Annotated in this window: 48 protein-coding genes, 1 tRNA gene, 1 pseudogene and 1 CRISPR repeat array (2 of these 51 running past the window's edge); of the genes and pseudogenes, 4 read left to right on the top strand and 46 right to left on the bottom strand. The window is 49.9% G+C overall.

All coding sequences use genetic code 11. The features are described 5' to 3' along the window. The 24 genes from FCL47_RS14810 to FCL47_RS14695 form a co-directional block, all read right to left on the bottom strand. Window positions 1-58 carry the 5' portion of an FAD-dependent oxidoreductase gene (locus FCL47_RS14810; RefSeq protein ID WP_136814292.1) on the bottom strand. The gene continues 1,670 nt to the left of window position 1, outside the view, so only the first 58 of its 1,728 coding nucleotides appear in the window; the start codon lies at window positions 56-58; its stop codon lies off the left edge, out of view. A 258-nt stretch (window positions 59-316) separates the two neighbouring features. Further along, window positions 317-1,120, bottom strand: a complete 804-nt coding sequence (gene fetB / locus FCL47_RS14805) for an iron export ABC transporter permease subunit FetB (RefSeq protein ID WP_136814291.1) — start codon at window positions 1,118-1,120, stop codon at window positions 317-319. Window positions 1,121-1,193: 73 nt separating this feature from the next. Further along, on the bottom strand, window positions 1,194-1,802 hold the full coding sequence (locus tag FCL47_RS14800) for an ATP-binding cassette domain-containing protein (RefSeq protein WP_167496504.1): 609 nt from the start codon (window positions 1,800-1,802) through the stop codon (window positions 1,194-1,196). A gap of 5 nt (window positions 1,803-1,807) precedes the next feature. Continuing rightward, window positions 1,808-3,277 (bottom strand): nitrogen regulation protein NR(II), encoded by a 1,470-nt coding sequence (locus tag FCL47_RS14795; RefSeq protein WP_136814289.1) that lies wholly within the window; start codon window positions 3,275-3,277, stop codon window positions 1,808-1,810. 97 nt (window positions 3,278-3,374) lie between these two features. Continuing rightward, on the bottom strand, window positions 3,375-4,595 hold the full coding sequence (gene ftsZ, locus FCL47_RS14790) for a cell division protein FtsZ (RefSeq protein WP_136814288.1): 1,221 nt from the start codon (window positions 4,593-4,595) through the stop codon (window positions 3,375-3,377). A gap of 115 nt (window positions 4,596-4,710) precedes the next feature. Then, a complete protein-coding gene (ftsA, locus tag FCL47_RS14785; RefSeq protein ID WP_136814287.1) occupies window positions 4,711-5,997 on the bottom strand; it encodes a cell division protein FtsA in 1,287 nt (428 codons plus the stop codon). A 210-nt stretch (window positions 5,998-6,207) separates the two neighbouring features. Continuing rightward, window positions 6,208-7,209, bottom strand: coding sequence for a cell division protein FtsQ/DivIB (locus tag FCL47_RS14780; protein WP_167496503.1), 1,002 nt, complete (start codon window positions 7,207-7,209; stop codon window positions 6,208-6,210). Between the two features lie 8 nt (window positions 7,210-7,217). Then, a complete protein-coding gene (murB, locus tag FCL47_RS14775; RefSeq protein WP_136814285.1) occupies window positions 7,218-8,141 on the bottom strand; it encodes a UDP-N-acetylmuramate dehydrogenase in 924 nt (307 codons plus the stop codon). Next, window positions 8,138-9,541, bottom strand: a complete 1,404-nt coding sequence (gene murC / locus FCL47_RS14770; RefSeq protein WP_136814284.1) for a UDP-N-acetylmuramate--L-alanine ligase — start codon at window positions 9,539-9,541, stop codon at window positions 8,138-8,140. The genes murB and murC overlap by 4 nt, the downstream gene beginning before the upstream one ends. Then, window positions 9,541-10,656 carry an undecaprenyldiphospho-muramoylpentapeptide beta-N-acetylglucosaminyltransferase gene (murG, locus tag FCL47_RS14765; protein ID WP_136814283.1) on the bottom strand — a complete coding sequence of 372 codons (1,116 nt, stop codon included), beginning with the start codon at window positions 10,654-10,656 and terminating at the stop codon, window positions 9,541-9,543. Before murG ends, murC begins: the two co-directional genes overlap by 1 nt. 16 nt (window positions 10,657-10,672) lie before the next feature. Beyond that, entirely contained in the window at window positions 10,673-12,043 is a 1,371-nt protein-coding gene (gene murD, locus FCL47_RS14760) for a UDP-N-acetylmuramoyl-L-alanine--D-glutamate ligase (RefSeq protein WP_136814282.1), read from the bottom strand. Continuing rightward, a complete protein-coding gene (gene mraY / locus FCL47_RS14755; RefSeq protein ID WP_136814281.1) occupies window positions 12,043-13,122 on the bottom strand; it encodes a phospho-N-acetylmuramoyl-pentapeptide-transferase in 1,080 nt (359 codons plus the stop codon). Before mraY ends, murD begins: the two co-directional genes overlap by 1 nt. 66 nt (window positions 13,123-13,188) lie before the next feature. Then, window positions 13,189-16,233, bottom strand: a complete 3,045-nt coding sequence (locus tag FCL47_RS14750; RefSeq protein WP_136814280.1) for a UDP-N-acetylmuramoyl-L-alanyl-D-glutamate--2,6-diaminopimelate ligase — start codon at window positions 16,231-16,233, stop codon at window positions 13,189-13,191. Between the two features lie 195 nt (window positions 16,234-16,428). Further along, window positions 16,429-18,315, bottom strand: a complete 1,887-nt coding sequence (locus FCL47_RS14745) for a PASTA domain-containing protein (protein ID WP_136814279.1) — start codon at window positions 18,313-18,315, stop codon at window positions 16,429-16,431. Between the two features lie 207 nt (window positions 18,316-18,522). Next, on the bottom strand, window positions 18,523-18,918 hold the full coding sequence (locus FCL47_RS14740) for a hypothetical protein (RefSeq protein WP_136814278.1): 396 nt from the start codon (window positions 18,916-18,918) through the stop codon (window positions 18,523-18,525). Then, entirely contained in the window at window positions 18,915-19,838 is a 924-nt protein-coding gene (gene rsmH / locus FCL47_RS14735; protein WP_240744255.1) for a 16S rRNA (cytosine(1402)-N(4))-methyltransferase RsmH, read from the bottom strand. Before rsmH ends, FCL47_RS14740 begins: the two co-directional genes overlap by 4 nt. Continuing rightward, complete coding sequence (locus FCL47_RS14730) at window positions 19,838-20,290, bottom strand: division/cell wall cluster transcriptional repressor MraZ (protein WP_136814277.1); 453 nt, start codon at window positions 20,288-20,290, stop codon at window positions 19,838-19,840. Before FCL47_RS14730 ends, rsmH begins: the two co-directional genes overlap by 1 nt. 423 nt (window positions 20,291-20,713) lie before the next feature. Continuing rightward, window positions 20,714-21,544: a 3-methyl-2-oxobutanoate hydroxymethyltransferase gene (panB, locus tag FCL47_RS14725; protein WP_136814276.1), complete on the bottom strand. Its 831-nt coding sequence runs from the start codon at window positions 21,542-21,544 to the stop codon at window positions 20,714-20,716. 224 nt (window positions 21,545-21,768) lie between these two features. Further along, window positions 21,769-22,767, bottom strand: coding sequence for a Holliday junction branch migration DNA helicase RuvB (gene ruvB, locus FCL47_RS14720; protein WP_240744261.1), 999 nt, complete (start codon window positions 22,765-22,767; stop codon window positions 21,769-21,771). A 71-nt stretch (window positions 22,768-22,838) separates the two neighbouring features. Continuing rightward, on the bottom strand, window positions 22,839-23,462 hold the full coding sequence (gene ruvA, locus FCL47_RS14715; RefSeq protein ID WP_136814274.1) for a Holliday junction branch migration protein RuvA: 624 nt from the start codon (window positions 23,460-23,462) through the stop codon (window positions 22,839-22,841). 6 nt (window positions 23,463-23,468) lie between these two features. After that, window positions 23,469-23,942 (bottom strand): crossover junction endodeoxyribonuclease RuvC, encoded by a 474-nt coding sequence (ruvC, locus tag FCL47_RS14710; RefSeq protein WP_136814273.1) that lies wholly within the window; start codon window positions 23,940-23,942, stop codon window positions 23,469-23,471. A gap of 8 nt (window positions 23,943-23,950) precedes the next feature. Next, on the bottom strand, window positions 23,951-24,703 hold the full coding sequence (locus tag FCL47_RS14705; RefSeq protein ID WP_136814272.1) for a YebC/PmpR family DNA-binding transcriptional regulator: 753 nt from the start codon (window positions 24,701-24,703) through the stop codon (window positions 23,951-23,953). A gap of 193 nt (window positions 24,704-24,896) precedes the next feature. Beyond that, the gene (locus FCL47_RS14700; protein WP_136814271.1) at window positions 24,897-25,493 is read right to left on the bottom strand and encodes an RlmE family RNA methyltransferase; all 597 of its coding nucleotides are present in this window, start codon (window positions 25,491-25,493) and stop codon (window positions 24,897-24,899) included. A gap of 302 nt (window positions 25,494-25,795) precedes the next feature. Next, window positions 25,796-27,331, bottom strand: a complete 1,536-nt coding sequence (locus FCL47_RS14695; RefSeq protein ID WP_136814270.1) for a CCA tRNA nucleotidyltransferase — start codon at window positions 27,329-27,331, stop codon at window positions 25,796-25,798. 110 nt (window positions 27,332-27,441) lie between these two features. Here FCL47_RS14695 and FCL47_RS14690 point away from each other — a divergent pair, with 110 nt between their 5' ends. Continuing rightward, window positions 27,442-28,395: a tRNA-dihydrouridine synthase gene (locus tag FCL47_RS14690; protein ID WP_136814269.1), complete on the top strand. Its 954-nt coding sequence runs from the start codon at window positions 27,442-27,444 to the stop codon at window positions 28,393-28,395. A 47-nt stretch (window positions 28,396-28,442) separates the two neighbouring features. Here FCL47_RS14690 and FCL47_RS14685 read toward each other — a convergent pair whose 3' ends face one another. Both FCL47_RS14685 and recN read right to left on the bottom strand, forming a co-directional pair. Next, complete coding sequence (locus tag FCL47_RS14685) at window positions 28,443-29,492, bottom strand: thiamine biosynthesis protein (RefSeq protein ID WP_136814268.1); 1,050 nt, start codon at window positions 29,490-29,492, stop codon at window positions 28,443-28,445. After that, on the bottom strand, window positions 29,489-31,177 hold the full coding sequence (recN, locus tag FCL47_RS14680) for a DNA repair protein RecN (protein ID WP_136814267.1): 1,689 nt from the start codon (window positions 31,175-31,177) through the stop codon (window positions 29,489-29,491). The genes FCL47_RS14685 and recN overlap by 4 nt, the downstream gene beginning before the upstream one ends. Before the next feature lie 263 nt (window positions 31,178-31,440). On the opposite strand from recN, the gene FCL47_RS14675 reads away from it, so the two are divergent. Beyond that, a complete protein-coding gene (locus tag FCL47_RS14675) occupies window positions 31,441-31,944 on the top strand; it encodes a metal-dependent transcriptional regulator (protein WP_136814266.1) in 504 nt (167 codons plus the stop codon). Window positions 31,945-31,968: 24 nt separating this feature from the next. On the opposite strand, the pseudogene FCL47_RS25340 reads toward FCL47_RS14675, so the two are convergent. Beyond that, window positions 31,969-32,151: pseudogene (locus FCL47_RS25340) on the bottom strand (SelT/SelW/SelH family protein); the annotation flags it as partial. A gap of 172 nt (window positions 32,152-32,323) precedes the next feature. Here FCL47_RS25340 and FCL47_RS14665 point away from each other — a divergent pair. Then, window positions 32,324-33,496 carry a deoxyguanosinetriphosphate triphosphohydrolase family protein gene (locus FCL47_RS14665; RefSeq protein WP_136814265.1) on the top strand — a complete coding sequence of 391 codons (1,173 nt, stop codon included), beginning with the start codon at window positions 32,324-32,326 and terminating at the stop codon, window positions 33,494-33,496. 105 nt (window positions 33,497-33,601) lie between these two features. Continuing rightward, a tRNA-Arg gene (locus FCL47_RS14660) sits at window positions 33,602-33,678 on the top strand. A gap of 280 nt (window positions 33,679-33,958) precedes the next feature. Here FCL47_RS14660 and FCL47_RS14655 read toward each other — a convergent pair. The 19 genes from FCL47_RS14655 to FCL47_RS14565 form a co-directional block, all read right to left on the bottom strand. After that, window positions 33,959-34,234 carry a hypothetical protein gene (locus tag FCL47_RS14655; RefSeq protein WP_136814264.1) on the bottom strand — a complete coding sequence of 92 codons (276 nt, stop codon included), beginning with the start codon at window positions 34,232-34,234 and terminating at the stop codon, window positions 33,959-33,961. 77 nt (window positions 34,235-34,311) lie between these two features. After that, a CRISPR array of direct repeats spans window positions 34,312-36,354; the repeat unit is 29 nt; unit sequence CGGTTCATCCCCGCGGGTGCGGGGAACAG. Window positions 36,355-36,428: 74 nt separating this feature from the next. Next, on the bottom strand, window positions 36,429-36,725 hold the full coding sequence (gene cas2e / locus FCL47_RS14650) for a type I-E CRISPR-associated endoribonuclease Cas2e (RefSeq protein WP_136814371.1): 297 nt from the start codon (window positions 36,723-36,725) through the stop codon (window positions 36,429-36,431). Next, on the bottom strand, window positions 36,706-37,629 hold the full coding sequence (cas1e, locus tag FCL47_RS14645) for a type I-E CRISPR-associated endonuclease Cas1e (protein ID WP_136814370.1): 924 nt from the start codon (window positions 37,627-37,629) through the stop codon (window positions 36,706-36,708). Before cas1e ends, cas2e begins: the two co-directional genes overlap by 20 nt. Window positions 37,630-37,743: 114 nt before the next feature. Further along, a complete protein-coding gene (locus FCL47_RS24830; RefSeq protein WP_205747333.1) occupies window positions 37,744-37,965 on the bottom strand; it encodes a hypothetical protein in 222 nt (73 codons plus the stop codon). Further along, the gene (gene cas6e / locus FCL47_RS14635; RefSeq protein ID WP_136814263.1) at window positions 37,965-38,645 is read right to left on the bottom strand and encodes a type I-E CRISPR-associated protein Cas6/Cse3/CasE; all 681 of its coding nucleotides are present in this window, start codon (window positions 38,643-38,645) and stop codon (window positions 37,965-37,967) included. Before cas6e ends, FCL47_RS24830 begins: the two co-directional genes overlap by 1 nt. After that, entirely contained in the window at window positions 38,630-39,358 is a 729-nt protein-coding gene (cas5e, locus tag FCL47_RS14630; RefSeq protein ID WP_136814262.1) for a type I-E CRISPR-associated protein Cas5/CasD, read from the bottom strand. Before cas5e ends, cas6e begins: the two co-directional genes overlap by 16 nt. Beyond that, window positions 39,351-40,427, bottom strand: coding sequence for a type I-E CRISPR-associated protein Cas7/Cse4/CasC (gene cas7e / locus FCL47_RS14625; RefSeq protein ID WP_136814261.1), 1,077 nt, complete (start codon window positions 40,425-40,427; stop codon window positions 39,351-39,353). The genes cas5e and cas7e overlap by 8 nt, the downstream gene beginning before the upstream one ends. Before the next feature lie 28 nt (window positions 40,428-40,455). Beyond that, window positions 40,456-40,956 (bottom strand): type I-E CRISPR-associated protein Cse2/CasB, encoded by a 501-nt coding sequence (casB, locus tag FCL47_RS14620; RefSeq protein ID WP_167496502.1) that lies wholly within the window; start codon window positions 40,954-40,956, stop codon window positions 40,456-40,458. A 58-nt stretch (window positions 40,957-41,014) separates the two neighbouring features. Next, window positions 41,015-42,649, bottom strand: coding sequence for a type I-E CRISPR-associated protein Cse1/CasA (casA, locus tag FCL47_RS14615; protein WP_136814259.1), 1,635 nt, complete (start codon window positions 42,647-42,649; stop codon window positions 41,015-41,017). Continuing rightward, window positions 42,649-45,972, bottom strand: coding sequence for a CRISPR-associated helicase Cas3' (gene cas3 / locus FCL47_RS14610; RefSeq protein WP_136814258.1), 3,324 nt, complete (start codon window positions 45,970-45,972; stop codon window positions 42,649-42,651). The genes casA and cas3 overlap by 1 nt, the downstream gene beginning before the upstream one ends. Before the next feature lie 42 nt (window positions 45,973-46,014). Continuing rightward, the gene (locus FCL47_RS14605; protein WP_136814257.1) at window positions 46,015-46,998 is read right to left on the bottom strand and encodes a YafY family protein; all 984 of its coding nucleotides are present in this window, start codon (window positions 46,996-46,998) and stop codon (window positions 46,015-46,017) included. Window positions 46,999-47,715: 717 nt separating this feature from the next. Further along, on the bottom strand, window positions 47,716-48,246 hold the full coding sequence (locus tag FCL47_RS14600; protein ID WP_136814256.1) for an HGGxSTG domain-containing protein: 531 nt from the start codon (window positions 48,244-48,246) through the stop codon (window positions 47,716-47,718). Window positions 48,247-48,405: 159 nt separating this feature from the next. Beyond that, a complete protein-coding gene (locus tag FCL47_RS14595) occupies window positions 48,406-49,320 on the bottom strand; it encodes a hypothetical protein (RefSeq protein WP_136814255.1) in 915 nt (304 codons plus the stop codon). A gap of 721 nt (window positions 49,321-50,041) precedes the next feature. Continuing rightward, a complete protein-coding gene (locus FCL47_RS14590; protein ID WP_136814254.1) occupies window positions 50,042-52,483 on the bottom strand; it encodes a toprim domain-containing protein in 2,442 nt (813 codons plus the stop codon). 238 nt (window positions 52,484-52,721) lie between these two features. Beyond that, window positions 52,722-52,973, bottom strand: coding sequence for a hypothetical protein (locus FCL47_RS14585; RefSeq protein WP_136814253.1), 252 nt, complete (start codon window positions 52,971-52,973; stop codon window positions 52,722-52,724). Between the two features lie 265 nt (window positions 52,974-53,238). Further along, the gene (locus FCL47_RS14580) at window positions 53,239-54,090 is read right to left on the bottom strand and encodes a hypothetical protein (protein ID WP_136814252.1); all 852 of its coding nucleotides are present in this window, start codon (window positions 54,088-54,090) and stop codon (window positions 53,239-53,241) included. 92 nt (window positions 54,091-54,182) lie between these two features. After that, window positions 54,183-54,449, bottom strand: coding sequence for a hypothetical protein (locus tag FCL47_RS14575; protein ID WP_205747332.1), 267 nt, complete (start codon window positions 54,447-54,449; stop codon window positions 54,183-54,185). 55 nt (window positions 54,450-54,504) lie between these two features. Next, a complete protein-coding gene (locus tag FCL47_RS14570; protein ID WP_136814250.1) occupies window positions 54,505-55,746 on the bottom strand; it encodes a site-specific integrase in 1,242 nt (413 codons plus the stop codon). A gap of 418 nt (window positions 55,747-56,164) precedes the next feature. After that, on the bottom strand, window positions 56,165-57,671 hold the 3' portion of the coding sequence (locus FCL47_RS14565) for a methyl-accepting chemotaxis protein (protein WP_136814249.1). 221 nt of this gene lie beyond the right edge of the window; only the last 1,507 of its 1,728 coding nucleotides appear in the window; its start codon lies off the right edge, out of view; the stop codon is at window positions 56,165-56,167.

Genomic DNA, 57,671 nt, shown 5'->3' with positions numbered 1-57,671 from the left:
GACACGCCGCCTTGGGACCTGCCGCAACACCTCCGACAATCACTATTTTTTTTCCCATCTTGTACTCCACTTTTTAACCTGAAAATATTTTGTATATTTCAAAGTATTTTCTTGTTTTTTGCCAGAAAATACTCTGTCCGAGAGAATGGTCTCCACACAGCAAGGGGCATTGCACAGAACCCCGGCTTTCTCGCCGATTACCGGACTCTGTTACAGTACTGATCCCGAACCATTGCATCCTCCCCTGCGTCACCACAAGATTATAGACATATGAACATTAATTGACCTGAAAACTCAAGGGGAATTCGAAAGTTCTTCATACCTTATCAGATTTAAGGATTTCCAGACGGAGGCGGTGCCGCGCGTCAAACAGGTGCAATCCGGACATCCAGATTGCACTGACAACGCCAAAACCTGTCCCCGCAGCTATCAAAAACATAATAAGAATCTGATATTTTACCGCCTCAACCGGTGGTGTTCCGCCCAGGATCTGTCCGGTCATCATCCCCGGCAAACTGACCAGGCCGGCTGCCGCCATGGAATTAATGATCGGCATCATCCCCGTCCGCATACAATCACGCCGAATGTCGCTGCTCGCTTCCTGCCATGATTGCCCGAGCAACAGACGTTGCTCCACTTCTCCCCGCCGCCCGTGCAACTGGTCTGTCATTCTGTCCAGGGCCAGAGCAATGCCGGTCATGGTATTGCCAAGCAGCATGCCAAGCAACGGAATGGCATATTGCGGCGTGTACCATGGCTTAACCTGAATAATCACCACCAGCGCCAGCACGGTAACCGAAAAGGAGGAGACAAACATGGCACAGACACTGATCAGATACCCGGAGAGACCTATTATTTTGCGCTTTTGCCGGGCCTGGACTTCCCGACCAGCAGCAAGGAGCATGATGGTTGACATCAACAAAACCAGCAGCAGACTGCCGCTGGCAAACAAAAAGCGCAGCACCAGTCCGATGAGCAGGAGTTGAGCCGTCATCCGGCAGCCAAAAAAGATGATTTTCCGTTCCAGCCCCAGGCTCAGCATGACACTCAGCACGGAAAGCAACAACAGAAGGGATGCAGCCAAGCCCAGATCGACCCCAGTTAATGCGATAACATCCATATTAACACCTGGAACTCCACGGTATAAAGAGGTTCATGCTGCCGGCAAACCTTCTGCCAGGCCTTGGCATGAATCATTTGATTTGATAGAGTCGGTGCTGCTCCATACGAAATTCCCGGCTCGCGACCCGCTTCAATTGTTCCGGATCATGGCTGACCCACACAACTGCCGGGTTATTCTGCCGCAGATAGTTACCGATATATTTTTCCATGAGTCCGGTATGATAGGCATCGAGGCCTGAGCTGGGTTCATCGAGCAACAGAACAGTCGGATTGTTCTGCAGGGCCCGCAGCAGGGCCAGTCGCTGACGCTCCCCTGTGGACAGACGGCTTACCTGCCAATCGAGCACCTCAGGCTCCAGTCCCAGAAGCATGCAGCTCTCCCGAAGCAAAGACGTCTTGTGCTTTACCGGAAAATGATCGCCTGCCCGGTCATACCACCAAGACGAATCGGCCGGCACCATGGTAACTTTTGATCGCCATTGCGTAGGCGAAAAACTCGCTGAAGCTCTACCGTCGAGCAGGATTTCACCTTCCGCGGGAATAAGATCGGTTATTGCCCTGAAGAGCTGCGTTTTGCCAATTCCAGATTTGCCGGTCAGCCCTACACACTCGCCCTTTCCCACCGAAAACGTATAGGGACCTTTGCCAAGAAAGGTAATATTGACGACACACAGGTGCATGTCATTCATGCTACCGGAGGCAGGGTGATGGTGAAACTGGCCCCTTTTCCTTCCTCACTGTGCACGGTGATCTGCCCGTCGTGGCTGTCAATAATAGACTTGGTTATGGCCAGTCCCAAGCCGGTGCCCTTATTTTTATCGGTATAAAAAGGAGTAAATATCTGCTCTATCTTGTCTTCCGACATACCGCTTCCCGTGTCACGGATGGTCAATTCCGTACCTCCCGATTCGGACCGGCAGGTACTGACCTGAAGCTGGCCGTTTTCCGTCATTGCCTGCAAGCTGTTCATCAAAATATTCAAGACAGCACGGTAGAAGAGATCCGGGTCGAGTTTGTTTTCCGGCACATCGGGAGCGAGATCGGCAATCAGCTCAATATGCTGACGTTTCAGCTCGTGTGACAGGAAATCCAGCACTTTCCTCACCACTTCATTGACGCTGGACGGTTGGAAGTGTGCTTTTTGCGGGCGGGCGAAGTCGAGAAATTCAACGACGATGTTGTTGAGACGCATTGTCTCGTCAACGATGATTTTGGCCAGGTGTTCATTGCCAGGGGCTACTTTTTTGATCCGTTTTTCAAGTATTTCTGCCGTACTGCGCACGATGCCCAGTGGACTTTTTATTTCATGACTGACCGTCGCAACCATTTTCCCGAGATGCGCCAGCCGTTCAGCCTGATTCAGCTTTTCTTCCAGCCGGAGACGCTCGACGGCCCTGTTCTCAATTATGGTGCCGGCTCGGGAGACAATGGATCGCAGCACCAGGAACAGGATGGTCATGACCACACTGGAAACCACAATAATCCACCCTTGAAAACCAAGGATATTCGTATAATTCCGGGACAGATCTTTTTCGATCTCGATAACGCCCATGATAAGATCACCTTCTTCTCCGTCGCGACGCACCTGGCGAAAAGGAATGAAGGTTTTCAGAACACACTCGACCTGGGGGGTGATGTGCATCAGACTGAGCACCGACCCGCTATAGGTGAGTTTGGAGTTGGGAATGCCGACCAGCGCTTTGGAATATTCTCCTTTGCCCATATCCTTTTTACCAATGAGCTCCGGATTGGTCGAATAGGAGATAATATTCATACTTGAATCGTAAATGGTAACCGAATCAATCTTCAATCCCTGCGTGACACCTTTAATAATGCTGTCAAGCAATTCATATTGCTCCGGTTTACGAAGAGCGATTCCGCCAAAACGGATAACTGCGGGGAGAACAAAACGCCGAAAAACCTGCTGGTTTATATTTTCTGCCAGCAAAAGAGAATACTCCTCATTTTGCTCCAGCATAATTTTTCGGGCGTTGTTGGAGATAATCCAGGAAAGGAGCAGGGTAAATACCAGGATGACGGCCAGACTGGAGAAAGAAAAATATTTAACCAGCTTGAACGATTCAAGTCCGGCTTCCACCTTTTCTTTTCTGATCGAATCAAGGACCGGATCAGACTCCTCTTCCCCATTAATCATCTTACCTTTTCTCCTGGGGAGATAATGATCCGGTTTTCGATGGCATACATCTTTACCGATCATCCTGATTACACTGCGAGAACCTCAAATGAGCTTTTCAGTTAGCTTTTTTCCGAAGATATGTCGGCGTTTCAAGATAATCGTCATTCCAGCTGAGGGAATTGGTGGCTTTTCCCTCCGGGGCCTTTGACGAGCCAAGATTGTCCAGCGAATCAAAGTTCGATCCGGGTAACCGCGTTACTCTTGGTTGCCTGTTTGGCGCTGCCGGCGCTCCGGTGGTGGGTTTTTCCGGCTCTTTTGCCTTGGCCGGCCTGCGCATGTGATCTTCAACCGGATTTATGGTCTCCTTCTTGTCGATCATCCCGCCTACACCGGTGGCAATGACCGTCACATGCAGTTCGTCGCCGAGGGCATCGTCATACAACGCACCAATGACGACCTTGGCGTCATCATCTACCTTCTCCTGGATCAAAGCGGAAGCTTCCATGAATTCGGCCATCGTGAAAGATTCTTCCGAAGCCGAGATATTGATAAGCAGACCACGTGCACCATCGATACCGAAATCTTCCAGCAGCTGATTGTCAATCGCCTTCCTGGCGGCCTCGGTAGCCCTGTTCTCCCCTACCGCCGAGCCGGATCCCATGACCGCAGGACCAACTTCTTTCATGACGGTTCGCAGATCGGCAAAATCGGCATTAATCAGGCCGGGGACATTGATCAGGTCGGTAATACCTTTCACCGCCTGCAGCAAAACATTATCCGCCATTGACAACATGTCGGACAGCTTGCTGTTTTTCTGCATAATAGACAGCAGCCGGTCATTCGGAACGGTGATGATGGTATCGGCATATTTCTGCAGTTCTATCCATCCGGCCTCAGCGTTGCGGGCACGGTATTTGCCCTCAAAGCTAAATGGTTTAGTCACCACGGCAACCGTCAGGGCACCCAGTTCCTTACTCGCCTTGGCAACGATAGGCGCCGCACCGGTCCCGGTTCCTCCACCAAGTCCGGCAGTAACGAAGACCATATCGCTGCCCCGTAAAACCTCTTTCAGTTCCTCAAGAGATTCCATGGCAGCCATGTTGCCGGTTTCCGGATCCGCACCGGCGCCGAGACCTTTCGTTATGCTCGGACCTATCTGCAGACAGACATCGGCTTTTGACTGATTCAGTGCCTGTTTATCAGTATTAGCAACAATAAATTCGACACCCTGGAGTCTATTGGTAACCATAGTGTTGATGGCATTACCGCCACCCCCACCGACACCAATAACCTTCACAACTGCAACACCCTCTGATTCTGCCATCCTGAACGGCATGTTTACCCCCTGATCTATATCTTAAGCTTCCACCGTATACACAGATAAACTACGAATATTATCAATGTAATACTATAGCATTACGGACTTCTCTCTTAAACAAAAAACATTGCAATCACATGATTTTTTTAAACCAGTCTTTTACCCTGCTCAAAACGGTAGGCTCCTGTCGCGCCATTTCATTGCGCGCATTCCGGCCAAAAAGTACCAGGCCTACCGCCGTTGTGCAACGCGGACTGTGCAGTTCTTCAACCCTGCCGGTGATGCCGGTAGGATAGCCTATCCGCACCGGCAAATCGAAAATCTGTTCCGCCAGCTCGACAATGTTTGACAGCAGAGCCGTACCACCGGTCAGAACCACACCGCCGTTAATCTTATTCTTTTTGCCCGAGGCGATCAATTCGCTGTTCATCATCTCCAGAATCTCGATTATTCGCGCCTCAAGGATATCCACCAGCACTTTCTGGGTGACTTTACGTGGCTCCCTATCCCCGACGGTCGGCACGTCCACCACGAGATTGGGCTTAATAAACGAGGCGATCGCTCCACCATAATCTTCCTTCAATCGTTCGGCGTCCTGGAGAGGTGTGCGCAAACCAACGGACAGGTCATTGGTAAGATTATGCCCCCCCAGACCTATTTCACAGGTATGACGGATGGTGCCATCGCAGAAAATTGCCAGATCGGTGGTGCCCCCGCCAATGTCTATGAGTGCGACGCCTAACTCCATCTCGTCTTTACTTAATACCGAGTTTGCCGAGGCAATCGATTCGAGCACCAGTTCGGCCACCTGCAGCCCGGCTTTGTTGCAGCAGGTCACCAGATTATGCACTGCGGCAATGTCAGCGGTAACGATGTGCACATTGGTTACCAGACGGACTCCGGTCATACCGACAGGGTTCTGAATGCCGGTATGATCATCGACCATATACTCCTGCGGCATAACATGGATAATCCGCTGATTCTCAGAAATTTTAACGGTTTTTGCCGCGGCAACCACCTCATCGATGTCCGCCTGCTTGATCTCCCGGTTATTCACCGCCACTATGCCGGGGCTGTTAAAGCCCTTGATATGGTTGCCGGCAATACCCACATAGACATACACTGAGCGCAAGTCACAGCCGGCGGACTCCTCGGCAAGTTTTACCGCCTGACGGATCGAATTGACCGTACTCTCGATATTGACCACAACACCTTTTTTCAGACCAAGAGAAGGGACGGTCCCCACTCCGATTATTTCAATCCGGTCTTCAAAGACTTCTCCAACGACACAGCATATTTTTGTCGTTCCGATATCGAGGCCGACAACCAGATCGCCTGTTTCCTGGTAATCCGCTTTGCTCTCATCAGATCGAGTCACTTCTATATCAGTCGTCACCGCATTTTTATTATTGTCATTCATTATATTTTTATAAAGAGTCTGTACGAAGCTCTCCCTGATACCTGTTAAGTTAATGTCTGGTTATCTAACTTGTTTCCATCCTGAAACGACCATTTTCCCTAACCCGTCGTTGTTCTCAAAATTTAATCCTCGGCATATCGACTGTATGCCTGCAGCTAAATTTATCGAACCCATGGATTTAGAGGAAAATGACTCGTTTCGGGATGGAAACTAACTTGATTGTGTCTGTGCAACGAGCACTTTGTCATTTAAGTAATCCATCTGTATATATTCAATCTGCGAAATAGATCCCTTCCCTTTTTGTTTATACAATGTTTTGAGAACCTGTACCAGGCGATAATATTTCTTGCTGGTATTACTGTTGCCAAAAAAAATAGGGAAAGGGTATTCAACTAAATATACTACCATTTCTCCATCCTGATTCAGATGAATTTCCGATACAGACTGGGCAGGCAGCTGCGGATTATTACCGTTGATTTTCTCCAGAAAAATAAGGACTTCATCCAGAGATTTTTGCTGCAGCACCGGGTCGTTGATCTCGGCAAGCCCGGTGATAACCGGAAAATCAATCTCCGCTCCCGGCTTGACCGCCATGAACGGATGCCCGTTTTTATCAATATATTGCAGTTGATTTCCATCCGGACCCTCGCTGTGGAGAAGGGCCTGGGGGACGTTTTCGACGATGGAAATCTCTACCGTGGACGGCCAATTCTTCTTCACCTCTGCCTGCGCTATCCATGGAACCTTAGCCAGGCGCGCCTCTACATTCGCACACTTCAAGCCAACCAGACTCGATTGATGCAGGATAATGCCCGAAGCCTCCCGCAAATTTTCATTAGACAGAGTCTTGTTCCCGGAATAGGTAATTGCCGAAACTTGAAAAATTGGCAATTTTTCAAAATTATCAGGCAGTAAGTGCTTGGCGCCAACCACAATGCCAACCAGGAGCACAAGCGCCGCCGCAGTCAACCCGGCCCCCTTAACAAGTAATCTTCGTTTGTTAACCGGCCTGCTGTAGTTGTTATAACTTGTCTTCTTTTTTCTAGAAAATAACTGCCTCAGACGAGCGAGACGGCTCTTTCGCCCAGGGTAATGACCGCTCTGCCCGGGAAGGCTCTGCACTGAAAGTTCACTTTTCAGATAGCCGGCCCCATTCTTTTTCTTTTTCACAAAGAACGAGGAGATATTATTTATTACTTTCGAAAGAAACATGGTCATTGTCAGATAAAATGGACTTCAGGTTCCAGGGCAACGCCACTGTCGATTTTTACTTTCGTCTGCACCAACTGCATGAGCTTCAGCACATCTTCGGCTGTCGCCCCACCCTTATTCACGAAAAAATTGCCATGATGTTCAGAAATCATCGCCCCGCCGACAACAGTTCCTTTTAACCTGCTGGCATCAATCAACCGGCCGGCGCTGTCATTTGGCGGATTCTTGAAAAAGGAGCCGGCATTGGGATATTGACAGAATTGCGCCTGCTTCCGGCGACTCTGCAGTTCATTGCAATATTGACGGATTGCCGAACCATTTCCCTTTGTTAACTCCAGTTCGACCTCGGCAACTACCGCTTTTCGCTGATACGCAGCTAAACCGTTGCAGCAGCGGTAGGAAAAATCCAGTTCCCGGCGGCATAATTTCTTATCCCCCTCCGCCGTTATCAACTTGATACTGCGAACCATCGAGGCCATATCGCTGCCCCATGCCCCGGCATTCATGATCACCGCCCCGCCCAGGCTCCCCGGAATACCGCAGGCGAATTCAAGGCCGGTTAATTGCCAATCAATGCACTGTAAAGAAAGTCGGCCTAAAGAATAGCCGGCACCCGCTCGGAGCAGGACCGTATCGCTGTTTTCGCCAGGCTGCCTTTGCACAGTCCTGAATGCAGCCCCCAACAAAATAATGACTCCGGCAAAACCTTCATCGCGCACCAGCAGATTCGTGCCGCGGCCAATAAGCCGCCACGCTATATTTTCCTCAGCCAGAAAGACCAGCAGCGCCTGCAATTCATTGTGCCGATCGACCGTGACGACGGCGTCCGCGGGTCCGCCAATGCCGAGGGACGTATAGCGATCCAGCCGAGCCTGCCAGTCAATTGGCTGCGAAATGAGTTCGGTCAGCCTCTGTCGTTGCGCCTGATTCATTCTGTCTGGTTGTGCCGTGATGTATTCCTTTGCAGCAAGTCGACGAGTTCCTCACCAACCTTGACTATATTCCCCGCACCCAGCGTCAGGACCAGATCGCCAGGTTGCAGCGTCGGCAATAGTAATTCCGCCATTGTGTTGATATCGCCTATATACCTGGTGTGTCGTTGACCATGAATTTTAGTTGCCTCCAGTAAACTCTCGCCGGTGACGCCGTCAATGGGTTCCTCACTTGCCGCATAAATATCCGACATTACAAGGATATCAGCTTTATGAAAGCAGGTTTGAAACTCTTTAAAGAGTGCCTTTGTTCGCGAGTATCGATGGGGCTGAAAAAGGACCACGAGACGTTTTTGCGGCCAGGCTTGAGTGATTGCGGCTAATGTGGCCCGGATCTCGGTTGGGTGATGACCGTAATCGTCGACGATGGTAATCCCGTCAATTTCACCTTTCTGCTGCATCCTGCGCTGCACTCCGGCGTAAGTTTCCAGCCCTTTCTGTATTTCGGCAAACGGCAGTTCAATCTCCAGGCCGACACAGACCGCAGCCAGCGCGTTATACACGTTGTGCAGGCCCGGCGGAGCGATACTTAGCTGACCGCGTATCCCCGTCGCATCCTTCACGGTGAAAAACACCCGGCCGTCCTGCCATACGATCTCATCAGCATGGATGTCCGCCTGGGGGGTCAAGCCATAGGTTATCGTCCTTTTGGGGATTGAGGGCAGGATGTCTGCAACATTGGCGTCATCCAGACAGACAATTGCCGCCCCGTAAAATGGGATTTTGTCGATAAACTGAAGAAACGTCGATTTAATATGATCGAGATCCCGGTAATAATCGAGATGCTCAAGATCAATATTTGTGACGACCTCCAGGACAGGCGATAATTTCAGAAACGAGCCATCACTCTCGTCGGCCTCAGCGACCAGATATTCGCCTTGGCCCAATTTGGCGTTTCCTCCGAGGGCATCAACCTTGCCGCCGATAACAATGGTCGGGTCAAGGCCTGCCGAGGCAAGCATCCAGCTGACCATGGATGTAGTTGTTGTTTTGCCATGGCTGCCGGCGATGGCAATGCCGTTTTTCTTTAAGCGCATCAATTCCGCCAGCATCTCCGCCCGCATGATGACCGGCACATTCGTTTCTTTGGCCCGGACGACTTCAGGATTCGTTGAAGAAATGGCCGAGGAAGTTACCACCACATCAGCCCCCTCCATCCATTCACTCTTATGACCGGTGTGGATGATGCCGCCGAGCCGCGCCAGGTTTTCGGTAATAATGGAGTTATGCAGATCGGACCCTGACACTTTGTAGCCGAGATTAAGCAGCAGCTCGGCGATGCCGCTCATGCCAATTCCGCCTATACCGACAAAATGGATATGTCTTGTTTTTCTGTTCATTATTTCCGGTATTTTCCTATTTGTTCCAGGCAGCAGGCAACGATTCGTTCAGCCGCATCGGGGAAGGCGAGTGCCTTCATGGCCGCCCCCATCATCGAGAGTTTTTCGCGATTGTACATCAAATCAAGAATGGCGATGCCGAGCTGCTCGGCATTCAGGTCTTTCTGCCGGTACTGAACTGCACCGCCGCCGTCCACATAGTATTGCCCATTTTTTTCCTGGTGGTTATCGGCGGCGGAGGGATAGGGAATAAGAATTGCCGGCTTTCCAAGTACGGCAAGCTCGGAAAGCGTTGTAGCCCCCGCTCTGGAAACCACCAGGTCAGCCTCGGCGTAAACCTCGTCCATTTTCATGAAAAACCCCGCCACCAAGGCGTCCATCCCGCGTTGCTGATACGCGGCCTCCACCTGTTCCTGGTCTTTTTCACCGGTTTGATGGATTACTTTGATCCCCTGGAGTTCCGCGTCGGTAAAAGCACATACTGCCTCGGATACCAAACGGTTCACTGCATGTGCCCCCTGACTTCCGCCCAGAATCAGCAGGGTTTTCCGACCACTTTTGGGCGGTAGAGATGTTCCGGCCAGCTGAAGTATTTTCGTACGTACCGGATTGCCGGTGTAAACGATTTTATCAGCCGAAAATTCCGATCCGCTGCCGGGCAGCGACAAACAGACTCTGTCGGCCAATGTACCGAGCTTGCGGTTGGCCAGTCCCGGCACAGAATTCTGTTCATGAAGGACGACAGGAAGGCCGAGGCTTTTCGCAGCTGCGACCACTGGCCCGGTTACATACCCACCGACACCGACCACAATATCTGGTTGAAAACGACGAATAATGCGAAGTGCCTGAAGGTATGATACCGGCAATATTGCTACAGCTTTCAACAATTCCAGCACGCTTTTGCCTTTAAGGCCATAGCTCCGGATACTCTCACTGGCAAAGCCGTACATCCCGAGACTTCTGGAGTCCATTTTTCTTCTGGTACCAACAAAGAGAACCTCGGTCGCCGGCATCTGTTTTTGAAACTCCTGGGCAGTTGCCACCGCCGGAAACAGATGTCCCCCCGTCCCTCCTCCGGTCAATAAAACCCGTATGTTCTTCTCCTTAGCTCCCATGCCCGCCTATTTCCCGTCACGCTGATTCTTCCTGCAGGGCTGATACAGCCTTTTTAAACTCATTCCCTCTATGGCCATAGCTGGTAAACATATCAAAACTGGCGCAGGCCGGGGAGAGCAGTACCACATCTCCGGCGGCGGCATTTTTTGCAGATGTCCGTACGGCTTCATCCATAGACCGAGCCGGGAGTACCTCCACCAGATCAGTCAGGGCATCGGCAAGAAGGCCCGCAGCTTCACCGAACAAAATCAGTTTTTTCACCTTGGCAGCAACACTCTCGCGCAGCAGACGGAAATCATCGCCTTTATCACGACCGCCGGCCAAAAGAATAACATTCCCCGGGAACTGGGCCAGGGCACCGATCACCGCTCCGGTATTCGTCGCCTTCGAATCGTTATAATAAGAGACTCCGTTGAGTTCGGCAACAAACTCGATGCGATGCGGCAGGGGACGAAAGGCCTGAAGGCCCGCCAGGATCTGCGCGTGCGTGCAGCCCTGTGCTCGAACCGCAAGAATAGCCGCAGCATAATTCATCAGGGTGATATCATTGAGTTGGCCCATCTCGGCAAATTGATACTCTTCCCGGGTGGAATCGGTCAGCAGTGTAATGCGGTTATCACCAATTAACGCCGAGGGTGCATCATTTTTGCCAAACGTGCGCACATTCGCCGACAAAGCCGGCGGGAGTCTGCGACAAAGCGGATCGTCTCCATTGATGATTATGACACTTCCCGGTTGCTGATGCACAAAGAGCTGCATCTTCGCCGCAACATACCTGTCCATCGAGGTATGCCTGTCCAGATGATCCGGGCTGACATTGAGCAGCACTCCGACATCGGGGGCAAAATCTCCGGCACTCTCAAGTTGAAAGCTCGACACTTCAGCGACAACGATATCGTAATCCTGCGGGTGCAGGAGGTATTCATACAAAGGGGTGCCGATATTTCCACCGACAAACACCCTCTTTCCGGCAGACGCGAAAATTTCCCCGATCAGCGTCGTCACCGTAGTCTTGCCGTTGGTGCCGGTAACCGCCACCACAGGGACGTCCATCTGCCCGGCGGCTACCGCTAATTCTCCGACAATCTTCACTCCGTCGTCCCGCAATTCGCTGAGCAGGGGAAGATGCAGGTTCACTCCGGGGCTGACAAGCAGCAACTCGGCACGGCGTAAAAACTCTCGACTGTGGCCTCCCGCTTCCCAAAGAACGTTTGTCTCAGCAAGAAAAGCCCCCTCCTCTGCCAGAAACTTTTCTTGCTGCCGATTGTCCGACACGAAAACTTCTGCCCCGCAACGCAGCGCATAGCGCACAGCCGCCCGACCGGAAATTCCCAATCCCATAACCGCCACTTTGGCGCCGGGATATAGCATGGATTTTTTTTTCATCAGCGTAATTTCAACGTAGCAATGGCTACAAGCCCTAAAATGATCGAGACAATCCAGAACCGCACGACAACCTTTGCCTCATGCCAGCCTTTCTTTTCAAAATGATGATGGAATGGTGCCATCAGAAAAATCCTCTTGCCGTGGGTCATCTTGAAATAACCGACCTGCATAATAACCGACAGGGCTTCCATCACAAAAATTCCGCCAACTATGGCCAGCAGAAATTCCTGCTTGATAATGATCGCCGTGGACCCCAATGCGCCGCCAATGGCCAGTGACCCGACATCGCCCATAAACATCTGCGCCGGAAAGGCGTTGAACCACAAAAAGCCGAGACAGGCACCAAAGATGGTCCCACAGAATATGGCCAGCTCGCCACTGCCTGCAACATAAGGAATCTGTAAATAATCGGCCAGAACCACATTACCGGCAAGGTAGGAAAACATCAGATAGACTGCGGCGGTCACAACCGTCGGTCCGGCAGCAAGGCCATCCAGTCCGTCGGTCAGGTTAACCGCATTCGACGCCCCGACAATTACCACGATGGCGAACACAACGTAGAACCACCCCAGATCCGGACGAATATTTTTGAGAAACGGCAGACTCAGGTGTCCATCAAAACCGGTATGCAGAGAGATAACTATCCCGACAACTGAGGCACCGAAAATCTGCAGCACCAGCTTCCATCTGGCACTCAATCCCTTGGAATTGTTTTTTCGGATTTTGCGCAAATCGTCAATGGAGCCAATGCAACCATAGAACAATGTAACAAATAAGCCAAGCCATACCAGGGAATTATCGAGTCGAGCCCAGAGCAGCGTACCAAGGGTTATGGCTGTGAGAATCAGCAAGCCTCCCATGGTCGGCACGCCTTGCTTCGCCAGATGGGTCTCTGGTCCGTCATCACGTACCACCTGGCCAATCTGGAAATGGCGCATGGTCCGAATAAAGATTTTCCCAAGAAAAAGAACGATCAAAAATGCAGTTACCGCCCCGCCTATCGAACGAAAGGTGATATAGCGAAAGACATTCAAGCCGCTCAGGCTCGTATGCAGCGGATAGAGAAGGTGATACAACATAAAAAATCTAACTCACAGATAAATGATTCAACAACAATTCAGGGAGATGGGCCACCCTCCCCGCCATCAAAATTCAATAATCCCGGCGACAATTGTTTCAAAACGCAAGCCTCGGGAAGCCTTGACAAGAACGGCATCTCCCTGCCCAAGACGATGGGATTCGACCATTTCGTGCATCCAGCGAACCGCCGCCTCTTTGTTGGCGAACGAATGGATTCGATCTTTTTTGAAACCGTGTTCGAGGGCTCCATTTACCACATCTTCTCTAAATTCACCAACAACTCCTGCATAATCAATTGCTAATTGTGCAATCAATTTTCCGATCTCGTAATGCGCATGGGGAGCAGAGGCCCCAAGCTCAAGCATATCCCCGATTATACAGAGGGAACATTTTCCAGCAATTCCTTTCAATGTCTTCAGGCCGGCAGTCATTGAAGCCGGATTGGCATTGTAGGTATCGTTGATTATGGTGAAACCGGAGCCGGCGCGGAGTATCTCCATACGTTTGTCCGGCGGCCGGAAATCAGCCAGGCCGGCGGCAATATGTTCCAGTCCGGCTCCTGCAGCGATGCCGATGGCTGAGGCACAGAGGGCGTTGCCCACGTTATGTTCTCCGGCGATGGCAAGACGAACTTTTATCGATTCCGATCGGTGATGCAGGGTGAAGGCAATGGTGCCTCCGCCCGCGACGTCATTCATATGGATATCGGAAGCCCAGATATCCGGCGGTGCACCTTCCGCTTCGCCCTGTACCGCGAAAGTGATTTTGCGATTGGGATACTTGATTGAAAGATCTCTGATCCGTAAGTCATCGAGGTTGACTATCAAAGTTGCCGATTCTCGGCTCGCGGCAAAAAGCTCTTCTTTGGCCTTGGCGACACCTGCAATCGACTCCAACCCCAGGAGATGCGCGCCATGGATATTGGTGATACAGCTTATATCAGGATCAGCTATCGCCCCGAGGCGACGGAGTTCACCGGGCTGGTTCATGCCCATTTCCAGCACCGCTGCCCGGTGACCGACATCAAGAGGCAGCAAAGACAAAGGCAACCCTATAAGATTATTAAAATTTCCTTTCGTTTTCAAGACACAGTCAGCAGGATGATCAGGTCCCTTTGGCCACACTCTTGCCAGAATTGAAAAAGCCATCTCCTTGACCGTTGTTTTTCCGCAGCTGCCGGTAAGGCCGATAACCACCTGCCGACATTGTCCGGCCAGAGCTCTTCGGCGAAATGCCGCCATATCGCCCAGAGCACGCTGGGTATCGGAAACGACGATCTGGCAGACGTCAATTCCGGCCGGCAACGAGAGCTTTCTCTCAACCACCAGACAACGCGCACCGTTGTCAATCGCCTGCTGGACGAAGCTGTGCGCATCATGGGTTTCCCCTTTCAGGGCAACAAAAATGCCATCCCGGCTCACCACCCTGCTGTCAGTGACGACCGGTCCAAGCAATTTCGTCACTTTCTCACCTGAAAACAATTCCCCGCTCACGGCGGCGGCGACCAGCTCAGCCGTCCACGAAAAGAGGACTTTTTGCGCCTCCATTCGATCATCGAAAAACCTTTTTCCCTGAGAAGTCAACTGATAGGGCTCATGTCCTTTTCCGGCAATAACGACAATGTCTCCGGCCGAGGCGCCGCGTATCGCGGCTTCGATTGCGTTTTTCCTGTCGCGTATCACCACATATCCGCGATCGCGACTGGTTCTGGCCGCCAGCCAGGCTGCGTCTTTGCCTTTAAGCGCCGTGGCACGCAGGCCACCGAGAATCTGTTCGACTATCAGATCAGGATCCTCAGATCGTGGGTTGTCGTCAGTTACCACTGCGACATCGCAGATTTTTCCGGCAATTTCACCCATCAACGGACGTTTGCCCTTATCTCTGTCTCCGCCGCAACCGAAAACGCAAAAAAGCTGTCCGTGCGGCAGAGCAGCGACGGTTGTCAGTACTTTTTCCAAAGCATCCGGGCTGTGGGCATAATCAACCAGGACCACCGGGCCGTTCGAGTCCCAGGCAGAGCCGGCAACAACCCGTTCGACCCGGCCGGGAGCGCCGCCGGCTGTGGCCAGCGCACGACAGATCAGCGCCTCCTCAATGCCCAGAGCCAGGCAAAGGCCATAGACGGTCAGGATATTATCGATATTGTAACGGCCAATAAGTGGAGAGCAGAGGGTATGCAGACCGGACGAAGTCTTAACGATCATCTCGGTTTGCTCAAGAGTTGAGGAGAAATTCTGCAATTGAATATCAGCCTCTTCGCTCTCTCCCCAACGAATCGTTCTTTTACCGGATTTGCCGCAAATCTCATGCAATAACCGGTTCCACTGGTGGCCATCGATTCCCGCCGTTGTATCGGGCAGCACGGCCATGCCTGTTGCCCGCAGATGATCGGTAAACAGCAGGGTTTTGGTACGAAAATATTCAGCCATCTCTGCATGGTAATCGAGATGATCCCGGGAAAGATTGGTAAATGCAGCAGCATCGAACATAATGGAACCGATTCGCGACTGGGCGAGTGCATGGGAGGAAACTTCCATAATCACATATTCTACGCCATTGTCAACCATCTCTCTCAGCACTTTCTGCAGCAGGAAAGACTCCGGAGTCGTAAACCTTGTCTGCAGAGTCGTCGTCTTGCCGTTTTTGCCGGTATATCGGTTGTTGATCGTCCCTATAACGCCAACCGACAGTCCGGCCTGCAGCAGAACATGCTCAAGCAGAAAGGTTACCGTGGTCTTGCCGTTCGTGCCGGTAACGCCAATGAACTTCAGCTTCTCACCGGGCTGTTGGAAATAATTGGCGGCAACGGCCGCATATGCCCGGGCGGTATCATCTACCTCAATCACAGTCGCCCCGAGTTTTTTGGCCTGTTCCTCCGTCACTCTCTGCCGGCCGCAAATTATTGTTCGACAGCCTGCGGCAACAGCTGCCTCGATATAGTTATGGCCGTCACTGACCAGCCCGGGCACAGCAACAAAAAGACTGTCGACGGAACAGTCCCGTGAATCGGAACATATCGCGGCAATTGGTTGCTCAAGTGACTTTCCGACTAACGAATAAACCGGGGTAAACTCCACCCCCATAAGCAGAGATGCGACTGTATTATGCACTTTATGTAATGATATCAGTTAAGTTTTGGACGGTGCTGGCCCCATTAGTATGGACGATAGCATTCATCCTATGCGGCAGCGTTCACCTCGCAGATGAACCGCTTCATCAAGCTATTTTGCAATCGAACATTTTTTTGCCACTCCGTCTGTTTATAATGCGTATAGTGTGCTGCCCTGGTGCAGCACACCAGCGAATCATTTTTTCGCGGAATGGCCTCGGCTAATTTTTTCAGGCGACATATCCTCCTGATTTACCATAATTAACACACATTCTTTTATGCCTTTCAGCGAGGTTCCGGGGCGCGGCTTCTGGTCGACGACCTTCCCGGTTCCCTGAATTTTAAGCACGACATTTGTCCCCTGTAAGAGACGAAGACTTTTTCTGAGACTTAAGCCCCGAAGATCCGGCATGATCCCGGGAACTATAATATCCTTTGCGCCGCTCTTCGTTTCTGTGGAAAGATCAGGGAACAACTGGCTCTTAGGCTGATAATTATTTTCACCTCCCACCTCCGGTTCTCGCACATCAGCGACTGACCGTGCTATTTGCTGGAGCACAGAGAGTCTTTCAACCTTTTCTTCAACAAGCTGCTCAAGGCCGACTTTTCCGGCACTTCCATCCTTGCTCACTCCCTCTGGAGATTTCTGGACGACAATAAGCATATGCAAATCATGGCTTCCGGCGGGCAGGGTGACGAATAACATATCATTGATCGCAAATTGACGAACACCGCCACGGACAATACTCACCAGGATATCATCCCGGAAAAAATAGCTGTTGGACTTCCCCGGTCTCGCCTGACTCTGAAAGAGCGACACCGTCCTGTCGCCTGCAAAATCGGACCAGAGATCCGATTGTTTGTCGGTCGGCTCTTTCTCAGAGAGCAGCACCTCCGCGCCGGTTTCCTTATCAAGGATTTTTTTTACCGCAAACGGATGTATGTTTTTGCCCTTATCGAGCAGCATGGAGATCGTCCGTAAAAGGTTCAGAGGAGTGGCACTTTCCGGCACAAAATTGAAATCGGTTTCTGCAGCAACCACCGGGAGCTGTTGACTTACGGCCGTTTTTTTCGACTGGGCAGGCACATGAAAATCTGTTGTCTGGGAATCTTCCAGGCCCAGCCACTCCCAGATCCGCAACTGGTTGCCGAGACTGTTTTTATTGGGAATCAAGCTCCAGGCGGCAGGGCTGACCCGGTCCTCGCCATACGCCTGCACCATAGTTGCATCCCGCAGAAAAAGTCGGTATTTTCCAGGCATTGATAACGGTTCAAAAAAAAGGTCCTCAGTCTGCTCCTGAGAATATTTTGCGTACGTATTGGGATTAAAACCCGGCAGATTGGCACCACCGATTATTTCTCCGGTCTCGCTCTCAAGAAGATACATCGCGACCTTGTCAGCCTTCTCACTGCGTGCAATATCACGCACAAGGTTCTCCAGAATCTCCTGAATTTTCAAATCAATGGTCAACACCAGATCGAACGAACTGCCGAGAGGCGGTTTTTTTCCCTGCAGTTTAAGATTTTTGCCGGCAAGGAGTCGGTCATAATAGTACTCTACCCCGGAAAGCCCAATACTGTTTTCTACCGCGCCAATTATATAAGCGGCCTGCGAATCATTGGGGTAGTACCTTTTTTCATCTCGTTGTAAATATACTCCCGGCAGCTTCTGCTTCTTTACGGCAATTTCTTGCTCCTGGCTTATATCTTCGGCGATCCAGAGTCGCAAAACCCCGCTTTCCAGTTGCTCTTCCAGTTTATTTTTATCAAGAGCGAGGACTTCGCTGAGTCGTGTCGCAGTCTCGGGAATCGAATCAATCTCCCGGGATCGAACATACACTGAAACGCGTTCGAGGTTGACGGCAAGTTGCTTGAGGTTTCTGTCATAGATAGTTCCTCTGACCGGACCCTTCTGAGAAAAAGTGACTCTTATGGAGTGCAGGACCCCTTGTACTGAGGTGGCGATGCCAAAATGCTGTTCCAGTTGATAGCCGACTGCTCCAAGTATGGCTAGAATCAACAGAGAGAGAATCACCCGCCTGCCTTCTTTTTTTTGCGTTCTGAGGCGGGATTTTTTGATCATTTCGTCTAATTAGTTTTCATCCTGCAACGATGCGGCTCGGCGTGGATGCTTACCTTGGTGTAAGTCGAGGTGTTTGATACAATTAACCGCAGGCACCGGGTTACTAGCGGAGTCTATACTTACCTCCTATGACTACATTCCAACAACAAAGAACATTGAAAACAGGCAGATTGAGACCTGAAAATACCTGTCTGAGAATGACAACTATCAAGGATATATAAACGTTCCAGTCCTTCGGTTAAATCTTCCCACCTGGTCTTCAGAACTGCTGTAGAGAGCTAATTTTTCTGCGGCGAGCTGCTCCATGCTGGCAGGAGACCAGAGCCTTGCCTTACTGGCAAGTAATGCAATGTTTTTATCCATCAACTCATGTCGTTGATCGCCGACGTTGACAATCGAGAGATCGACACTCGTAATGGCGGAGACAACAAACATATGTATACACAGAACTACAGGTAAAATCAGCAGGAGAATTTTTGCAACAGGTTTCCACAAAGGCAGCCAACCAGACAGATCAAAGAGCTCCCGTGACCGGCCATGCTGGCGAATGCCGATTTTTGCTGCAGACCGCAAATATGCTTCAGTAGAATTATTATAGTTCATGATGCTCCTCCTGTTCCTATGTTTCTTTTTCTTGCAACCCTCAACCGTGCACTTCGTGAACGGGGATTGACAGCAATCTCTTCGGGGGAAGACATGACGGGCTTACTGGTCAACACTTCCAACTCTTCGTTATTTCTAAATTTTCTCTTAACTATCCGATCCTCCAGAGAGTGAAAAGATATCACACAAAAATGTGCTCCCGGCTTGAGATACCGTACGCCGTCATCGAGTATCCGGCCCAGGTTTTCCAATTCGGTATTCACTGCTATCCGCAAGGCTTGAAATACCTTCGTCGCCACATGTATTCTTTTGGGATGAAATCTTTTCGGCACCGAATGAGCAACTATTGCAACGAGCTGCTTCGTGGTCCTGATTTCCTCCCGCTTTCTATTGGCAACTATTGCCGCGGCAATAGGCCGTGCCTGCCTTTCTTCACCATAATAATAAAAGATATCTGCCAGTTCCTCTTCCGAGCAGCTTGCCAGGATAGAGGCAGCGGTTGTCTCGCCCCGGCTGTCCATGCGCATATCCAGGAACTCATCGCTTTGAAAGCTGAAGCCCCGTCCACCCATGTCAAGCTGCAGTGACGAAACCCCTATATCAATGAGCAGTCCATCTATCGCCTTGACACCGATCTCATCGAGACCTGCACCAATTTCGGCAAAATTCCGTCGAACAATGGTCAAGCGATCTTTAAAACTATCCAGTCGCAACAGTGCATGCTGCAGGGCATTTTCATCCCACTCAAAGGCAATGACTCTGCCATCAGGTGCCGAAGCGGACAGGATGGCTTCGGTATGTCCCCCCAGCCCAAGGGTGCCGTCGACATACACTTTGCCGGCCTGAGGCGCCAGATAGTGGAGACATTCGGGCAATAACACCGAGGTGTGGATCTGTTCCATCTGTTGCCCGGCCATCATTACAGAATGCCCATCCTGGCAAGATCTGCCTGATGTTCTTCAAATTTCTCACGGGTGGTATCAATTGCCGCCAGGGAGGCCTCTTGATCGCAGATTTCTATATAATCCATCATGCCTGTCAGAGCGATTTCCTTGTTCAGGTTGGCATCCTGGCGCAGTTCCGGAGGAATACGGATGCGGCCCTGCTTATCAATAGGGCATTCCGCAGCTCCACCAATGGTATAACGAATGAAGCCGGCCACCCAGGGCTCACCACCCTGAGTCAACAGTTTCGTTTCCAGGGCTTCCCATTCGGCCATCCGATAAGCTCGCAAATGGGTCTTCCAGGGACCAACCATCAGCATCTCAGAGCCACTTTGACGCAAAACCTCACGAAAACGACTGGGAAGATTCAGTCTCCCTTTCGCATCCAGCACGTGAACTGTTCTGCCTCGAAATCTGTTCTGTGTCAAAAATATGCTCCCTGAACCACATCAAACCACTTTGAACCAATTCCATCCCACTTTGAACCACTATACTCCTTTTTATATTCAGACAGGAGCAGTGTCAAGGAAAATATACTCGTAACTTCAGGAGGATAAGGGCGACAAGAGAAGATTGACACACCACAACATATTGGGTGTTGGTCGAGAATCGTCTACCGTATCTAGTGAAAATAGGCGAATTCGGCCCTAAAACAGCCCAACGCACAGATCACCTCTATTGAACAAGTAATTGAGTGTTTTCAGGATGTTCTAGAAATACTACCAAAAGCGAGAAATAATACTATTTCCGATGGTGGAGCAAAGTGGTGGAGAAGTAAAAACAAGAAAGGCCAACTGCACGTCTGTCAGTCGGCCTCGGATGAGAGTGGAAGGGAGAACGCTCGGTGAAATTTAGTCGCGCAGCAGATGACTATAGTCCGAATCACTGGAAAAACTATGGTCCGGGCCGGGGTAGCCGCCATTCTTGACTTCCGTGTTATATTGTTGAATACTCGATTTAATGATGGGCGAAAGATCGGCGTATTTCTTGACGAATTTCGGGGTGAACTTATCAAACATACCCAACAGATCATGGGTGACGAGCACCTGACCATCGCAATGAACACCCGCCCCGATACCAACGGTCGGAATGGCAATCGACTCGGAGATCACCCGGGCCAGACCGTCTGGAATACATTCGAGCAGCAAGCCAAAGGCACCTGCCTCTTCCAACCCTTTGGCCTCGGCGAGAAGCCGCCTGGCGTCATCAAGTCCCTTGCCCTGCAATTTATAGCCGCCAAGCTGGCTGGCCGTCTGAGGAGTCAGGCCAATATGGGCCATAACCGGCACGCCTGCGGTAACAAGGGCCTTGACAACCCCGCACATCTCCAGGCCGCCTTCGAGCTTCACTGCATCGCAGCCTCCCTCCTTCAGAAAGCGGATACCATTTTTCACCGCATCCCGCTCGCCGGTGTGATTGGCGCCAAAGGGCATGTCACCGAGGATAAAACTGTCTGGAGCCCCGCGTCGAACCGCCTTGACATGATGCAGCATTTCTTCCATCGTTACCGGAACGGTGGAATCATACCCCAGCATCACCATGCCGAGTGAATCGCCCACCAGCAGGACATCAACCCCGCAACTGCTCAGCAATCTCGCCATTGAGCTATCATAAGCCGTCAACATGGAAATTTTCTTTCCTTCAGCCTTCATGGATCGTATTTCTGCAAGTGTTTTGCGCATAATGGCATCCTGTTGTTAGTGACTTAGAAATAATCTCTTGTGCTTTTTACAAGAGATTATTTCGTGAAGGAACTTATCCCGCAAATCTTTTGGGCGGGATTAATGACTTAGAAATAATTTTCTTGTGCTTTTTACAAGAAGATTATTTCGTGAAGGAACTTATCCCGCAAATCTTTTGGGCGGGATTAATGAATTAGAAATAAAAAATAGCTCACGCCCCCTTGTTATTCCTCAAAGAGAGATTGCTGTACAGCCCTCTGCCGGGGGATCTTCCGCTTGAAGTGTTCGTATGCCCTGGCAGTAGCAACCCGGCCGCGCGGAGTTCTGTTCAAAAAACCCGATTGAATAAGAAAAGGCTCATAGACATCTTCCAAAGTGTTTTTTTCTTCGCAGACAACTGTTGCCAGGGTTTCCAGGCCGATTGGCCCGCCCTCGAATTTGTCGATAATGGTCAGCATAATTCTTCTATCCATATCATCCAGGCCGAATTGATCAACCCCCAGCAGGTTCAGGGCCTCATTGGCAACGACACCGTTTACCACGGCATGTCCGCCCACTTCGGCAAAATCTCTTACCCGACGCAGCAGTCGATTGGCAATCCTGGGCGTTCCCCGGGATCGCCTGCCAAGCTCAAGCGCCCCGCTTTTATCGATACGCATCCCCAGAATCCTTGCCGACCGCTGCACGATGGTCACCAGCTCCTCCGGCGAATAAAACTCCAGACGCAGGACCACGCCGAAACGATCCCTGAGCGGTGGCGTCAAAAGACCGGTACGGGTTGTCGCCCCAATGAGAGTAAATCGAGGCAGATCCATTTTCACCGACCTGGCTCCAGGTCCCTGGCCGATGATCAAATCCAGCTGAAAATCCTCCATGGCCGGGTACAAAATCTCTTCAACCACATGGTTCAACCGGTGAATTTCATCGATGAACAGGACATCCCCCTCCTGCAGGCTGGTCAGGATTGCGGCAAGGTCGCCCTGTTTTTCGATCACCGGTCCAGAGGTGACTTTTATTCCCGCCCCCATCTCGTTGGCAATTATATAGGAGAGGGTGGTCTTGCCCAGACCGGGAAAACCATGAAAAAGAGCATGATCAAGAGGCTCTCCGCGACCGAGGGCGGCCTGGATAAAGATGGCAAGACTCTTGCGCACCTGCTCCTGGCCGATATAATCGGCGAGTTTCTGCGGCCGCAGGGAATTGTCACTGCTTGGGTCCCGCATATCGGTTTCCGGGACAACCAGACGGTTGTTGCGTTTGCCGGGCTTTGCCGAACCGATATCTTCCTCAATATTCATGCCAGTGCTCTCAGAGCCTCCCGGATAAGGACTTCAACTTTCTGGGTGGCAAAAGCCTCTTCCCCAAGCTGTTTTTTGACTTTGCCAAGTGCACCCCGGGCAACGCTATCCGGGTAGCCAAGATTCATCAAGGCAGAGATCGCATCGGCTGCAGCGGAACCGGCCACTGCAGAGACCATGGAACCTCCACCTGCTAGCGGCACGGAGCCGGAAATCAAGTGTGCCACCTTATCTTTCAGATCAACGCAGATCCGCTCTGCGGTTTTTTTGCCAACTCCGGGGAGGGTCGTCAGTCTTTTGATATCCCCCCCACTGATCGCCCGACAGATCTCGCCTACCCGCAAGCCCGAGAGCATTGCCAGGGCCAGCTTCGGGCCTATGCCGGAGACAGTTTTCAGAATAAGAAACAGCTCCTTTTCCTTCTCCTCCAGGAAGCCATAGAGGGTGATGGCATCTTCTCGAACATTGGTATGGATGTAGAAAAAAGCCTCCTCGCCATTTTCCGGCATTCGGGCTATGCAGTCGGTTGACAAGAGGACTTCATACCCGACCCCGGCCACATCGACTACCGCCCGGTCAAAACCCTTTGAAAATACTTTGCCTGTTAAGGTGGCTATCATAATTTCTTACAAGTGAAATTGATTCGCATGGCATATAGCCACGGCCAGGGCATCGGCAGCATCCGAACTGGGCGAGCCAGCCAGCCCGAGCAGCACCCGGACCATATGCTGGACCTGTTTCTTGTCGGCCTGCCCATACCCGGCGACCCCTTGCTTGACAGCCCGGGCACTGTAGTCAAATACCGTCAAGCCATTCTGCATGACGGCGACAACCGCCGCACCACGGGCATGACCAAGCTTCAGGGCGGAACGGGGATTCGTGGCGAGAAAAACCTCTTCAACTGCCGCGACAACAGGTCCATGCAGCTGAACCACCTCATTTATCCCCTCAAATATTTCATTGAGCCTATACGAAAACGAGGAGCTGGTCGTCGTTTTCACCACCCCGCAGGCGACAAAATGCAATTGCCCCCGATCGGCATCGATTACTCCGTAGCCGGTACACCTGCTGCCTGGATCAATACCGATAATTCGCTCCACCTTCCTGCCTATTCTGACAGCTGCTCCATCAACCCATCGTCGATATCAAAATTAGCATAAACGTTCTGCACATCGTCGTGGTCCTCGAGACTTTCCATCAGCTTCATCAGCGAGCGGGCAATTTTTTCATCGACCACCTCGACGGTGGTCTGCGGGATCATGGATACAGACGCATCCAGAAAGCCGACCCCGGCCTCTTCCAGGGCATTGCGCACCTCATCAAAATCTTCGGGGGCAGTCAGAACCTGAAATTCGTTCTCTTCCTCAACGACATCTTCGGCACCAGCTTCCAGGGCAGTATCCATCAATGCCTCTTCTTCGACCGTCGTCTTATCAACAAGAATCAGACCTTTTTTGTCGAACATATAGGCGACACAACCGGATTCCCCGAGGTTGCCGTTATTTTTCGCAAAATAATGCCGCACATCGGCAACTGTCCGGTTGCGGTTGTCGGTCAAGCATTCCACAAGAATTGCAATACCACCAGGGCCGTATCCTTCATACAAGATCTCATCGTACACCTCGCCGGCAATCTCACCGGTCCCCTTCTGAATGGCCCTGGCAATATTATCTTTGGGCATATTTTCAGCTTTGGCCGAGGAAATGGCGGAGCGCAGTCGAGGGTTTCCTTCAGGGTCACCGCCGCCATGACGGGCCGCAACAGTAATTTCCTTGATCAAACGGGTAAATATTTTACCTCGTTTTGCATCATTTGCACCTTTCTTTCGCTTTATCGTCGACCACTTAGAATGTCCTGACATATTTATACCTGGTTGTTATTTGATAATTTCGTAAAAATGTAAAATCACGGACAGCTACGTAAAAAGCCATATCTGCGTCGTTGTTGCCGTTTTTATGTCATTCCGACGTACTCCGGTACGTCGTACATAATATAAAAACGGCAACAACGACGCAGATAAGCGCGGACTTCGGATGAAGAGCTTTACGACACCATCACTTTTTGTAGTCCATCCCCAACACAAAGACTTCTCTACTCTCTATTCTTGAACTTTTCGGCTTGAGCACCTTAACCATACCAAAACGTTTTTTCAGTTCCTCAACAAATGCGGGAAAATCTTCTCCTTGAAACACCTTACAGATATAATGCCCTTTATTGAGCAGCAGCTCTTCGGCAAGTGCCAGGGTCGTTCGAACCAGGATCAGTGATTTCTGGGCATCCGTCCACCTGTTACCGGTGGTGGCCGGAGCCAGATCGGAAATAATCACCTTGAAAGCCGGACGGAATTTCCGCACCATAAGAATCATTTCCGGTTCAAGGATATCCTGGCAGAGCCAGTGGATCGGCGCTCCCCCCGGACGAACGGTCTGGTCCGCCTGCTGCAGGTCAACCCCGACGACAATCCCTTTCGGACCAATCACCTCCGACGCGTAGAGCGACCAGCTGCCGGGATAACAGCCGAGATCCAGCACACTGTCGCCCCAGTGGAGAAATTTGTACTTCTGCTGCACTTCTTCCAGTTTATATATAGATCGGGCCGGATATTTATCTTTTTTGGCCTTTCTGGAATAGTAATCGTTTATTTTACGCACGTATCAATGACTTAGAAATAATTTCCTGTGCTTTTTACAAGAAAATTATTTCGTGAAGGAATTTATCCCGCAGAGTTTTTTGGCGGGAAGAGTGTTTAACATTTACAAAACTGGTTCAACAAATAAGTAAACGGGAGTACTTTTTAACATTAATTACGAGAATGTACAACCAAGACACGTACACCCTTCAAGGGGGTACTGAAAAGAGTCCCACTTATTCTCCATTTATCTGGATTAGTCCATTTATTTTTCTTTGACAAGCTCTAAAGCAGCACTATCCAGGTACGAAATCAATGTGTCCCCTAGCTGTTTCGGTCCTGTAAAAATTTATTTACCCAGTCAAGAGCAGTTCCTCGATCGACAACCTGTCCCTCGACTCTTGCCGCCTCAAGCTCGCTGAGAATTTCCGAAAAAAGAGGGCCTGGGGCAAGCTTGAATTCTTCGATCAGATCTTTACCACTCAAAAGACGAGGGCCGCGGAGCACGGGTTCAATATCCTCATCATAGATTTTCTGAACAGTAGTAAACAGAGCGACCAATTCTTCTTCCATTCGCTCCGGCTTTTTTTCTCCCCGACTGGCAAGACTGTCTGACATTGCCAGTAAAAACAAGCCGGTCAGACGCTGTTCGGCGCGGCGACAAAGTTTCAACGCCGCTCTTTTAGATATTGGCTCCTCTCGCTGCACATTGCACAGGTGAAACGGATGCATATGCATGCTGATCAGAGAACCGACCATCTCGGTATCTGCCCTGCTCCATTTAGCCCGATCGGCAAACTCCTGCACCATTTTCCGGCCAACCTCGTCATGACCATAAAAGGTGACCCTCCCTTCTTTATCGGCCCGGGTTTCTTTAGTCACCGGCTTGCCTATATCATGCATGAGGGCTGCCCATTTCAGGCAGCGAATCACATTTGCTTCTTTCAGATACGTACCAATTCGCTCACCATAACCTGGGAAAAAACGATCCGGCTCGGCAATAATACTCTCCATCATCTGCAGCGCAAGAAAACAGTGGTCGAAGACATCCAGGTGATGAAATTCCGGCTGCTCCACCCCCTCTCCCAGATAGAGTTCCGGCAGAAGCTGCCGCAACAGCCCTGATTCGGCCATTTCCCGCAGCGTCTCAGCGGTTCGGGACGAGTCGAAGATCAGCTGGAGTTCATAGCCGATGCGCTCGGCGGCAATATGGCCAATCAGAGGGGCGTGCCGCCTGATCGAATCCTTTGTTGTCTGTTGCAGGTGAAATCCAAGAGTTGCACACAATCGATAGCCGCGCAACATTCGCACCGGATCGGCGATAAAGGCACCGGGACAATGCCTGATCCGGCCTTCGCGCAGATCGTCCAGTCCACCGGTCGGATCAATCAGCGCCCAGTCATGCCCGTCTCCTGTCACTGCCGCGAGTTGCATGGCCATGGCGTTAATGGTGAAATCACGCAGCGGCAGATCTTCTTCAATAGACTGGACACCGGCGCGAAAACAAGAGATGTCGATCTGTTCCCCACGCCAGACAAGTCGAACGGTTTCCTCATCAGGGCTGGAGAGATCAACGAGGGTGCCTTCGCCAAGCTCGCGCTGCAGCATTTTGGCGATCGATACAACACTGCCGGAAACAGCAAGATCCAGATCATGCGAGACCCTTCCGAGCAGACAATCACGAACCGTTCCGCCGACCAGATATAATTCTGCGCCACTCTTACCGGCAACCCGCCTGAGGGCCTGCAGCAATTCGTCGGCGTAGCCTGTGCTCAATGCAGTTAAACTTTCCAGCCCGCTGTGATGCACCTGTTCCGGTTTCCTTAATCCTTTACAATATTGAGGTCCATGCTGTACCATGACGATCTTCCCGCGACGAACTCAATCCATCGAGCCAGCCGCAAAAATCAAGTAATATACCACATCCACCCAAAGAAGAACATTCTCTCGAACTCTTCGCGACAAAACATATGAACCAGGCAGAACCCTTCCTCTATCTCGCCCCCATCCGGGGACTAACCGATGCACTCTTTCGGGACATCTTTTTCCGCCATTTTGCAGGGTTCGACGCAGCAGTTGCCCCATTTATCACGCCGCAGAAGAAATCGCTGTACGAAGATAAGATGATTCGCGATGTACTGCCGGCAAACAACACCACCCTGCCGGTTGTGCCCCAGCTGCTGCACACCGACCCGGAGGATTTTCTTGTCCTGGCCCGCCGCCTGGCAGGTCTTGGTTATACCCATGTCAACTGGAATCTCGGCTGCCCGGCGCCGATGGTCGCCCGTAAAAAAAGAGGCTCCGGCCTTCTTCCCTACCCGGAGGAGATAGTCGGCCTGCTGACGAAGGTTCTTCCAGAACTGCCGCTGGAGTTATCCATCAAAACCAGACTGGGCTTTAACGATCTTTCGGAAACCCGGGCACTTCTCCCGGAATTGGACCGTTTTTGTTTAAAAGAGATAATTATCCATGCCAGACTTGGCAAACAGCTTTACAGAGGCACAACAGATCCTGATGGCTTTGCTGTCTGCCGGCAACTGACCCCGCACCCCCTCACCTACAACGGCGACATCAATAATGTTGCAACCTTCAGAATACTCGCCGACCGCTTTGCTGAAATCAACAGCTGGATGCTCGGCCGGGGTGCTCTGGGTAATCCTTTTCTTGCCGAAGAAATCAAAAACTATCCGCAACAATCTCTTGAAATCCGAAAAAAGCGCCTCTATAATTTTCACGAGGAGCTGTTCAACCGATACACCGAGCGCCTCGACGGCCCCAGTCACCTGCTCGGCCGCGTCAAAAGTCTCTGGCTCTATCTCATCAACTCTTTTCCCGGCAACAAAAAACTGCTGAAAAAGATCCTGAAAAGCACCAATCCAGCGGCATACCGTGAAGCGGTCGACCAGCTTTTTGCGGCAGAGTAGCTGCTCCCCCGTGCAGGGCACGGGAAGCAGCGGTATGGTAAAAAAAATCAGGACAACTGCCACTCCCGAAAAATCTTATCCGCCAGAGGCGCAGCAAGAATGAGCCGACGGCTTGTGCCAAGAAGGCAGGTCACTTCCCCTTTGCCGATATTTTCCGGCAATTTTCTGCCGTAACGGACCACCAGGGCGGCGGCCAGCTGGAGATCGATCTCCAGCTTTTCATGATCCGGATACTGGCTCCCGGCCTTTTTCAACACCGCCAGCGGTCCCGGCCACTCCTCCATTTCCAGCCTCGCATCCTCTGCCTGAATCAGTTTTTCCAGCTTATTGTTGTCTTTTTCATCACGGCCGACAATCAGCCAGCCGCCACCGGGGAGGATAAACTGCCGACCGACCAGCAAGGCCCGGATATCAGGGACACAGATCTCCGCTGACTGCAGCACGGAATCGCCGGCATAAAACTGGGCGATACGCTTGCTCAGAATGGGATCAGCCAGGATGCATCCGCCGGCAGGCGATGGAAAATCAGTGATGCCATATTTTGCCGCCAGCTCAATCTGCGGCGAGCGACTCCGCCCATTCATGGCCAACAGCTTGCTGCGATCGACAAGACCTGCCGCCTCGACTGCGGTTTCCTGCATCAGCTGGGCACAGAGAGGACGCAGGAGGATGGATTTCGTCCCGGAATCACGCTCGATAACGTTCATCGTGTCCCGACGCTGGGACATCGGCCGCTGACCGAGAATTTCTCCGGAGATGAGGAATGAGGCTCCTTTTTCGGCAAGCAGCTGTTTCGCCCGGGCGAACATCATAATCTTGCAGTCGATACAGGGATTGAAATTTTTCCCAAAGCCGTGGGCCGGGTTGTGCAGCAGACGCAAATAACCGGGGCTGATATCCTCCACCTCGACATAAATGCCGTACTGATCCAGCATTTTCGATTTATGGGCGGGGATATCAGCCAGGATATCGTAATTAAAAAACGGGGTGACAAACTGAATCGCCTCCACCTCGATCCCCTGCTCCATAACCACGCGGGTTGCCAGAATTGAATCGAGACCTCCGGAAAAAAGAGACAATCCTTTAACTTTTTTCATGCGCAGGCACCACCTTTCATCAGCAGGTCTTTCGCCCAGGCCTGAGTCTGCTCGGTTGCGGAATCTCCGGCCAGCATCCTGACTATTTCCCGCACTCTCGATTCCGCAGACAAACGTATGACTGCCGACTGCGTCCGCCCCCCGCCGACGGTTTTCGATACCTGAAAGTGCAGGGTTCCACGGGCGGCAATCTGCGGCAGATGGGTGATACAGAAAACCTGATGGTGGGCCGACAATTCCTGAATTTTTCTCGCCACCGCCTCAGCCGCTTCGCCGCCTATACCGGCATCGACCTCATCGAAAATAACCGTTTCCACCATATCTTTTCTCGCCAGAAGACACTTCATGGCCAGCATCAGCCGCGACAACTCCCCTCCGGAGGCAATCTTGGCCAAGGGCTTTGCCGGCTCACCCGGGTTGGCGGAAAAAAAGAATTCCCCCCTTTCCCAGCCACTGGGCTTCATTGTCGATGGCAGCTGCTCCACCTCTTTCCAGACCATCTGGAAACCGGCCTGATTAAAGGAGAGCGACGACAACTCGGCCATCATCGCGGTCTCGAGAGTTGCTGCCGTCATCTTCCGTTTTTCCGACAGGAGCCTGGCCTTCTCGCACATCTCGCGCTCAATCGCCGTCAACTCTTTGTCAAGCGCGGCAATTTCCTTGTCCATATTGTCAAGATGCTGCAGTTCAAGCTCTCCCTGAACGGCAAATTCGAGAATACTTTCCACTGACACTCCGTATTTTCGTTTCAGTTGCTGGATAAGATCGAGTCGCTCGGCCACCTGTTCCAGACGATAAGGATCATGTTCCAGCGAATCCCGATATTCTTTCAGTTCGTTGACATAATCTTCAGCCAGAAAGGTATACCCGCTGATATCTTCGGAAAGTTTTGCCACGCCTGGATCGATTGCCGCCAACTGGGCCAGGTTCTGCCGCAGGGTGACCAGGTTGTCCATCAGCTCATGGGAGAGGAGATGATGCGTCGCCTGACTGAGATTGATCAGCGCCTGGGCATTTTTCAGCCTTTTCTTTTCGGCAAGCAGGACGTCATCTTCCCCCGGCTGCAGAGCAGCTTCATTGATTTCTCCCAGCTGGAATCTGAGAAAATCCTGCCTCTGCTCCTTTTCCTGCTCCTGCTGCCTGATATCGTTCAACGCTTTTAATTTGTCCTGCCACTTTTTATGGATTGCCCCAAGCTGCAGTCGATCCGGCCAGAGATCCCCGAGGGTATCCAGATAGTCGAGATGGAGGGCTGGCTGCAGCAATTGCTGGTGATCGTGTTGACTGGCGACACTCAATAATTCAGTGGTCAATTCAGAGACAATCCTGGCGGTTGCCAGAGAGCCGTTGACATAGAATCTACTCCGTCCGGAGTCACTCACCAGCCGTTTTATAACGAGCGAAGGTTCGTGGCCGAAACCACCTTCCTCCAGCTTCCGCAACAGCTGATGATGCCGGGGATTAATCTCAAACAGCGCCTCCACTTCACAGCTCTCGGCACCACTGCGGATCCAGTCTGTTGACGCCCGGCCTCCCGAAAGCAGATGAATGGCCCGCATCATGATCGACTTGCCCGCTCCGGTCTCCCCGGTCATAACTACCAGTCCACCGGATTCGAGCTGGTCGAACTCCAGCTCAAGAGATTCAATCAAAGCCAAATTTTTTACGCGTAATTCACAAAGCATCGGGTCCTGTTAACATCCTTACAAGAGAAGTCCTTTCTTGACTCTGCTGGAAAAGGACAGTAGTTTATTTCCTTAGTATACAAAGTCTGTCATAAAAAAAACAAACTCTGAAGTAGTATCAATAGTTTCAGCTTGAATATACTACCAAGGCACTTGCCCGGCCTATATCCCACTTACCGGGGCGAACACCTTACTCCAGAGAGTCTGTAGCCGCCTGTTCGACAGGCGCTTTCTTACTCCCCATTAAACGACAACGATCGAATATGAAAGAAAAAACGGACCTCAGCGCGAGCCTCGAAGATTACATCGAGGCAATTTATCACATAATCGAAGAAAAACTCGTCGCCAGGAGTAAAGAGATTGCCGCACGCCTGGGGGTCAGTCGTGCCTCCGTTACCGAAGCGCTGCGGGCCCTGTCCAAAAAGGATTTGATCAATTATTCGCCCTATGAGGCCATCACCCTGACCGATGAAGGAAAACTCGTCGCCGAAGATGTGATTTTTCGCCATGAGGCCCTGAAACGTTTCTTTATCGAGGTGCTGACCATTGAAGATTCGCTTGCCGAAGAAGGCGCCTGCAAGATCGAACATGCTGCGCCGCCGGAAATTATTGCCCGGATGATCAGTTTTACCGAATTCATGCAAGTCTGCCCCAGAGGCGGGGACGAGTTGATCAAAGGTTTTGCCGATTTCTGCGAACGGGGAAAACAAGACAATAACTGCGAACGCTGCATTTCTCACTGCCTTGATGCACCTAAGTCCAGCTGAATATGCTGACAGCGGTGAAAGATGTCAACGACGACCGGCCTGCAACAACAGAGTTATCTCCCCTTCTTCAGGAAAACGCTGCAAACTTTTTTTAGAAAAAATCAACGTGTCATCAACCTTCACCTCGAACACCCCTCCCGAGGAAGACAACAATGTCACTTCCGCACCAAAGGCATCTTTCAGCTCATCCCCCAGACTGGAGGCACGTGGCTGATAGTTTCACCTTGAACAGTATTCAATGGATACCCGCATGTCTTATTCCTTTTTTGACATCTTTTTAAATCTTCAGGCCGGCAAACATGTATAGAGCAATTGTCGCCCTGAGTGTAGCCATTTTTTATGACGATATCAATATGTGCCGAAATAAATAACCGACCAGATGAAGAATACCAAGCCTCTTTTAAACGAACTTGCACGACTGGATCGCGAGGAAGCACAACGCCTGGCTTCCGTGGCGACAAAGTCCCCGGAAGGACGACGACGATTCCCCGAAGAGACTGCCGCGTATCGGCAGCACTTTGCCCTTGATGCGGACCGGATTCTTTATTCCCGAGCCTACAGCAGATATATTGACAAAACCCAGGTTTTTTCCCTGGTGGCAAACGATCATATCACCCACCGGGTACTCCATGTCCAGCTGGTTGCCCGTATCGCCAGGACAATCGGTCGCTTTCTGCGCTTGAACGAAGACCTCATTGAAGCTATTTCACTCGGCCATGATGTCGGACACCCGCCATTTGGCCACGATGGCGAAAAATTTTTATCCGACCTCTGTCTTGAACACGGTCTGCCGCCTTTCCAGCACAATATCCAGTCGGTCCGGCTGCTCGACAGACTCGAACGAAAAGGCAGAGGCTGGAATCTCACCCTCCAGGTATTAAACGGCATTCTCTGTCATGATGGAGAGGTGCATTCGAGAAATCTCCACCCTGAACCGATGGCGACATTTGCCGAATTCGACCAGAAACTGGAAGATAAATCGCAGTATCCTGAACGTGCCACCATGCCGGCTACGCTGGAAGGTTGCGTGGTACGACTGGCGGATACGATCGCCTATATCGGCAGGGATATGGAAGATGCCATTATTTTAGGACTCATCAGGCGGGAAGACCTGCCGGAAAAATGCAGGACAATTCTGGGCAACACCAACGGCACTATCGTCTATACCCTGGTGACCGACCTGATCACGCATAGCCATCTTGGCGATACCGCAGAAAGTTCCTCTATCGGATTCAGTGAAGAGGTTGCCGCAACCCTGCAAGAACTCAAGGCATTCAACTATGAACGAATCTACCTGGCGCCGTCAACCAAGCAGCAAAATCCACTGGTCCATGACTGCTACCGGAGACTTTTTGACCATTATCTGGCCTGCCTGGATGGTTCGACCGGAAACCTGTGCGGCGATGTTGATCTGATGACCGATATCAGTCCCCATTATTTGCAGCACTACAGCTCAGAAGAAAAAGTCCGTGATTTCATTGCCGGCATGACCGATGATTTTTTCCTCAAAGAAGCCAGATTAATTGGCTGCAGGGTACCGGAAAAGAAATGATGGAAGAGCACGCCTGGTCATCTGCCAGCACGGAAATCGCTTCTCCATCTACATAACCATTGACCTCGATCCGCGAACATGGTATCCATCTTTGCTTGCATATCAGCACCCGTAGCTCAGCTGGATAGAGCACCGGACTTCGAATCCGGGTGTCGCAGGTTCGAATCCTGCCGGGTGTACCAGAAATTTCAGGGGGTTAAGTCAAAACGACTTAACCCCTTTTTCTTTTTATGGGTAGTTTGTACAACCCCTGTACAACTTTTTTCTTGATTGAAATAAAAATGCTGATACAGGATTTTCCCGCACCGGACTTCGAATACACCTAAAATTTTCAGCCCACCTATTCTGTTTCCAGAAACAAAATATCTTTTTGGTGCCATCGACATTCATGGCCAAACGCCCAACAGCACCAGCAAGGGAACCTCCTCTCGCATCGGCAAGTCGTTTCGTGGTACCAAGTACTCATTTAGCTTTATTCGAATTTCTTACAGGTTTTTTGACCAGTTCAACAAGATCATCGGTCGCAAAAACAAACGCCCCGTCAGAAGCTGCCTTGATCTTTTCCCCAACAACTTCCAGTATCGCAATATCTGTGCGAGGTGGATCACTATATTGCACTGGTATTACTTTAAATACCATCTTGGGATCTAGTACAAGGCATTCACCGTCTTGATTATCTTCTGAAACCATGTGGGAATTGAACTTTGTTTCTTCACCCTTCACCCCAAAAATAATCATCTCCCTCAATACCTCCTTGGACATGCAAGCTATTTCAGATTTCGGGAATCCCCTTTTCGCCGATCCACTAAGTCCGGCGGTTCATCTCCGCGGGTCCGGGGAACAGATGAAACAGCAGGAAGGAAATGATAAAATAGTCGGTTCATCCCCGCAGGTGCGGGGAACAGATGACTCCGGACGGACCACATATCAATGCGATCGGTTCATCCCCGCGGGTGCGGGGAACAGGCAAGTACGACCATCACCGGGTCTGGCGGTTGCGGTTCATCCCCGCGGGTGCGGGGAACAGTTTATCGGGCGCACGGAAGAAACAGATTGATACGGTTCATCCCCGCGGGTGCGGGGAACAGACATCGCCGTTCATGGGAGTTCCTGGAGGGATCGGTTCATCCCCGCGGGTGCGGGGAACAGACAATGGTCTTGGTGAACTGGAAGTAGGCGATCGGTTCATCCCCGCGGGTGCGGGGAACAGTACAAAGCCGGGCCACGTTTTGGCAATCAAGGCGGTTCATCCCCGCGGGTGCGGGGAACAGAGAAGCAATCAATTTTTGCTGTGTTGATCATTCGGTTCATCCCCGCGGGTGCGGGGAACAGGTAATTATCAAGCGGTCGTGGATACTCGCGGCAGGTTCATCCCCGCGGGTGCGGGGAACAGTCTGAGCATCATTATAGTCTGCAATACCTGCTCGGTTCATCCCCGCGGGTGCGGGGAACAGCCGGCCAGGTGGAGATATCCGCGTCAAGTTTCCGGTTCATCCCCGCGGGTGCGGGGAACAGAGTGGATTAAAGGTGAAGTCTGCCCAACTTCACGGTTCATCCCCGCGGGTGCGGGGAACAGCCGACAATGCAGCCCTTACGGCCTGGTGTGATCGGTTCATCCCCGCGGGTGCGGGGAACAGTCCATTTTATGTAGTACCGTTGCCTGGTACTACGGTTCATCCCCGCGGGTGCGGGGAACAGCGCTGACCAAGAGCCAGGGCTAATCGAGCCGCCGGTTCATCCCCGCGGGTGCGGGGAACAGGGTTTATAAAATACCGAAAACTATTGTCTGAGCGGTTCATCCCCGCGGGTGCGGGGAACAGCAAAGATCCTGCGTCGGGTCTAGTTTGTGGCACGGTTCATCCCCGCGGGTGCGGGGAACAGTGCACCGTAAACCCTGTTTTCTTGAGCGCGGCCGGTTCATCCCCGCGGGTGCGGGGAACAGAGAAGATGGACACTATAGGAAAAGAGGCTTTTCGGTTCATCCCCGCGGGTGCGGGGAACAGTCAAGATTGCCCCCTGCTCTTTATTTAACTGGCGGTTCATCCCCGCGGGTGCGGGGAACAGTTCTCAATTTGTAAAGTTCTATCATCAGGTGCCGGTTCATCCCCGCGGGTGCGGGGAACAGGGTAAGCGTGGTCGGCACGTAATAACCGCTGAACGGTTCATCCCCGCGGGTGCGGGGAACAGTGTGTCATTTGGGATGTGGCAGCTTGAGTTTCCGGTTCATCCCCGCGGGTGCGGGGAACAGCAATCTTTATCAACATCAGCCCTTCCCATTATCGGTTCATCCCCGCGGGTGCGGGGAACAGCCGTCAGGCGCTGTTACTTCGGTTATCCCTGACGGTTCATCCCCGCGGGTGCGGGGAACAGTGCAATGTCGGGTTCGGCTTCTGGCAGATGGCCGGTTCATCCCCGCGGGTGCGGGGAACAGGGGAGCGGATGAAGGACGCGCTGAAGGATTGACGGTTCATCCCCGCGGGTGCGGGGAACAGGTTTAAACAGAATCCAATCTGGATATCCTGCTCGGTTCATCCCCGCGGGTGCGGGGAACAGTTCTTCTTAATGAGATCCATTGCGTTGGTGGCCGGTTCATCCCCGCGGGTGCGGGGAACAGGGGTTTCTATTCACTCCTGCTGATCCGTTCTTCGGTTCATCCCCGCGGGTGCGGGGAACAGGCCACTCACCGCAGCAGGTTCCTGACCACTCTCGGTTCATCCCCGCGGGTGCGGGGAACAGGGTCGTCGTGCAATTAGGATCTACCGGATACACGGTTCATCCCCGCGGGTGCGGGGAACAGGGGTGTTAATTCTAGCACTGGAAATTACCGTCCGGTTCATCCCCGCGGGTGCGGGGAACAGACTAATTGAAACCAATTGAAACTATTAGATTTTCAAAGATCAGTCAAGGTTACCGTAAAATATACGGTACTGTTTTAGTTTTCAGAGGGTTCTTGTATAGGCAGGAAGGATACCAGTTTTATCCCATCAATCTCAAGTGGGATTCGCCTGTTTTCACCAATTGTATTGAAATCGAATCCTCTTTCGCTGTTGGTCGACCAGGCAATCACGGCATTGCCTTCTTCTATTCCATGCTCGACTTGGCTCCAGATCATTTCTTGTATACGTCGCGACACTTTACCGACATAAATTCCGGCTCGAATCTCCAGTAACCACACCGCAAGCCTCCCGCGAAGACGAGGTGGCGCATTTTCAATTACGATGACCAGCATCACCGATACCCTCCTTGTTAGGAATAGCCATTTCAACAGATTCTATTGGTTTATCTGGGGGAGCAACTTCCCCAGCAGCCAATATCTGTTCAATAGTTGGTATAATTCTTTTGAGCAATTTGGCTTGTCTGAAGGCATCACGGCAGGCAAGGCGCACATCTCGTTCAGGGTTGTGCGTTCCTCGTCCTGCAATTCGAAAAGCAACAGGTACAACCGTTTCAAATTTGAAAACATCAGCAATATCGTAGACAAAAGATTGTGGTTTACCGGTATGGATAAAGCCGACAGCAGGGGCATATCCTGCTGCGAGAATAGCACTCTCGCAAATGCCATAAAGACAAGCGGTTGCTGCAGACAGGCAACGATTCGGTACATCACCACTGCCCCATTCAGTATGATCATAGTTCCGGTTTTTCCATTGTACTCTATACTGCTTGGCTAAAAGCTGATATAGACTACGCACTCTCGCACCTTCGATACCCCGGAGCTGTTCTACACTTCTTTTTTCCGGAGGTTTTTCCTGAAAGCGAAGTTCGTACATTTTGCGGACAACTTTCAGGCGGGCCGTATCGTCCAGTGCTAATTTCGCCTGATACAATAATCTGTCGGCTCTTGCCCCACCCGGCTGACCGGCAGAGTAAAGCCGCACCCCACCTTCACCGACCCAGGTTAATAAACACCCGACACGGGAAGCCAACACCACTGCAGCATGTGAGACTCTGGTGCCGGGTTCCAGCATCAGGCAGCAGACGCTACCAACAGGGATATGGGTTCTGACACCGTTCTTATCGACAACCACAAAGGCTCCATCCAGGACATCAAGCCGCCCATATTCGATAAATATGATTGGTGTCCGGTCCTTAATTGGGATGGGCTTTAATGGCGGCAGGGCAGCACCGGTCATGTTTTGTTCTCCTCTTTTGGAGTTTTCAACCATTTGCGGTTTTCCGGTTCCGTCAGGTAATTTTGGGCCGACGTTACCTTCGTGCCCGCTTCATCTTCCAGTTTTTCTTGAGTTTCACCGGCAATTCGCCCACCGATTGAAAAGGGGGTGGGTGGCAAATTCCCCCCACCCTTTGACTAATTCCTTGTCACGACGGCGTATATCTTTGAAGTATCCGACAGGGTCGATGGAATCTGTCAGAGCGGCGACCACATCAAGGATGACGAACCACCTCTCGTTGTTGTGCAGTGTTCGTCTGATTTGTTTGTCCTTGAAGACTACGAGTTTTGATTCCATTACGGCCTCTTTCGTACTCGCCGTATCAATAAGAGGCCGCAACCAAAGCCTTTAGCTGGGCCGATTCCAGTAAAAAGACATTTGGTGAAGAGTTCTGGATCTGTAACAGTTAACATACCGTTCATTTCCACGGTGCTGAAGGAAATAGGTCGGCACCCTTTTCCTTTGAAGAATTTATGTTGACGATAACCATCAACGCGAAGATGCTCTTGCTGAACAAGAAAACCGTTGGCATCAGCACGCTCCATGAGCCATCGGCTCCCATGTTCCTGCACAATATCAGGAAGTAGTATTGACTCACCGCGGTCTTTTTGTATTCGTTTTGCATCCATGATCACATCGTGCCGGTGCTGTCGGCCATCGACATCCCGTTTGGACCGAATTGGATTTACACAAAGAGTGAAGCTCAGCCTATGCCCTAGTTCCAGCTTTGGACGGTATTTTTTGGGTACCACATCCCACATACCGCCAGGATCTTGGGGTTCACGCTCTGAGACGGTATAAAATGTTGGCCACCCGCTCACCGATTCGTGGCGATAAAGGAAGTCCCGCGGTTGATCAGGCTGATCGGGAAAAAGGTTCCAAACGAGTTTATGAATCTGATATGCATCGCCCTTGGTCATCACGGCTAGGTCACGCGGTTGAATATCCCGGCGTAAACGAATCAGGCTGAAGTACATGAAGCGTCCTCCTTGTGAAAAAATCCGCAATTCTCCTTACGTTCGTTAAATTGCCATCGCTTCCGGGAGCGAAGAGCATCGCGTCTAACTATTGTTTGACTTTGTGCAATTCCACCCTCCAAACCATCTTCCCAATAGATGAGAACCGGACTCTTGGCCGTGATTTCCCGTAAAGCCACGTTCTCAATACCTGACAATGCCTCGTGGAGACTTGTCGCTTGAATAATGAGAGGGTGAATGGGTAAGGCTAGGGGACAAGATTTCCGGCCAAGATAAAGGGTGAAAACGGGTTTTTGCAGTGCAGTCGCCAATTCTGCGATAGAGTGCAGCGAATCTTCAACCATGCAGATCACTATTGTATAGGCAGCATCGCAACGATAGTCCCGACTTGAAAGTATTGTGTTTTGGTCGTTTCCTGCAAGTTCAGATCTGCGAGTATAATGGGTTACACCGCGCTTTGCCGAGGGGACCTGCGTGGTGTGGTAGTCCCTGAGGAGCAGGCCTATAGAATCCACGCGCACGGCAAACAAACAACTGTTTGCCAGTTTTATATGTCGATCTTCTTCATCCCGACGGATGCCGAGAGCGGCAGCCAAAAGCCCGACAATTGCAGATTTGGATGGATGGGCAAAACTGGGCCGATATTCCCCGACGGCAATATCCCCCCAGGCCGCCATGGGGCCATAGAGCTGAAACACAAGAAAATCATGCATGGCCTTTCTCCGTCAAAAAGGTCATTATGTCGTCGATGCTACCGGAACCTGTTTCTGCATTCATCACCTTGTGGGCGTCGGCACATGGTCCATAGATTTTTTCCATGTTCATGCGTTTGGTTTCAATTTCAGAAATTGCTTTGGCAAGAATATCTTCGCCGCGTACAGGCTTTAGAAAAGCAACGGAAAGAGAGCGAGGTTGCTGTTCTCCTTTTTCCGCAAGCACATAGGAGGCATAGGCTCGAGATGCGAAGCTGTTCTGCTTACCGGTTGGCCCGACCTTAACTGCGGCTTCGACTAAAGCCTTAAGGGTTTTATCGGCCAAACCCTCATCGTCCCCAAGATTCTCGATCAACAAATCACGATTGATACAAATATACAGATAGAATAGCCCTGCTGCGAATTCGGTTTCGCCAATATGGGCAGCTCCACGGTCTTCTTCGCCACGGTTCAAATCATCGACAGCAGTAAAATAGTCATCTTCCACAGCCACTTCATGGACAGTGATGGCATGGGCAACCTGTATGGCAGCTTCGGGATCATGCGTTACCTTCGTAACCTCTTTACCTGTCAACATTCTGCCGAACATTGATATGTCAGCATCATGTCGTTTTGCGACGAGGTTTTTGAGATCATCTGCTTCGACTTTGCCTTCACGGGCAATTTTGTCAGTCAATGCAGTAAGCGCATTTATTTCAGATCGATTAAAATGTATGAGCTGAGAAGATTCCAGCTCTTTGAGAGAGTTATTCTTGTCAGCACTTTCGGTTGCTCCAAAAAAGCTCACAATTTTCTTTCCAAGTTCAATCGCACTGGCTTCTGAAACGCCTTTAGAACAGAGCTGTTTGTAAATTTCGATTCCCATCTTCTTTGTTCTCGTCCCGATATGTTCTCCGAGTGCAGATTCAAACAGATCGGATGTTCGCCAAGCTCGCTTGAGGCTTTGAGAGGAAATTCGCAAGCGATTTTTACCACCCATAATCGCGGTTTTGGGACGGCCAAGATCATCACGATTCAAGTTTGAGGGAGGATACGAGGTCAACAAATGCAGTTGGATAAAAGTGCTCATGATTATTTCTCCTTGGGTGTTTGATTGGTTATTTTTCGGACGGAGCTTTAGAATAGTAGTCGAAGGCCCATTGCTTTCGAGATCGATCATTCCAGAAATAAACACTCTGGATTAAACTGGCTAAATTGACTCTTTTATCAATGAGCACAATGACGCGTCCCAAGGCAGGAAACAGGGCTTCTTGATCCTTGATTTTCAGAAGTCTACGAAACCGTAACCCACTCACCCTCGCTGAATCGTCTGCTTTGCCCGAGGCCATTTGTTCAGCAATAGTCCCATCCGTGGTGTTGGATTTGACACGCGCAGCCAGTCCGGCCGCCAGGGCCAAACCATCATCGTGGACTGCTCCATAATGGCAAAGTGCCTGCCGCAAACGATGATAGGCCGGGGTAAAAACAACTTCTGTCAGAGTGGCACAACGGCGAAGTTCTGCCCGGTCGCCCCTTTTCTCGTCGAGCGATTCCCACCAGGCCATAAAGTCTTTTAGCTCTGCCGAGTCCTTGTTAAACCGTAGAATCGAAATACTCATGTTGCCTCCTTGATTACCAACAATCTCAGTTGGCATTGAATAACGATATCATCAACAATTATTTGTCTTTTTTCTTAACTACTTTGCCGGGAGATTTTTGTTTTACCGGCAACTCCAACAACTCTTTGATTTTTTTGCCGTGATTGAACATTCCAAGTTCCTTTCGGGCAACAACTACACGTTTAGGATCAGCATCTTCGATGGGGCCTTCCCAGGCATATGCATCAAATGACGCGATTGACTGGACACAAAGTGCCTGGTGCCAAGTCTGTCGTATTGTCATAGTGTTGGCTCCTGATCCGATGCCCATACACAGATTTTTCAAAGCATCATAAAAGGCCTGTTCTGTTTGCATCCAGAAACCAGCATCTACAAAACTTATATCCCCTTTGGCATCGCCTGGTCTGTGAAACCATGCTTTTTTTACGGCACTACGCGTGTTATTGGCGACTTCTGATGCGGCCTTGACCATTCCTGCGACATAATTTTCAAACTCGCACCGATACGCTGGATCGACTTGAAGAAGAGGCATAGTGGATTCGTACCAGCACCGGGCTTTCATGTTATCCATGTCGTAGCCAAAGGCCCAAAGACGAAACTGCCATGAATTCCTAGCACGTTCGATAAACTCATGAACTATGCGTGCAGGCATTCTGTTTGCGACTGAATCTTGCTGAACAAGACCGAGCCAATGCCGGTAACAAATTCCCCCTGGTTGGGCATGAACTGGCAAAATGTTAGTTTCTCCCTTTGCAGTTTTTTCGTAGTATGGTGTTAGGGGATGAAGCCATGTCCCACCATAACTTTCTCCTCCAGGGACTTCTTTATAGGTGCTGATGAGTGTAGTCGAATTTCCCCCACATATATCGCAGTTCCCTGAAGACGGATTTTCAACATTTAATCTTATTCTTCTGGGCATTGCCCAAAACATGGTTACTGGATGAGCAAGATCTGGGGTAGTGTATTCCCCATAGAATTCAGATCCTTTTTTTCGTCTTCCTTTTCTGGTTTCCCCTAGCCATGGAAACATGGCTTTCCCTAACGGCAACTCTGGATTCCCACAAATTTCAAGGAAGTTCTTTTGCTCTAGAACATTCAAATATATTAGCTGCCACAGTGTAGCATGCGTTTTATCCCCAAGGATTAGCGTTGAAAGAGGTCCCCCGCCACGTAAAGAAGTCATATAGCCAGGTCCGCCAGATGGTGAATTTGTTTGATATGCAAAAAGGGCGATAGAGCAACAACTCGGACACATCGCAAGCGAAGAATTTCGCTTTATAAAGTGGTCAATATTCAATTCTTTAGTGTGAGCGCCTGGTGACTCAATTAACAACCCCTCTACGCCACCTTCCTCAGCATTGAATATTTCAAAATCCTGCATGAATCTCGGCCCATTGCCCCCTAGTTCAAAAGCAACATGCACCGTCGAAAATACAGACTTAAGCTCCTCTGGTGATGGTGGCTCCTTTAGTTTTTTTCGCCATTCAGCATTATTCCTGGGAGCCGCAACGGTCTGGACCAGACCAATCAGGAATTGAATCAGCGCACCATTGAAATCAGCTCGCGGGGCATTCAGCGACACAATGGGATTTTCCACGAAACGACCAGTCACTTGCCAAGGGGCAATCATCTCGGGTGTTCCATCTTGTCGAGTCACAGGTATCCAAAACTCATCAAGCAGATTGAATTGCATCACTCCTCCTTTGGGGTAACCATCACCCCGGTCACAGGATCATAATCAATGATTACGGTAGCATTTTTATTGTTCAGAGCCCAACCTTGCCAGCAGCCGCCTTCTCCTTGCGACAAAGGTACCAGAACCGACCACTTTCCTTTGTCCGGCAATTTTTCCTTTAGTTGAGCTACAGCTTTGGCCAATGCCGGATCTTCATTTTCCGCCTCGGCATCAACTAGAGAACTGCGCAGACTTACCTGGCTCATATCCCAAGGGAATTGTCCATCCGTATACCATGGTCGCAACGTGCATCCGTCCCAACGAGCAAGACGAACTGTTGAATCCATTGCCCCAAGACGAGTCGGGGTTTTCATGTCTTCCCGCCATTGACTGATGGTGGCGGAATATCCTTCATCCAGCTTGAGCATATTGATATGGGCCAGCGATTTGTCAGCCTGCTGCTGCGCTTCTGCATTGTTGTCTCGTTTACGCAACGATTCTGGTATATTATCCGCCTGGTCTGAAAAAGCCGCTTCAATCAGTAGACGGGCATCGTTAGGCATGCGCAATTCGCCTCGCTCTACAAAAAGGTGAGCGGTAAGCCAGAGGCGTCCGTGACTTGGATAAACGAACGCGGCTTTGGGAAATGCAGCCTTATACCAGTCACCCAAGACATTTTGAGCTGGAAACGGCCCATGGATAACGAGATAGCCAGCTTCGCGTCGATCCTCACCGGTGGTGAGAGGATTGCCGCACTCGTCTCGTTGATGTCTATGCAGTCGTCCTGCACGCTGAATCAATAAATCCATTGGGGCAAGATCGGAAATCATGAGGTCAAAATCCAAATCAAGGGACTGTTCAACAACCTGGGTGGCAACAAGTACCTTGCCACTTCGCTCTAAAGCACCACTTTTCTTGCCAAAAGTCGAAAGGACAGATTGTTCAATTTTCAATCTATCACCCATGGCAAAACGAGCGTGGAAAATCATCAGCTTATCGGCCGGAATATGGTCCTTTAGTCGGGCATATCCTTCCAAAGCATCATGGACTGTATTTCTGATCCAACAGACACATTGCCCACGATCTGAAGCGTCACGAATCAATCTTTCAACCTCCCCGCAATCACTAACAATTTTGACGACCACAAAGCACCTGCGTTGTGGAGTGGCATCAATACCTGTCTCCGTAAGCCCCGCTTGGGCACTATAGGCGGTGCAAAGCGGGTAATCTTCTTTCACGAGAAATGGTGCTGATTCACCACGGCCACGCGCAAAGGCGTGCAGCAATTCCTGCTTGGTATGCTGCGGCAAGGTTGCTGAAAGGAGAATGGCACTGCCTCCAAGGGTTGCATGAAATGTCAGCATGCTTTGAAGCAGTTTGTTCATGTATGGGTCATAGGCATGGACCTCGTCAACGATCAAAACATGTCCCACTAGGCCAAAGAGCCGCAGTGACTGAAACCGAGTAGGAAGGATCGCTAAAAGCGCCTGATCTATGGTCCCAACGCCAACATCAGCCAGGAGTGCCTTCTTGCGATTGTCTGCAAGCCAAGCCGAACATTGCGTTGTAGCTGCCTCATCATCTGCTGTATATCGTTTTGGATCAGCTACCGAAGCCATGAATGATTCCGAAAGATGCCGAGCAGCATGGGTCAATATCAATGAGGGATTTTCTTCGTCCGTATAAAGCAAATGGTACATCTGCATTAAGCGTTCATACATGGCATTCGATGTGGCCATTGTCGGCAGAGCGATAAAAATTCCTTGGCCAAGATTTGCTGACATCAAGGCCCCGCCAAGCGTTATGGCGGCTTCGGTTTTCCCGGACCCGGTGACGTCCTCCAGAATGAAAAGCTGAGGATCAAAAGCAAGAGGACATTCTGCAATATGCTTTTGGAGGGGAGTTAGTTTTGTGAAACCTGGATAAAATCGTGCAAAAGAAGGTTCCTCTGTTGTTGCTTTCGGTCTGCCGAGACCTGATGCCAGCAAGGCTCGTTGTGCCTGCGGCAAGGCATGGCTTTGCCAGTAGGTAGGCAACGCTATTGCCTTAGATTGAAGCGTGAACCAGGAATTGTTCGAACCGATCCAGTCGCAGAGCACGACAAAACCAGCAATCAGCCATGACGAACGAGTAATGGATTCTTCAAGGTCAGACGGATGCGGGAAATTTACCTCCTGGGTTGGTGATGGAAACAATTCCCCGAGAGCTTTGAGATACTTTTGGGCGGCATCAATATCATCTTCTGTGAAATAGCTTTTAGAAAACAAAGGAATACCATTTGAACCTTTCAGGGTCGGCGGTGTACCATGGTGCCCGGTAAAAGATTTCAGGAGACTTTCAAAGAGATCCTGCCAATCTTCTAGGTCTTGACCGATTTCGGGAAACAGTGATGTATTCTCGGTAGTCAGGGTGTCCCACAAGTGTTCTTTCCAAAGCAGGTATCCCAGACTATCGTGCCGGACAGAGTAAGCCTTTGAACTTGTTTTTCCCTGCAATGCCTCCAACAAGTCTGGACGCAGATTCTGAAAGCTTTCGGAAAATTTCCCAATATCATGAAGCGCCAGAAACAATGTCAACCAACGAACGCAGAGCTGTTCTTCAAGGCCCATTGCGCCAGCTAACCGTTTTCTGATAAATTCGTTGCGTGTGAGTAGAACTTGCCCTACCGCAGCCACGTCCAAACAATGATATAGCAAAAGGTGGTAATTGCTGCCCTCCTTCTCAGCTTTCCCCCAATATTTGTAGTACATCCTCGTTTCTTCGACTTCTCCTTCGATAGGAAAAGAAAAATTGTATAAGTCATGTTCATTCTCGTGCAGCAAATTCAAAACCAATCCAAACAACAAATCCTTCTGCCGTGGATCACTCTCGGCAATCAACAGAGCCAAAGTTACAAGTCCGTTATGGTTCATTCCCGATTTTTCAAGTAACCCGTTCTCCTCGAGAAACAGTAGAAACAAAAAAGAGCCAATCCGTTTATTGCCGTCGGAAAACGGATGGTCCTTGATAACGAAGTAAAGAAGACAGGCGGCCTTTTCTTCGACATTTGGATAGAGGTCCTTGCCGTCAAAGGTCTGGCTGATATTGCCGAGGATCCCCTGAAGCTGATGTGCACGCTCCAGCCCGAACAAGTCGCCGGCTTCGCCGCGTTTGGTCAGTTCAGTCTTCAATGTGGCTATAGCCCTTTTTGCCTTCTCGTAATCAAGAGATTTACGCGAGGGGTGTGTTGGTTTGGGCCTTCCAAGACTGTCCTCATCGTATTGCAGGAGAAGGGTCCAGGTCCTTGCAAACCGGTTAACCACCATCTCTATCTTGGCTGATTCGTCATCTGGTTGGTTCATTTTCTTTTCATTTCCTGGTGATATTTTGATTATGATCGACCTTCACCATAACACCCTCACCATGTCAGGCGGTGTCATACAAACAATATATTTTGTCATCCTTTCGATTTCTTCATGAACAAGAGTTTTAAGTTCCGGCAGTTCAAGCACTTCGATATCGGCACCGTGGCCGAGGATGGTTTTGATCAGTTCGCGGAAATCGGCGACCGGAAAATGCAGGGTGAGGCTGCCGCCCGGTTTGGGCGTTGACCGCTCCCGTGGATGCCAGATCTGTTCATTTACCCAGGCGGCGATCTTCGGGGCAAAGTGCAGCCCAACTTCGCTTGAGGTATTGCCCTGCATAATGCCAAAGTGTTTTCTGGTGTATTCCTTGAGTTCATGGAAATTGCCGGGTATGACCAGGTTCTCGGTGACGAAGCTGATTGTTTGGATTCGGGAAAGGGCGAAATTTCGCAGCTGCATTCTGGTTCCACACCAAGCAATGAGATGCCAACTGCCCATATAGTGCATCAGATGCAAAGGGTGAATGATTCTGGCGGTGGTGGTATCGGTGTGGGGCGAATGATAGATTATGTTTAGGGAAGTTCCAGCAAAAAGAGCTTTAACCGATTGTCGAAAAATATCTCTGTCGACCTGAGAATATTCAATATTTTTGACCGAGATTTTTTCACTGATCTGTTCCAGGCATGTTATGGATTTGTCTCCGGTTATGATCGGTATCCGGTCAATCAGACGGCAGAGCTGATCCTTTAAGGCTTGATCGGGGATAGTCGAGGCCAGGATATTGGATTCGCTGATCCACAGGGACGGTAATTCATAGGAGTCGTCGGTATAGTAGTAACCGCGATGTCGGTGGTTATACTTTAGCGGTGCATCAAGCCTGTCGCGGATAAATTCAATATCTCTCTGAGCGGTTCGACCGGAGAGTTCAAAGGTTTCTGCAAGATTATTGGCATTAGGAAACCTTCCGGCCTTTATTTGGCCATGAAAACATAAAAAACGCCCATACTTCAACCGGACGGACATAGGTCTCCACGACACAGGGTTGCCAAGGATGTTCCATTTGCTAACAAAAAGTGACAGTTTTAAGCTAGTGTTTTTGTTGTCAAGTTGAGTGATTTTCATCACCTAACATTTTGATAGCTCTGTTTCAATGAATATCGTGCAATGAAACAAAAAAGAGAATGAAGGTTTAATGCAGAATATCATATTATCAATGATAATAAGAGAATTGTGGGTGGCTTATTCTATCCCGTCTTTTCGTAAATTCAGAGCCCAGATTTACTTCCATTAAATATTGACCGACAACAATACCGGCAACATGACCTTGGAGGTATATCTAGAAATTTCGATATTTTCAAAAAAATCTTACAAAGATTATCAGTATTCCCTTGTTGTTTTAATTCATTTTTGAGTATATGCAATAAAATACAGTCGGTTTGTTCCGAGAATTTCGCTATATAGGCCCGAAAATGTGTCGCGAAACACGGCAACGGTACGGCCACGCACACCGACTGCCGCAAAAGGGTACCCCACCCACCCACCCAATCAAATAGACATATTGACAGACCGGAAACCTCTTCCAGGCTTGAGAAGAGCGATAGCACAAAGCTATTTGTCACTCTTCCCAGGACGACAAAGCACCCAGCAGAGCACCTCCACAGGATATCGTATCCTGCGTGAGTGCCAATATAAGTGCATGTTATGATAACATAATACCAGCACTAGTCTATTCAATGACACCTAATCAGTGACACTCGCGCTGTTTTCCCCTGGTTCTTCGTCCGGATATTCGACCACTTCAAAGCCCGTGATAGTGTCATTGTCGCCGAACCCAGAATCCAGCGCTTTGCGGGCAATTTCCAAACGGGTTATCCTTGCCAACAATCCATCGATTATCTTATCGAAATCCTTCACTTTTTTACGCCTGGTCTCGGCTGGAAAAGAGATCCCTGCATTCTGGCCAGAATTCGAAATACTCTCTTCAATCAATAGCTTACCTGCTTGCTCAGCTTCCGCCTTCAATGCCCTTTCCAGCCTAATTCGACAGAGCTTCAACTCATCATCGACCGAACCGAGCTGTAAAGACTGAAAGCGTTCAGACTCGGCTGCGCTCAAGTGCCGGGTGTAAATGCCATGAACCTCAGCATTCTTCGAGCCAAGGGGCGGGCCCGTGCTGAGACCACCGTGCAGTCTGCACCGTGCCTTTCCTTTCATTGGCGGTTTACGACATGGTTCTCCTGAGCGTTTTTTAGCTCCGCATAACTCTTTCATTTTAATAGAACTCCTTTTTTCATACGGTCATATTGAGAAAATTTTATCATCGCGAAGAGAGGCGTAGAAGCCTCTCCACCTCAAAACCACCTGACTCCGGCAAGAGGTACGTTCAATGCTCCTGCACCATCCCTATTGCCGGTACTCTTTTTCCAACCTCTAATTGACCATAGCTGACTCCTCGGCCATCACCTCTTGGAAAAGATCCCTGGCCATCGTGAAATTGACCGCCAAGTGTTCGTCGGGGGTATTGGCATAAGGATTGAGGTGTATTGGCCGATCCTCACCCTCTCGGAGAAACCAGAGCATACACGCATCATCATAGTAGGTCTTGCCGTCGCCCAGCCTCCCGTTGTGCATCGCCCTGATTAGGTCCTCTTTGGTTATTAGCCGGGCAATGGCCTCGATCAGCGTCACGGCGTGATATCTACTGAATGCCTTGCATTCACAAAACATTGGCACCCGGCCGCACTTGGGACACTTCCTAATCTTCATCAGAGACGAAAGAAGACGTGATTGTGCGGAGAGGTTTTTCGGAATGTCTATCTGATTGGCCTGTTCGGTTGCGGGTTTACTATTCATAACTGCTCCTGTGGGCTGTACTTCCCCGTCATAGGGAATACGATAATTTGCTGTCTGGATAAATTTGCCAAATTCGTCGGTGTAGGTGCCCTCACCGTCCATGCATCCCTGAACCCGAAAATCTTCAATCAGGTCCTGCACTGACTCGAAGACCTTCTGAGATTTCGGGCTGTAGTTATGCTGGGCCGGATCCAACAATGGTAGCATGCTGCCGAATGGTATCTTGCCGAGAGTTTCCTGATAATCAACTATCTCATCGAGCAATTCGCGGATCTGGTCCTCATATGCCTGTTTCTGGTACACAGTGGCTGCTTTGAAGTGTTCGAGCAGGTCCTGGTATGTCCTTTGCTTAAACTTGATCATCAATGGCGTCGTACTGAGCATCTGCTGCTCGTCGATGTTGCAGGGGAGACAAAAATCTGCTCCCTGTGGTTCATCTGTTAACCGATCGCCGCAGCGGGCACATACTGCATGGTGTTTCTGTTGATTCATAATTTACCTTTATTGTTAAGATTGTGGACCGGGCTGCCCGAATGACAACCTCGAGCTTTTTTTCGTTAAGATCCTGGATGTTTTAATGCCGCTTTCTATTCGACCTCCTTTTTTTCATGCCACAGCCATAATCACGGGTATCACAGGGTGTCACGGGTAACTTTTGGGTTTTTTAAACTTTCCATGTCAGTCGCATCAGCCAAGGAGTGCATCTGTGCTTGCTTTGGTACTTGGTACCACCTGAATTAAAAATGGCACCAAGCAGGATAACATACTGATACTACATCATAATTTATATTTTCTAAACTCCTGCGCTTCGATCAAAAAACAATCAAAACACAGTCTATCTACCTGAAACTATACATATTTATGAATGTTTTGTGCTTCGATTGCCTTGTTTTTGAAAAAGTTGCCAGCCCCACAGTATACAGATACACTATTACTACTCCCCACTTGCACTACTGCTATGCGACTGTCCTCTATATTGTGTATATATTGTATATATAATAAACAAAGCACAATAGATTAAATAGTATAGCAGTTACAGTAACTTAACCTGTGTTTGGTATTTTTTATTTCAGGTACGGTAGTCGTTGTCATCAAGAATTAATCCTTGTATTTACGGACACTTAACCTGATCTTGGTATTAAGTACTAACGACACACAAAAGCCCTCATCCACGCACAACCACCCAGAGCCCTTGGTTGTATGTACCTCAGCATCAAAATAAGGTGAATGTTTCATCATCTCGTTCCCGTATCCACCTGAGAGGAATCTTGACAAACATGGCCTCCCTGATACTCACGCTATCCCGATCATTCCATTCTGTGGCATTTCGAATCGCCCGGATTTGTGACGGGTTCATCTGACTTCCACCCTCTCTTCGGATCCTGAGCCTGTGACCATTGCATACGAGAGTGGTCATCGACCGCAGGATCGCATTAAACTGTTTATCAGCATTCAGGTTCCTGGCTTCCATGATCCAGTCACCACCTTCCAGGAAATGCATGACCTGACACACAGCAAGCTGTAGTTCTCCGGTGGTCATTAGGTCACAGGGAAAATCTGAGATAATGACGTCGAAGGCGGTCTGCATCAAACTCCTGCCATCCTGCTGCAATCGTTCTTTTGCCGGTGTCATCTTTGCCTGCCCAGGGATGAAGTCTTTACTGATCTCCCTGGACATCAGATATTGGTAGACCGCCATGATATTTCGGTCGTCTCGCATCCACTCCCAAATCTCCCCGTATTCATCGAATGACAGCAATTGCTGCCCGGTTGAATCGACAATAAAGAACCTGCGGTCACCATAAGGAATCTTCAAACAATCTCTGTGGTTGCTGAATCCTATGATATTGCTGTAAACCCGATAAGTGCCGGTCTTACCTCCTTTGAGATTTACGGATAATGTTTCATTGGTAATCAGATCCTTTAACGAATCAGTGACTCTGTACCTGACACCTGTCTCGCCTTCCGGGTCGATTTCCTCGATGCAGGAGAGTTTTTTATTGAAAATCCAGTCGCCCCACTGAGCTCCTGATTTGCCAAGGCCGGTAATGTCGAGTATTTTACCATTTGAAAAATTCTGAGACCCTAACACCCTGCTGACGATTGCCATGATTAACGATTTCCCCAGGCCCACATGAGAAATACAAACTGGCATAATTCCTGATCTCTTCGCAGGATACTGCACTGTAAAAGCAAACCAGTCCTCAATATACCCTCGATGCTCGTGGAATACCGTATCCATGAGCCTGTGCCAGGGTTGAAGTCGTATCTCCAGCTCTTCATCTGGCATAACCGGGGTCAGTTGGAACGGAAACCGGAATGTATTGTAATAGCTTCGACCGTCCACATCGGTATAAATTGATGGTTTTCCTGGTTCGTACCTGAATGCGGAGACCGTCTTTTTTATATTTGAACCCAACCAGTAGAGAGCAGCTGGCTTGATTTGATCTTTCCCCTCCTCATCTTTGTAGTGATGAAAATGACCGGCATGAGCAATGATAAAGGCATCTTTGCACATCATGCCGTCTTTGGGGTCATGGGACCATGTGTCATAGATTTTATTCTCTCCCTGAACAAAGACATACCGACTGAACAGTTCGGTTACATAGTCAACAGAATCATGGTTGCTCTGAGAATGATCTTTTTTATCCTGCGACGATCCCGGAGGAGTCCAGGTTAACTTTTCAAAATTAACTGCCTGGGCAAATCGGGACCGGATTGATTCACCGGTTGGATCCGCCTGCAGCAGATCATTAAAGTCAAGTTTTACTGGTGCCTCTGAGAAGCAGGTGTCATCTGGGGAGACTATAAGAGCAACCCGTCCTGGCCTGCTGTCGGTAAATTTTTTCGCCAGGATGCATGCTGCTTTCTGTCCTGGCATGGATTTCTGCTCTTTCTCATCGTGCTGATCGGAGTCGACCAGAATGTAAATGGTGTTTGTCTTGTCTGGTATAACCAGACCTTTCATGCCAGCTGTAGAGAGTGCCGCCACACCGTTCTTGCCGGTTGCCTGAATGGCAGACAGGGTTGTCTCTATGCCTTCGCCTATGACGATTTCTGTGTGATCACCTTCACGATTGAACCAGATACCTCTGCCCTCACAAGGACCGTGCATTTTTGCGCCGGTCTTCTTGTTTTTTTCCACGTCGATGAAGAGACGCTGAACGGCATAGACGGCAGTATCGTCCAGGGTGGATGCTGCAGCCACGATCAGGTCGACCGTCTCACTTTCCTTGTTGATGTAGTGGTTGAATTTGAAGCATGGCGGCAGGGGATCGATGGTGATCGCCCGACCGGCCAGATACTTCTTTACCGGCTCGAGATCTCTGGTTGCTTTCTTCCAGATATACGAGGGATCCTCTGCCTCTTTCGTTTCAGGGACCGGTGCCGGTGTTTTGGTCCTGGCCGATGCCTGATCGTGAGCATGATCCGGCTTCCACTCAGGGAGCAGACCGTCTGCCCTGAATTGATCCTTGATCGCCTTATAGTCGCAACCAACATGGCAGAAGACTTTTACGTCATCAGGACCGGCATCGGTTACGGACAGGGATGGAGTGCTTTCGCCATGACAAGGACACAAAGTTAAAAAACCATCCCTGTTTTTCTCTTCTTTGCCTTGCCCGTAAAAACGGGCAATTTCTCTGGCTCGGCTCATTTATGCACCCTCCCCTTATCAGCTTCGCAACAACAGCACCTGACAGGAGAAAGGATATAATTTGAGGTTCTTTCATCGTAGACCGATACGAAAAAACCTCGGATATATCCGTGCTTAGGTGAAGGAAGGTCTTGTGTTTTGGTACTTTTTGATCTAAGATGTGGGCAGTTGTTTGAGTTTGGAGCGGTTTTACCCAGGGTGCCAGCCTGAGCGGGTAAAACCGCTTTCTTGTTTGGCATCATTTTACCCCTATCCTCGACTGCAGCCATTTTGAAAGCTGATTTTTCGGATAGACAATCTTCCTACCAAGATAAAAAGCACCTTCCGGACCATTTCCTTTACTGTCCAGGTTTGCGAGGTGGCCGGTGCTGATCGCTCCACCTGTGAACCTCTTCACGTCTGGCCGGGTTAGAAAATCTCCCTGCCATCTGTTCGCCGCCTCCTGAATTGCATCTCGCGCCGCTTGTGCCTGCTCTACTGTGTTCTTCATTTGTTTTACCATTTGCTGCATCGTCTAACCTGCCCTTGCAATGACAGGTAGTTGTGAATCATGATTCCTTCATCTACCATCAGAATACAGCAGTGTTTTCCGGTATGCTCGGTTATTATGCTTAGATATCAGCATGATAGGTGCCATAACCAGTGGACAAGCGAGGGCAAAAGAAAAGCCCTGGCAAGATAAAAAATCTCGTCAGGGCTTACAGTTAGAACTTTGACCACTAAGTAGTCAAAGGGAGTGGTCAATTATTTTTCAGCTACTTTTTGTGTTTTGCACATTTGTCGTAATATGCAGCATATTTCTTCTTTAAAAAAGGAAGAGCTCCGGCATGTAACTTGTATTCTATATTAGGTCCACCAGTATAGAATACATGGGCAACATTAGGGACTTTGGCTTGACAAATCCATCGTTTGCAGGTTTTCCAGTCAGGTCTTGTCGCTCCTGTCGTATTGAGAAAGTCACCCATGATTTTATCTGTAATCAACTTCACGCCAAGGAGATAATCGTCGTCTGTCTCTACTGACAAGTTCGGCTGTTCTGATAGCCGCTCGGTCTGGTCAATAGTAAGAGCCTTTAGTGTATGCTTAATGTTGTTTCGATCCAAAATGGCGACCAACTCACCACATTCAAAACCAATTCTCCCCAGCTGAAGACATTTATCGCTATCCTCATACCCGTTGACGGGTTTTCTCAACGCATCGTCTCCATGGGGTTTTACGTTCAGATAATGCCGATAATAATCTTCATGGAGACGGTCTCCTGTTCCCGTGAAATATGCGAGCAAATCCAGACCTTCTTTTTCGGCGTCATTTGCGGGCACAAAGATTTTTTGCAATTCGTCATGTTTCCACCATTGGACAGGGTCGTCATTATACTGCAACGCTTGGTTTAAAGTTCTTGAAGCAATGCCAAAACTTTTCTTTTTCCCTATTTCGGCCTCAACAGATTCCCAGAAGGTTTTCACCGCATCTGTTGAGAGTTTATTGATGTGTGCGGGGTTCTCGTTAATGTGCAACTCATTGATGTGCGGCCAGTTAAGCGGTTTTTGAAACTCGACACATCCCGCAATATTGGCAACAACACAGTACAGGTTTATAATCTGTTTCATCTTCACCCACAAAGACCCCAGAATAAAAAAGACCGGGCAGGCCGCAGGGTTTACGGCTTTTCGGGGATCAACCTAGCCCGGCTCAGGAGATATTATTGCTTAATGGTTGTTTTATTTAAATCGTCAAGAACTTGTAGCAGCATCTGAAGGTCTTCGCTTAACTCATCCAGTTCTTCCTGTAATAAATCCAGCCTTATCTCAGGACTCTCCTGACACGCCAATTTATCGCGTTCCTCCCTCCAAAACTCTACTCTGTCAGCATGTTGTGCCCGTAAGACTATCACCTTATCCCCATCAGCTATGTCGTTATAAACTTCCTGCATTACCGCCATTCGGCCCGTACAATCTTCCTGACCCAAAGATGTCTCTTTATAATAGTTATTTGTTAAATGATTATTGTCCGTTCTTTAAAAATTATCCGTTTTGAATCCTCAGTGCCGCCGTCTTCAATGCTGATTCTGACAGATGACTGTATCGTTCTGTCAGCTTTAAATCAGAATGACCGAGCAATTCCTTAAGGTGAAAGGGATTTATTCCATCCATCGCTAGCCATGAAGCAAAGGTATGTCGCAAGGTGTGAAACATCACCCGCTGCCGTGGATCAGCAACACCATCATTTAGTTTCAACTTATCTACTGCTTTGGCAAAACTGTTTGATATTCGCATGATCTTGACCCCATCACGGCCAGGAAACACCAGAGAGGCCGCCTGTGCATCTTTTGACCGCCTTTGGGTCAACATGACCTTTACTTCTTGCGTGAGGTAAACAGCCCTGTTTTTGCCGCTTTTGGTGTCCTTTAGTATTGCTACTCCTTGAAACAGATCCACATCACCCCATTGCAGGTTGAATACTTCGCTGGCTCTGGAGCCTGTGTATAAGGCAAACAAAGCTATATCGTGAATTGTTGGTGTGTTCTTCGAAAGTTCTGCCAACAGGTCAGCTGCCTCTTGTCTGGAAAGAAAACGGGTTCTTCGATTATCAACCTTTGGCCGTTTCACTCCACCTGTCGCTCCTGCCGGATTTTTACCAACAAAGAGATTGTTGTTTAGGGAATAGTTGAATATTTGCCGGACCACTGCAAGACAATATTGAATAGTGCGTGGTGCTCTCCCTACTTTTGCCATGTTCTTCTTGATCTTCTCAAGGTGTATCGGCATCACCTCCCGTATGGGCCGATCACCGATAACGGGATTGATCCATAAACGAAACAAATCCTCTTCTCGTTCGATGCTTCTCTGGTTTCGTCGGTTATGCTGGACATACGGAAAATAATGTTCCGTGAAGATCTCAGCAAAGGTGATGTTGCGGGCCTCTTCTTCCTGCTTTGCCTTATCCCTTGCCTCCACCCCATCTTGGTTTTGCTGCCGATATTCGGCCAGGGTAAACGGTGGCGTTTTGCTTCTGCGATTAGCCTCGAGTTTTGCACACACCAGATGGGCATTGTCCTCGGTTAAAGGATGGTCACCTTCCCCTAGAAAACCATTTACGATGCGGGTGCCTTCCCAACCATAGACATCGGTAACGGTCTTATTGTTCAGCTTATAGACGGAAACGTAATAGCGAAGAGGCCGTTTTGATCGTCCCACGCCTGTGGTATTCGTCTCGTGTTCACGGTACCGCAACCCTTTGTACTGCGATTTTTTCCATTCAGACATAGATGCACCTTCGTGACCAGGGAAAACCAGTAGATTGAATTTTGTACAACCCCTGTACAACCTTTTTTGTTTAATTGAGTGATGCTACATGAAGGACAATAACGGATAACATACTGATTGTCAACGATAATGTGATTTTATATGAAGGTAGGTGAAAGCGGAAAAAAGGGACTTCGAATCCGGGTGTCGCAGGTTCGAATCCTGCCGGGTGTACCAGAAAATACAAGGACTTATGGCTTTTTTGCTGTAGGTCCTTTTTCTTTTTTGCACGATTTGGTCAAGCTATGGTCAGCCTTTTTCCACGCATAAAAACCCGATCCAGAAAAACCTGAACCGGGTTCCCGCCGTTTCCCTACCGGCTGTTTATGCCAGGGTCTCATTCTCCCTGAGCATTACAACTGTTGCAAGACAGACTTTTTCACACTTTGAAACGACCTACTATTGCATTCAATTCCGCAGAGCGGGCCTGGAGCTGTGCCGCACTGTCCTTAACCTCAATGCTGCTTTGCGATATCCTTTTCGCCGCGGAAGATACCTCGGAAATGTCATGGGTAATGTCAGCCGCAACGGTGGAACTTTGGCTGACATTTTCATTAACTTCCTGAATCCCCTGGCTGGCCTGGGAAATATTACCGGCGATTTCCCGGGTAGCAGCCGTCTGTTCCTCGACTGCGGCTGCTATGGTTGCAACAATTTCATTTACCCCGCCAATAACTGAGGAAATTTCATTAATTTCTTCTCTGGTTGTTTTGCTGGTACCTTGAACATCATCAATGAGTGCTTTAATATTCAGGGTCGCCGCCGCAGTCTGCCTGGCCAGTTCTTTTATTTCATTGGCAACGACCGCAAATCCTTTGCCAGCCTCACCTGCACGGGCAGCCTCTATTGTCGCATTCAGGGCGAGCAGGTTTGTTTGCTCGGAAATCTCGGTAATTGTTTCTGTGACCTTGCCTATTTTGTCTGCCGCCTGGCCCAGTTCAGCCATTTTCTCGGAAGCATTGAGGGCCTGTCCCACGGCATCAGCAGAAACACTTCGGGCTTTTTCTGCGTTTTCGGCTATTTCATTTATGGTCGCCGTCATTTCCTCTGCTGCAGATGCCACCATGTTGGTATTGGTGGAAGATTGCTCCATTGCCGCAGCAACGTTATTGAGATTTGCACTCATCTCCTCCGAAGAAGCGGCCACATTGTTTGCCCGTTGCGAGGTGTCTTCCGAGCTTGCGAGCAAGTCCTGGGAAATAGCAGCAAGCTCAGTTGAGCTTGTCCTAACACTTGATGAACTTTCGGCAATCTGTTTGATTATCGCCTGCAGCTTTTCCAGAAAAACATTGAACAATTTTGCCAACTCACCAAGCTCGTCACCGGATCGAATGACGATACGTTTCGTCAGGTCACCCTCTCCCTCGGCCACATCTCGGAAATTGCTGATCAGTTGTTTAAGGCCCGAGGTGATACCGTATACGATGATGATGTTGAGGGCTATAATTGCCAGAAAGATCAGTCCCGCAATAAGCAGCATATTGATCGCTTTCCCGCGAGTCAGCTCTCTCATATTGGCATCCAGCGCCGCCCGGGTGTTCTCAATATTATCGATATACACCCCGGTACCAATCCACATATCAAGTTCCGGAATCATTTCCGCATAGCTCAGTTTCGGAGTATCCCCGCTGCCCGGTTTAGGCCATATATAGGAGACAAAGCCACCTCCAGCCCTTGCCTGTTTATCCAATTCCTGAATGACAAATACACCATTTTTGTCTTTGAGTTCGCCAAGGTCTTTTCCCTGACTCTCTTTTTTGACAGGAAATGCCACGTTGGTTGTTTTCTGATAAACAAAAAAATACCCGGAGCCATCATCTTCAAAACGGATCGGATCAACCATGGAGCGAATCAGGTTGATCTTTTCCTCCTGACCGACGTAGCCT

Source organism: Desulfopila sp. IMCC35006, assembly GCF_005116645.1.
Classification (GTDB): Bacteria; Desulfobacterota; Desulfobulbia; order Desulfobulbales; family Desulfocapsaceae; genus Desulforhopalus_A.
This window is presented reverse-complemented; position numbering and strand designations above follow the sequence as displayed.

Coding starts and splice junctions, on each gene's coding strand:
- FCL47_RS14580 (WP_136814252.1), bottom strand. CDS start 54,090: ATGAAACAGATTATAAACCTGTACTGTGTTGTTGCCAATATTGCGGGA.
- FCL47_RS14590 (WP_136814254.1), bottom strand. CDS start 52,483: ATGAGCCGAGCCAGAGAAATTGCCCGTTTTTACGGGCAAGGCAAAGAA.
- ruvA (WP_136814274.1), bottom strand. CDS start 23,462: ATGATAGCCACCTTAACAGGCAAAGTATTTTCAAAGGGTTTTGACCGG.
- FCL47_RS14655 (WP_136814264.1), bottom strand. CDS start 34,234: ATGATTATTTTTGGGGTGAAGGGTGAAGAAACAAAGTTCAATTCCCAC.
- panB (WP_136814276.1), bottom strand. CDS start 21,544: ATGCGCAAAACACTTGCAGAAATACGATCCATGAAGGCTGAAGGAAAG.
- fetB (WP_136814291.1), bottom strand. CDS start 1,120: ATGGATGTTATCGCATTAACTGGGGTCGATCTGGGCTTGGCTGCATCC.
- casA (WP_136814259.1), bottom strand. CDS start 42,649: ATGCAATTCAATCTGCTTGATGAGTTTTGGATACCTGTGACTCGACAA.
- cas7e (WP_136814261.1), bottom strand. CDS start 40,427: ATGAGCACTTTTATCCAACTGCATTTGTTGACCTCGTATCCTCCCTCA.
- murC (WP_136814284.1), bottom strand. CDS start 9,541: ATGAACAGAAAAACAAGACATATCCATTTTGTCGGTATAGGCGGAATT.
- cas1e (WP_136814370.1), bottom strand. CDS start 37,629: ATGACCGGTGCTGCCCTGCCGCCATTAAAGCCCATCCCAATTAAGGAC.
- mraY (WP_136814281.1), bottom strand. CDS start 13,122: ATGTTGTATCACCTTCTCTATCCGCTGCATACGAGCCTGAGCGGCTTG.
- ftsZ (WP_136814288.1), bottom strand. CDS start 4,595: ATGCCGTTCAGGATGGCAGAATCAGAGGGTGTTGCAGTTGTGAAGGTT.
- FCL47_RS14690 (WP_136814269.1), top strand. CDS start 27,442: ATGAACCAGGCAGAACCCTTCCTCTATCTCGCCCCCATCCGGGGACTA.
- ruvB (WP_240744261.1), bottom strand. CDS start 22,767: ATGCGGGACCCAAGCAGTGACAATTCCCTGCGGCCGCAGAAACTCGCC.
- FCL47_RS24830 (WP_205747333.1), bottom strand. CDS start 37,965: ATGGAATCAAAACTCGTAGTCTTCAAGGACAAACAAATCAGACGAACA.
- FCL47_RS14745 (WP_136814279.1), bottom strand. CDS start 18,315: ATGATCAAAAAATCCCGCCTCAGAACGCAAAAAAAAGAAGGCAGGCGG.
- FCL47_RS14695 (WP_136814270.1), bottom strand. CDS start 27,331: ATGGTACAGCATGGACCTCAATATTGTAAAGGATTAAGGAAACCGGAA.
- FCL47_RS14795 (WP_136814289.1), bottom strand. CDS start 3,277: ATGATTAATGGGGAAGAGGAGTCTGATCCGGTCCTTGATTCGATCAGA.
- FCL47_RS14705 (WP_136814272.1), bottom strand. CDS start 24,703: ATGTCAGGACATTCTAAGTGGTCGACGATAAAGCGAAAGAAAGGTGCA.
- FCL47_RS14570 (WP_136814250.1), bottom strand. CDS start 55,746: ATGTCTGAATGGAAAAAATCGCAGTACAAAGGGTTGCGGTACCGTGAA.
- cas6e (WP_136814263.1), bottom strand. CDS start 38,645: ATGTACTTCAGCCTGATTCGTTTACGCCGGGATATTCAACCGCGTGAC.
- recN (WP_136814267.1), bottom strand. CDS start 31,177: ATGCTTTGTGAATTACGCGTAAAAAATTTGGCTTTGATTGAATCTCTT.
- FCL47_RS14675 (WP_136814266.1), top strand. CDS start 31,441: ATGAAAGAAAAAACGGACCTCAGCGCGAGCCTCGAAGATTACATCGAG.
- FCL47_RS14740 (WP_136814278.1), bottom strand. CDS start 18,918: ATGAACTATAATAATTCTACTGAAGCATATTTGCGGTCTGCAGCAAAA.
- FCL47_RS14605 (WP_136814257.1), bottom strand. CDS start 46,998: ATGTCCGTCCGGTTGAAGTATGGGCGTTTTTTATGTTTTCATGGCCAA.
- FCL47_RS14800 (WP_167496504.1), bottom strand. CDS start 1,802: ATGCACCTGTGTGTCGTCAATATTACCTTTCTTGGCAAAGGTCCCTAT.
- murG (WP_136814283.1), bottom strand. CDS start 10,656: ATGGGAGCTAAGGAGAAGAACATACGGGTTTTATTGACCGGAGGAGGG.
- FCL47_RS14665 (WP_136814265.1), top strand. CDS start 32,324: ATGAAGAATACCAAGCCTCTTTTAAACGAACTTGCACGACTGGATCGC.
- FCL47_RS14685 (WP_136814268.1), bottom strand. CDS start 29,492: ATGAAAAAAGTTAAAGGATTGTCTCTTTTTTCCGGAGGTCTCGATTCA.
- rsmH (WP_240744255.1), bottom strand. CDS start 19,838: ATGATGGCCGGGCAACAGATGGAACAGATCCACACCTCGGTGTTATTG.
- murB (WP_136814285.1), bottom strand. CDS start 8,141: ATGAATCAGGCGCAACGACAGAGGCTGACCGAACTCATTTCGCAGCCA.
- cas2e (WP_136814371.1), bottom strand. CDS start 36,725: ATGCTGGTCATCGTAATTGAAAATGCGCCACCTCGTCTTCGCGGGAGG.
- cas5e (WP_136814262.1), bottom strand. CDS start 39,358: ATGCATGATTTTCTTGTGTTTCAGCTCTATGGCCCCATGGCGGCCTGG.
- FCL47_RS14600 (WP_136814256.1), bottom strand. CDS start 48,246: ATGAAAGAGTTATGCGGAGCTAAAAAACGCTCAGGAGAACCATGTCGT.
- cas3 (WP_136814258.1), bottom strand. CDS start 45,972: ATGAACCAACCAGATGACGAATCAGCCAAGATAGAGATGGTGGTTAAC.
- FCL47_RS14595 (WP_136814255.1), bottom strand. CDS start 49,320: ATGAATCAACAGAAACACCATGCAGTATGTGCCCGCTGCGGCGATCGG.
- FCL47_RS14585 (WP_136814253.1), bottom strand. CDS start 52,973: ATGAAGAACACAGTAGAGCAGGCACAAGCGGCGCGAGATGCAATTCAG.
- ftsA (WP_136814287.1), bottom strand. CDS start 5,997: ATGAATGACAATAATAAAAATGCGGTGACGACTGATATAGAAGTGACT.
- FCL47_RS14780 (WP_167496503.1), bottom strand. CDS start 7,209: ATGTTTCTTTCGAAAGTAATAAATAATATCTCCTCGTTCTTTGTGAAA.
- murD (WP_136814282.1), bottom strand. CDS start 12,043: ATGAAAAAAAAATCCATGCTATATCCCGGCGCCAAAGTGGCGGTTATG.
- casB (WP_167496502.1), bottom strand. CDS start 40,956: ATGAGTATTTCGATTCTACGGTTTAACAAGGACTCGGCAGAGCTAAAA.